This window comes from Microbacterium martis (assembly GCF_047246685.1).
Taxonomy (GTDB): domain Bacteria; phylum Actinomycetota; class Actinomycetes; order Actinomycetales; family Microbacteriaceae; genus Microbacterium.
On record NZ_JBFOKT010000003.1, the window covers coordinates 1 to 54,055 of the forward strand.

Sequence of the window (54,055 nt, forward strand, 5' to 3'; positions counted from 1 at the left end):
TGTTGAGTTCTCAAGGATCGGATGCTCCCACGACCCAGCCACCACAGCCAGGCCCGAAGGGCAACTTCTCTATCTTACTGATCTCGCTCCCGTTGTCAACTCGCCGGAACGGCGACCTGGTCGTGGAGACGAGCCAGTCCCTGCGCCGCGAACACTCGGGAGTGGACTCGGTTTCGGGAGGTGTTCGATGCTTGACGGGAGCCGGTCCGAGGACCTCCGCTCAACCGTTTGGGGCGAACAGGTAATAACTTACGCGGATCCGCGGAGAGCGGCAAATCCGGCCTGACCGCCGGGCGTGTCGCGCAGCGCGCATGCCCGCCCGCCGGGGAAACGAGGAAGCCCCCGGCATGAGCCGGGGGCTTCCTGTTCGGTGGACCTAAGGGGATTCGAACCCCTGACCTCCTCGATGCGAACGAGGCGCGCTACCAACTGCGCCATAGGCCCGTGAACGCTTCTACGCTATCACGCCGCGCGGGCCCTCCGCGTCGCGCGCGTCACCCGGTCGCGCGACGCGCGAGGAGCTCGCGAACGTGCGCTTCGATCTCGGCGTCGTCGACGAATCCCATCGTGGCGTAAGGCGAGGAGGCGGCAGGCAGCTGCGCCGGCGCGGCAGGAGCCATTCGCTCCGCTCGCTCCCTGAGCGCCGCGACCCTGGCGGCCTTCAGGCGTTCCTCCTGCGCATCGATCTCGGCGCGCGCGGTCTGGGCGCGCGATCCCGCCACCGCCACCATGGGCTCCGGCAGCGGGCGCGGCGTCCAGGTGGCGCGACCCTGGTCGTGGAGCTCCGGAGCCACGCGCGGTGCCGAGGCCGGGGCCGCCGCCGCCGGGCGTCGCGCGGAGCGCCGTGCCACCGATGCCATCCGCTGGAGGGTGAGACCGGCGCAGACGACCAGCACTCCCCCGCCCCACGCGAGCGTCTGCGTGCCGGTCGCGAGGATCTGCCACACGCCGAGTCCGGCGAGGACGACGCCCAGCACCAGCGTCGTCGTGGCGACCACGCGGACGCGGCGTCGCGCGCGCGCCTGCCTCAGCACCGGGTCGGCGCGGGTCGCCGCGAGTTCTCGCCGCAGCGCCTCGAGCTCGGCGGCCTCGCGTTCGGACTGCACCCGCTTGGCGAGCTTCTGCTGGGCGAGCGCGGTTCGCGCGTTCAGTTCGACGCGCACCTCGCCCGGGGTCTCGCTCGTCTCGGCGAGCACACGCAGCGCCTGGTTGAGGCGGACGGCGTTGCGCTCGGCGGCATTGTACTGGAATCGGCCGCGCCAGGACGGAAGCAGGTACAGCATCCACAGGAGCACGGCGACGAGGACGATCACTCCCCCGCTCAGCACCGGCCCGTCCATACCGACAACGGTACGGGCTGAGGCCCGTTGCGCCGGGTAGGCGGAGCGTGTCGCGTCGACTCCGCGGTCGATTCCGCCCGCCGATCGCTCTCAGAGCGGGATGCGGTCCGACGGCGGCACGGCAGCGGCATCCGGCGGTACCTGGCCGCTGAGCCAGCGCGCGAGCACTCCCTGCGGTACCTCTTCGCGGGTCAGGGCGAACGCGTAGTGGTCCCGCCAGTCGCCGTCGATGTGGATGTACCGGCGGCGCAGCCCCTCGTAGCGGAAGCCGAGCTTCTGCACCACGCGGAGGCTCGCCGCGTTCTCGGGCCTGATGCAGATCTCCATCCGGTGCAGCCCCTGCTCGACGAACCCCGCATCCGTCGCGAGGGCCACGGCGGTGGGGGTGATGCCCCGGCCGGCGAAGCGCTCGCTGACCCAGTAGCCGATGGTCGCCGAGCACAGCGAGCCGCGCGAGATCCCCCAGACGTTGAGCTGGCCGGCGATCTCGCCGTCGTACTCCATCACATAGGGGAATCCCGACCCGTCGCGATACTGCTGCAGGAGCCGACGGATGCTGAGGCGCATGTCGAACGAGACCGACCCGTGCGGAACGGTCGCCTCCCACGGCTGGAGCCACGATCTGTTCGCCAGGAGCTCGTGCTGCAGGGCGCGCGCATCTCTGGTGCGGACGAGCCGCAGCTCGACCGGTCCGTGCCGCATCCCCGCCGTCAGCTCCATGGCTCGCTCCGACACCCGCGGATCGCTCAGAGGCGTTCCGCGAACTCCTTCAGCCACGGACGCAGCTCCGCCCCCAGGTCGTCGCGATCCGAGGCGAGCTGCACGATGGCCTTGATGTAGTCGACGCGGTCGCCGGTGTCGTATCGCCGCCCGCCGAAGACGACGCCCACGACGCCCGGCCCCTCGGTGTCGGCAGCCATCTCCTGGAGGGCGTCGGTCAGCTGGATCTCCCCGCCCTTGCCCGGCTCGGTGCGCTGGAGGATCTCGAAGACGGATGCCGGAAGCACATAGCGGCCGATGATCGCCAGGTTCGACGGCGCGTCCTCGGGGGCGGGCTTCTCGACGAGACCGGTCACGCGCACGGCCTCGGAGTCCTCGATCGGCTCGACCGCGGCCGCGCCGTACATGTGGATGCTGGCCGGATCGACCTCCATCAGCGCCACGACGGCGGCGCCGGTGCGCTCGTGCTCGGCGATCATGTCGGTCAGCAGCGGGTCGCGCTCGTCGATGAGGTCGTCGCCGAGCAGCACGGCGAACGAGCTCTCGCCGACATGCGTCTGCGCCCGGAGCACCGCATGGCCCAGCCCCTTGGGCTCACCCTGGCGCACGAAGTGGATGTCGGCCAGGTCGCTCGACTTCACGACGCGCTCGAGACGGCCGGTGTCGCCCTTCTCCATGAGCTTCACCTCGAGCTCGGGAACCGAGTCGAAGTGGTTGGAGATGGCGTTCTTGTTGCGTCCGATGATGATGAGGATGTCGTCGATCCCGGCGTCCGCGGCCTCCTCGACCACGTACTGGATGGCGGGCTTGTCGACGACGGGGAGCATCTCCTTCGGCATCGCCTTCGTCGCGGGCAGGAATCGGGTTCCCAGTCCGGCGGCAGGAATAACGGCCTTGATCGTGTGCTCACCCATCCTCACAGCCTAGTGGGGAGGACGACCGTAGACTCGGTGCCATGTCGAGCGACGTCGAACACGCGAAGCGCGCCCTCCGCGCCGAACTCCGAGAACGCCGCCAGCTGCTCTCCGACGCGCAGCGCGAGGCCGCGGCCGCGGCCATCGGCGACCGCCTCGACGCCCTCGTCGACGCGATCGGCGCCCGCTCCATCTCGTGCTTCCTCTCCACGACGACCGAACCGGGCACCCGCGAGTTCGTCACCCGAGCGGTGCGGCGCGGCATCCGCGTGCTCCTGCCCATCACCCGCTCGGACGGGCTCCTCGACTGGGCCGTCGCCACCGACGACGACGAGATCGCCGAGGGCCTGTTCGGCCTTCCCGAGCCGACCGGTGAGGTGCTGGGCCCGATCGCCGTCAACGATGTCGACCTCATGATCATCCCCGCGGCCGCCGTCGATCGCGACGGGATGCGGATGGGCTGGGGCCGAGGCTACTTCGACAAGACCATCGGGTCGATGGAGAAGTGCCCGCCCGTCTACGCCGTCATCTATGATTCCGAGATACTCGACTCCCTGCCGCGCGAGGTGCACGACCAGCCGGTCGACGGCATCGTGACCCCGACGCAGACCCTCGATCTGTCGCGCACGCGACGCTGACCCGCAAGGACCGCCATGCCCACCTACGCCTATGCCTGCACGTCGTGCGGCCACCAGTTCGACGCCGTGCAGAGCTTCTCCGACGACGCGCTGTCCGAGTGCCCCGAATGCGGCGGGATGCTGCGCAAGCAGTACGGCTCGATCGGCGTGACCTTCAACGGCTCCGGCTTCTACCGCACGGACTCGCGAGCGAAATCGGGGGGATCGGCGGATGCTTCGGCATCATCGAAGAAGGAGTCGACGACAAGCCCCCAGCCGGCGGCCGCGTCGTCATCCGCCTCGACCTGAGGTCTCTTCAGTGGGAGTTCCCGTGCTCAAAGGATTCAAGGACTTCATCCTCCGCGGCAACGTGATCGACCTCGCGGTCGCCGTCGTGATCGGCTCGGCGTTCACCGCCATCGTCAACACGGTGGTCTCGAGCATCATCACGCCCCTCGTGTCGCTGTTCTTCGAAGCGGACTCGACCGGGGAGTTCGGGTGGACGGTCACCAACATCTACGGCAATGAGGTCACCTTCCCCCTCGGCGACCTCATCTCGGCGATCATCAGCTTCCTCGCCGTCGCGGTCGTGGTCTACTTCGTCTTCGTCCTCCCGATGAACACGTTCAAGGCGCACGTCGAGGCTCGCAAGGGCACCCGCGCCGAGGAGCCCGCCGACGAGCCGGCCGCCGCCACCGAGGCGGAGCTGCTGGTGGAGATCCGCGACCTCCTCGCGAGGAACGCGCGCGGCTGACGCCGACCCTCGCCGACGCGCGTCCGGTCGTGCGGCGAGACGCCCGTCATGCGGTGGACGTCAGTAGTGCGGCGGGACGTCGTCGACCAGGCGGTCGTCGTTCGGCCCCGCCGTTCCCCGCGGCCGAGCAGGCGGAGCGTCCGCGGAGTGCGCGGGCTCGGGGGTCGGATCGCTTCCGGGCACCGGCGTCAGCCGGGCGCGGCGCGCGCCCGGCACCCTCACCACGCGCTGGCGCGGCGACGCGGCATCCGCCTCGTCAGTCATTCCCGCTGTCGATGACGTCGATCGGCTGGGTGTCGTTGTCGGCCCGCGGAGCCGATTCCGAGATGCCGAGCACCCCGGCGATGCGGCCGGCGGCCGTGGCCGGGTCGCTGTAGAGGTCGAAGGCGTGCACGCGCACGTAGTGCCAGCCGAGGCGGCGGAGCACCTGGGGTCGCAGACGCAGGGTCTCTCGCAGCGACTCCCCGCGGGACTCGGGGTCCGACTCGATCACCACCGCCTTGCCGGCGTGCTGGGCGACCAGCGGGAGAAGCCCGCGGTAGTCGACGTCGACCGAGGCGCCGAGCCGCCGCAGCTCACGGGCGAGAGCGAGGGTGAGCGGATCGGCGAGGTCTTCGAGGCGCGCGTCCCTGCTGCGCGCGGCGAGACCACCGAGGATCGACATGAGGGTGGCGGCGCCGTGCTCGAGACGCCCGTCGTCGAAGGAGGAGGGGCGGATGGAGGAGACGAGGACCATCGATCGACGAGCGCGCGTCATGCCCACGGTGAGCAGCCGCTCGCCGTCGGGCGTCGACAGGTCGCCGAAGTCGCTCAGCACCCGGCCGTGCTTGGTCAGGCCGAACCCGAGCGAGAAGATCACCCGATCCCGGCTCTCGGCGACCGACTCCTCGAGGGTCAGCACAGCGAACGGCTCCGCGGTGTCGCGCCCGACGAAGTCGGCGACGTCGGAGCGGCCGGCGAAGGCGGACGTGACCGCCGCCCGCACCCGCTCCGCGTGCCGCGCACTCGCGGTGACCACCATCAGCGATTCGGACGGACGGTGGATCGCGTGCTCGACGACGAGCGTCACCACCCGAGCCACCTCGGCGTCGGGACTCTCCACCGCGCCCGACACCGGATCGGGGGTGCCGGTGCCGCCCTCGACGTAGTCGACGGTGAGGCTCCCCCGGCCCAGGTACGAACCCGCCCACGGCAGCGACACGATCTCGCCGCCGTAGAAGGCGTCGTTGATGAGCTCAGCGAGATCCTCGCCGCCGGCGCGGTAACTGCGGGTCAGGGTCATGACCGGCAGCAGTTCGGAGAGGCGCTCGAAGACCGAGACGTCATCGAACGGCACCTCCGCCTCCCACGCCTGCGGCGGATCGATCGCGATGTGGAACGGCGACGGGCGCTGGGTGATCGGATCGCCGAATGCGACGACCTGGCGCGCGCGACGGATCGCCGGTGCGGCCTCGGCGAGGTTGATCGCCGCCGCGTCGACCAGCAGGACGGTGTCGAACTCAACGGAGTCGGGGATCTCCGGAACGAGGTACGGCGACGAGATCCAGACGGGCGCGAGCACGTCGACCAGCGTCGGCGCCGCACTGACGATCTCGGCCGTCGAGGACGACGGCTGGGTGAGCGCCCGGCGGAGGTGCTGGGACTGCTGCGGCTCGTCGACGATGGCGATCCGCCACTGATTGGCCAGCTGCCACGCCAGCAGGGGCCCGGCCATCGCCGCATGCGCCTCGTCGACGAGGCGGAAGTCGCGTTCGAGCCGGTCGACGACGGCCGTGTTCGCTCCCAGCAGCGCACGGTTCTCCTGCAGGGCGCGTTCCAGCAGCGACTGCCACCAGGCGAACTCGAGCTCGTCGCCCACTCGCGACTCCGACACGTGCCGGACCGACAGCTCGGCGAGGAGGGGTCCGAGACCGAGAAGCGCGAGTCGGTCGCGCAGCTGCGCGCGCTCGACGAGGTTCTCGAAGACGTCGGACTTCGCGGCGAGACCCGCGAGGGTGCGCACCAGCCGCGCCACGGGCAACGAGGCGAGCGGTTCGCGGCGGCCGAGAGCGGCGTCGAGCTCGGCCAGCTCGGCCTCGACCCGCTGCCATGCCGCGGAGACGTCGGCGAGGCCGAGCGGGATCTCGGGCGCGATGCCGGCCTCGACGCAGCGCTGCCACTCGGTGCGCTGCGCCTGGATGCGCAGCAGCGCCTCGTGCATCTCGGTCACGTGCACGCCCGGGCGCACGTACTCCTTCGCCAGGCGGCGCAGCCGTCGACGGTTCGCTCCCGAGAGGGCCGGGGCGTCGCGGCGTGAACCGTGCGCCTGGATGAGCTCGCCGAGGGGGCGCTCGAACACGGTCGGGCTGAAGCGGTCGAGAGTGTCGCGGATGCCCTGCAGCAGGCGCAGGTACTCGCCGAGCTCGTCGAGGGTGGCGAAGGGGCGCATGTGCGTCTGCGCGATCAGCTCGTATCCCCGCTCCAGCAGTGCCGGAACGCTCTGCGCGTGCAACCGGCCCGCGAGCTCGTGGGCGGCGCGTGCCGCCTCGGTGCTCGAGAAGGTGACGCCGTACCACGGGGAGTCGTTCGGCCCGAAGCGGAACTCTCCCAGGCGGGCGGCCTGCGCGAGCGACTCGGCGGCGTCGGTCCGGTCGGCGGCGAGTCGCCGCAGCGCATCGGCGCCGAGTCGGGCGGTGGTCGACGGAGGCACCGGGAGCGAGGCGAGCCGGGTGAGGTGGCGGGTCGCATCGAGGACCGAGGCGTCGGTGCCGGCGATCGGCGCCGTGAGCGCCTCACGATAGTCGCGCAGCACCGTCCGCAGGCGCACGAGGGCGTCATCGACCTCGCTGACCTTGGGAGCGGTGGCCTTCTCGTTGCGCCCGATCGCCCGCACGAGGTCGCGGCGCACGCTCGCCGGAGAGATGGCCAGGCCGTCGAGTCCGATGCCGGCGAGACGGTGGCGCACGCCGTCGAGGGTCGAGCGGCGCGCGGAGACGACCAGCACGCGCTTGCCGGACCGCACCAGCTCTCCCAGAGCGTTGATGACCGTCTGCGTGCCACCGGTTCCCGGCAGGGTCGCCACGGTCAGGGAGTGCCCGGCGGCGATGCGGGCGAGCACGGCCTCCTGCTCGGCGTCGGCGTCGAGGAGCAGATTGTCGGATGCCGGGGCGCGGTCGTCCGGGGAGGTCTGATGGGGCACGGCGCGAGGCGCCGACACCCGCTCGCGGTCGTCGACGTGTCCGGCGAGCGCGTTGAGGACGACGTGATCGAGGCTGCCGCCGTCGCGCGACATCGCACCGGCGACATCGGCGAACGTCGAGACCACGAGACGGGGCTCGACCGAGAACGTGTCGATGGAGCGGGTCGTCGCCCGAAGACTGTCGATCACCGGTTGCGGTTTGAAGATGCCGCCGTCGTAGGCCAGGGCGGCCAGCGCCGACGCGTCGAGCGAGAGGGCGAAGTGCTCGCGCATGATGCGGACCAGTTCGGGGTTGACCTCGAACGCGCCCTGCAGCTTGAGCTCGAAGTCGGAGTGATGCCGCCGGATGGCGAGCGGGCGCAGCAGGACCGGCGCGGCGAAGTCGGCGCCCCCGATGCGCCAGCGCGCGACGCCCACGGCGAGATGCACCGCCTCGATGCCCCGGACGGTGCGCAATTCGGTGTTCTTGGCCGTGATCCGCTCGGCGGCCAGGCGCGCGGTGCGCAGTCCGACCTCATCGCGGAAGAGGTTGGACAGCAGTGTCGACTTGCCCGTGATGAACTGCGGGAGGCTGCCGGGATGCGCCTTGGAGATGTCGATCCCCGACTCCGACGCGTCGTGGAAGCTGATCAGGGGCGAGGGGCCGCCGAGGTCGGCGGCCTCGGCGCGCAGCCGGGTGCGCTCGGCCTCCGAGGCGTGGGCGACGTCGACGCCGGTGGCGGTCTCACCGAGGTCGCCGCCGAGGGTCACGGCGTCGACCACCGCGTCGTCCGCAGACCTCTCTTCACGTCGCCACACACTGACACATTAGGCGCGCGCGAGCGGGTGACCGGGTATCCCGGGCGAGTTTCACCGGAATTCCGCCTTCGCGGAGACCGTTCCGACTACTCCTCCCCCGACGCCGGCGGCGAGCGATCATCCCCCGTGAGCGGAGTCAGGGGGCCGCCGAGCCGTCGCGCGCCGACAGTATGGGCACATGACCTTCCGCTACGACTTCGCACCGACGCCCTTCGGCGACGCACTCGCGGTGTTCTCCGATGAGGGCATCGTGCGGTTCGACCTCTCCGAATCCGAAGACCCGTCCGTGCCCTGGCTCCTCGAGGGAGCCGCACGGCAGCTGCACGCCGTGCCCGAGCCCGATCCCGGCGCGGCCGACGAGCTCGTCGCCCTTCTGTCGGCCTACTTCGAGGGCGAGCCGATCCGCTTCGACGACCACCTGAGGCTGGACTGGCGGCTGGTCGACGGCTTCACGCGCGTCGCGCTGCAGACGATCTGCACCATCGAGTGGGGGCAGACGATGAGCTACGGCGAGGTCGCAGTGGTCGCCGGGCACCCCGGCGCCGCACGCGCGGTCGGGACCGCCTGCCGTCTGACGCCCTTCTCGATCATCGTGCCGGTCCACCGCGTCGTGCGCTCCGACGGGTCGGTCGGCCAATACGGCGCCCATCCCGAGCGCAAGAGATTCCTGCTCGATCTCGAGTCCCGCTGATCGGCTGGACCCGACGAAGACGACGTGGACCCGGCGAGTAGGCCGCCGGGTCCACGTGCTGCGCCGGGCGGGGTCCGGCATCCTGACGGCGATCCGTCAGTGATCGACGGCCTTCTCGGCGCCGAAGCCGGTGAGCGAGCGCACCTCCATCTCGGCCGCGAGCTGCGGGTCCTCCTTGCGCCGACTGGTGATCGTGCCCAGCCACCCGAGCAGGAAGCCGAGGGGGATGGAGACGATACCCGGATTGTTCATCGGCCAGACGGCGATGTCGATCCCCGGGATCATCGACGTCGGCGTTCCGGAGAAGACCGGCGAGAGCACGATGAGGATGATCGCCGAGCCGAGACCGCCGTACATGCTCCACACCGCGCCGCGCGTGGTGAACCGCCGCCAGAACAGCGAGTAGAGGATCGTGGGCAGGTTCGCCGACGCCGCGACGGCGAACGCGAGCGCGACCAGGAAGGCGATGTTCTGCCCCTGCGCGCCGATCCCGCCGACGATGGCGAGGATGCCGATGACGATGACCGTGCGGCGAGCCACCCGCACCTCGGCGTTCGGGTCGGCCTCGACGGGCCGGCCGGCCGAATCCTTGCGCCCCTTCTGGATCACGTTCGCGTAGATGTCGTGGGCGAACGAGGCCGCCGCCGTGATGGTCAGCCCCGCGACGACCGCGAGGATCGTCGCGAACGCCACGGCGGAGATGAACCCGAGCAGGACCGGGCCGCCGAGCTGCAGGGCGAGCAGCGGCGCGGCGGAGTTGACGCCGCCCGGTGCCGCGGCGATCACGTCGGCGCCGACCAGCGCTCCGGCACCGTACCCGAGCACGAGGGTCAGCAGGTAGAACCCGCCGATCAGCCAGATCGCCCAGACGACCGATCGCCGTGCCTCCTTCGCCGTCGGCACCGTGTAGAACCGCATCAGGACGTGCGGGAGCCCCGCGGTGCCGAGCACGAGCGCCATGCCGAGCGACAGGAAGTCCCACGGATTCGCGCCGTACTGGAGCCCCGGCGCGAGGATCGCTTCGCCCTTGTCGGAGTTGGCCACCGCCGCCTCGAGCAGGGCGTCGAGGCTGAAGCCGTTGATCGCCAGCACCCATACGGTCATCGCCAGCGCCCCGCCGATCAGCAGGAACGCCTTCACGATCTGCACCCAGGTCGTGCCCTTCATGCCGCCGATCAGCACATACACGATCATCAGCACCCCGACGACGGCGATCACGATCGACTGCCCGAGCCTGCCGTCGATGCCCAGCAGGAGCGACACGAGTCCTCCGGCGCCGGCCATCTGCGCCAGCAGGTAGAAGAAGCACACGGCGAGGGTCGTGATCGCGGCCGCCATGCGCACCGGCCGCTGCTGCAGCCGGAACGACAGCACGTCGGCCATGGTGAACTTGCCGGTGTTGCGCATCAGCTCGGCCACCAGGAGCAGTGCCACGAGCCAGGCGACGAGGAACCCGATGGAGTAGAGGAAGCCGTCGTATCCGTTGATGGCGATGGCGCCGCAGATTCCGAGGAAGGATGCCGCCGAGAGATAGTCGCCGGCGATCGCGAATCCGTTCTGCGGCCCTGTGAAGGAGCGTCCGGCGGCGTAATAGTCCGCTGCCGTCTTGTTGTTCCGACTCGCTCGGATGACGATGAAGAGCGTCACCGCGACGAATGCCAGGAATATCGAGATATTGAGAATCGGGTTGCTCTCGATGACGACGGGCTCGGTCGCCGTGCGAACGATGTTCATGCGTCGCCCTCCGCCCTCTCGAGTTCCTGCCGGATCTCGGTCGCGAGGGGATCGATCTTCCTGTTCGCGAACGCGACGTATGCCATGGTGATGGCGAATGTCGTGACGAACTGCCCGAGACCGAGCAGCAATCCCACCGTGATGTCTCCCCACACGCGCTGCGCCATGAAATCCACCGCGAAGGCGGCGAGCAGCACATAGGCGAAGTACCAGATGAGGAAGAACGCGGCGAGCGGGAAGATGAAGGATCTCTGCGTGCGCCTCAGTGTGCGGAATCTCTCGGATTCCTCGACGGCGACGTAGTCGATCGCGCCGCGCGATCCTGCTGATGTGTGGTCGCTCATGGGGCCTCCTTGCCACATGTCCGGTGCCCGCACGGCCCGACCGCGCGAGTGATAGGGTCGACGCTACGAAACGGGGAACGGTGCCGTCACCCCCGAAAGTAGGTAGTCGTGAGCTCACCGGTCGCCATCGAGTCCGAAGACGAACTCGTCGCCCATGCGGTGCGCGAGCTCGCCAGGCGCACGCGCTTCCCCGTCGCCTTCGGCGGCCTGATCGAAGAGGGCGTCGTCAGCGTGACGAGCATCGTCGGCAATCGCACCCGAGCCCTCGAGGGGCTCCGCGTGCGACCCGAGCGCGGTCTCGGCGGCCGCGCCATGATGGAGCTCCGCCCACGGATGACGAGCGACTACGGCTCCTCTCAGCAGATCACGCACGACTACGACGTCTTCGTCCTCGGTGAGGGACTGCGGACGCTCCTCGCACTGCCGATCGTCGTTCAGGGCCGACCGCGCGGTGTGCTCTACGCGGGCGCCTGGGACGAGGAGCAGGTCGGCGGGGTCACGACCGCTCCGGCCATGCAGGTGGTGCAGTCCGTGGCCGATGAGCTGCGCATCCGCGACGAGGTGCAGCGTCGGCTGCGCTCCGTTCCCTCCGATGCCGGCGGTGTCGCGGGGCCTCATCGCGAGGAGTTGCGGGAGAGCTTCGCGGAGCTGCGCAGCATCGCCGCCGCGGTCGACGACGCCGAGCTCCGCTCGCGGATCGCGCAGGTGGAGCGGCGCCTCCTCTCGCTCGCCGGTGACGCGGAGCCGGTCGCGACGGGGCCCGTGCCGACCGTGCACCTGTCGCGGCGCGAGACCGACGTGCTCGCCTGCGCCGCCCTCGGATCGACCAATGCGGAGATCGCCGCGCAGCTCGGTCTGCGCGAGGGCACCGTCAAGGCGTATCTCGGCACCGCGATGTCGAAGCTCGACGCGTCGACGCGCCACTCGGCCGTGACCCGCGCTCGGCGCGCCGGCCTGCTGCCCTGACGGCCGCGTCGAGAGAACCGGTTGCACAGAGGGTGCTCAGGCCGTTGCACTAGCATCGGACGTGGTCGGTGGTCTCCGACCCCGGACGAGGCAGACCAGTACCCGGTGAGCGACAAGACTGGTCCGAAAGGACCCGATCATGTCGTGGATCGTACTCATTATCTCCGGAATCCTCGAGGCCGTCTGGGCCACGGCGCTCGGAAAGTCGGAAGGCCTCACCAGGCTGTGGCCGTCGGTCGTCTTCTTCGTCGGCCTCGCCCTCTCGATGTTCGGTCTTGCATTCGCCATGAGGGATATCGCGACCGGCACCGCTTATGCCGTCTGGGTCGGGATCGGCGCCTCGCTGACCGTCATCTGGGCCATGGTCACCGGCGACTCCGAGGTGTCGTGGCTTCGCATTCTTCTGCTCATGGGCCTGGTCGGCTGCATTGTCGGATTGAAGCTCGTCGACGACGGACACGCATAGACACGTTTCGCGTGGCGCTTGTCGCCTTTCGGTCGCGGCGGTATGGTCGATTCATGGCGAGAAGAATTGTGCATCAGCTGGTCGACGATATCGACGGCAGCATCCTGGAAGTCGGCGAAGGCGAGACCGTGCATTTCTCGCTTAACGGAACCTCGTACGAGATCGACCTGAATTCGGCACATGTCGATGAATTGCGTCAGGCGTTCGAACCGTACATCTCCGCCGGACGCCGTGCCGGCTCGTCCGGATCCGCGCGCACCTCGGGCTCCGCGCGCTCGGGCGCGCCGCGCAAGCGGCCCGCACGCAACCCCGAGGTGGCGGCGATCCGCGCGTGGGCGAACGAGAACGGCTACACGCTCTCGGAGCGCGGCCGCATCCCCGCCCCCATCGTCGAGGCCTACAACGCGGCCCACTGATCCGCCGCTCTTCCGACCTGAGGCGTCCCGCGAGGGGCGCCTCAGCCGTGCGTGGGGTGGGTCTGCGTCGACCAGGGCTCGTCGCGCAGCGTGATCTCCTCGGTCATGTCCGCGAGGAAGCGGATGACGACGTCGCGCTCCTGCCGCGTGAGTCGTGCCGCGGCGTAGAACCGCTTCGCCTGTTGCCGGCCGACGGTCTCCATGGCGGCGTGTCGCGTCTGCGGCGTGATCGTGATGGCGAGCGCCCGTCGATCGGTCGGGTGGGGTGCCCGGACGATGTGGCCGCCGCTCTCGAGCCGGTCGAGCAGCTTGGTCGTCGCCGCCGTCGAGATGCCGAGGTGGTGGGCGATGCCGCTCGGTGTGGCGACCAGTCCGCGGTTCGCGCACACGATCAGATAGTGCAGCGCGCGCATGTCGGTCTCGTTCAGGCGCATGTAGCGGCGCGACGCCTGGGAAAGCCGCTGCTCGGCGTCGCGCAGTCCGGCGAGGGCCTCCATGACCTCGGCGATGTGCGGCAGGTCTTCGGCCGGAACCCCCGTGCGATCGATCAGCGTGCTGCGCGGGTCACTCGCCTCGACATCATAGATGGCGGCATGACTCAAGCCGTCCGGGGTGGTGCGAGACTCCGAGTCCATGCGATCATGTTACACACGAAGAGTTTCATGCTAATTTGATTACTTACCAAGTTAGCTAAAGCGGAGGAGGGCGTGACATGGACGACGTGACGCTCCTCGCCGATGACGGCACGGCCATCGGCACCCTCGCCAAGAGCGAGGTCCACACCCGCGACACCCCGCTGCACCTCGCCTTCTCCTGCTACGTGCGCGACGAGCACGGCCGACTCCTCCTCACGCGGCGAGCGCTGACCAAGCGCACCTGGCCGGGAGTGTGGACCAACAGCTTCTGCGGTCACCCCCGCCCCGGAGAGGACATGACCGATGCAGTGCGCCGTCACGGGCGCCACGAGCTCGGCATCGGCCTCTCCGGCATCCGCCTCGTGCTCCCCGACTTCCGCTATCGCGCGATCGACGCGAGCGGGATCGTCGAGAACGAGATCTGCCCGGTGCACGTCGCCCGCGTCGACGGCGAGCTGTCGGCGGATCCCGACGAGGTGGCGGAATGGGCGTGGATCGAGCCCGACGATCTCCTCGGCGCCGTGGCGCGCGCGCCGTTCGCCTTCAGCCCGTGGATGCGCGACCAGCTGCCGCAGCTGCGCCTGCTCGGGGAGGTCTGAACCGTGACGACCACGGCGACGGAGGAAGACCTCGGCACGCGCATCGAGCAGGCGCTGCGACAGCGCTTCTCGGAGCGGAGCGCTGCGGCCGAGCACTACGGCACCGAGTTCGTCGCCCTCTGGCACGCCGCCGCGGAGCATGCGCTCGGCGGCAAGCTGATCCGTCCGCGGCTGCTCATCGAGCTCCTGCGCGCACTGACGCCGTCGGGGCTCACGGCCGCACAGGTGCAACGGGCCGTCGATGTGGCGGTGAACGTCGAGCTGCTGCACTTCGCGTTCCTGCTGCACGACGACGTCATCGACGGCGATCTGATCCGCCGTCGACGGCCGAACCTGATCGGTTCCCTCGTCGAGCGGCGCGGGACCGATGCTGCCGAGCCGGCGCTGCACTGGGCGCGGTCGAGCGCCATCCTCATGGGCGATCTCCTGCTCGCCTCCGCCGTTCTGGGATTCGCTCGTGCCGACGTCACCGACGACGGCCGGACGCGACTGCTGGCCCTGCTCGAGCAGACCATCTTCGAGACGGTGGCCGGGGAGCACAGCGACATCGGGCTGAGCGACGGCATCATCGCGCCCGACCTGCGCACGATCCTGTCGACGAGCTCCTACAAGACGGCCACCTACTCCTTCGTGCTTCCGCTGCGCGCCGCCGCGGTCCTCGCCGGCTCCTCCCCCGCCGCCGAGGACCAGCTCACCGCGATCGGCCGGCATCTCGGGCTCGCCTATCAGCTGCAGGACGATCTGCTGTCAGTGTTCGGCGACGCGGGGTCGCACGGCAAGGACGCCTACTCCGACCTCCGCGAAGGCAAGGAGACCGCGATCATCGCCTATGCGCGCATGACCGGGCACTGGCCGGGAATCGAGCTGCGGTTCGGGGCGACCGACCTCAGCGACGCGGATGCGCGCGAGATGAGCGACCTGTTGCGCGAGTGCGGCGCGGAGCGCTTCGTGCGCGGTCTCGTCCAGGAGCAGCTCGGTGCGGTGTCGACGGTCCTGGCCGAAGCCGAGTCTGCGGGCACCCTGTCCGCCGCGGCCGGACGCACCATCCTCGCCCTGACCTCGCGCATCGAAGGTCGGACCGTATGACCGGCAGTCGCCCCGACGACGGCGCCCTGCGCCGGTTCGACCGCACGGCCGAGCTCGCGACGACCGACGTCATCCGCGCGTACTCGACCTCGTTCGGCCTCGCCACCCGCCTGCTCGGAGCGCGGCACCGCCAGCACGTGCGCAACATCTACGCGATGGTGCGCATCGCCGACGAGATCGTCGACGGCGTGGCCGCCGAGGCGGGCCTCGACGCGCATGCGCAGTCCGATGCGCTCGCATCGTACATCGCCGAGACGCACCGCTCGATGCGCACCGGCTACAGCAGCGATCTCATCCTGCACGCCTTCGCCCGAACCGCGCGCGAGTGCGGGATCGGCGAAGACCTGACGCAGCCCTTCTTCGACTCGATGACCGCCGACATCGCCGCCGACGCCGGCTTCGCGGCCTACGACGCCGACGCCCACGCCGACTACGTCTACGGGTCGGCGGAGGTCGTCGGTCTCATGTGCCTGCGGGTCTTCCTGCGCGCGGCCGACCGGACGCCGGCGGAACGAGAGGTGCTCGTGCGCGGAGCTCGCCAGCTCGGCGCCGCCTTCCAGAACGTGAACTTCCTGCGCGACCTCGCCGATGACACCGACCGGCTGCACCGCGGCTACCTGGGAGGAACCGAACGGCTCACCGACGCCGACCGTGATGCGTGGGTGGCGACCGTGCACCGACAGCTCGACGAGGCCCGCCGGTCGATCCCGCTGCTCCCCAAGGACGCACGCGCGGCGGTGCGCAGTGCCCTCGCGCTGTTCGCCGCGCTCACGAAGCGCGTCGCCCGCACCCCGGTCGAGACGCTCTACCGCCGACGCGTGCGCGTGCCGGATCCGGTCAAGGCGGCCCTCGCCGCTCGAGCCCTCGTCGTGACCGCTCTGGAGCGCGACCGATGAGCCGTGTCGTGGTGATCGGAGCGGGCGTGGCGGGCCTCGCCGTCGCGGGGCTGCTCGCGCGAGACGGCCATGAGGTCGTCGTCCTGGAGAAGAACGACCGCATCGGCGGGCGCGCGGGGACGCTTCAGCGCGACGGGTTCCGCTTCGATTCGGGACCGTCGTGGTATCTGATGCCCGAGGTCTTCGACCACTTCTTCGCCATGATGGGCACCACGACCCGCGATCAGCTCGACCTGACACGCCTCGATCCCGGATACCGGGTGTTCCGCGAGCCCCGGTCGGCGGATGCCGCAGCCGAGAGCGTGACGGTCCCGGCCGGACGGCGGGCGGTCGCGGCGCTCTTCGAGCAGCTCGAGCCGGGGTCGAGCGATGCCCTGAGCGCCTATCTCGACTCGGCGCGCGAGGCGAGCACGATGGCGGAGCGGTACTTCCTCTACAACCCGTTCACGCGCCTGCGCACGCTCGCCGCCCCGGAGGTGCTCCGCGCTCTCCCCCGCCTCTTCTCGCTGCTGGGAACACGACTGCAGTCGTTCGCCGCGCGACGGTTCCGGCATCCGGTGATCCGGCAGATCCTCGGCTACCCCGCGGTCTTCCTCGGCACCGACCCGCGCACGGCCCCGGCGATGTACCACCTGATGAGCGCTCTCGACCTCGATCAGGGTGTGAGTTATCCGCAGGGCGGGTTCTGGCGAGTCGTCGAGCGCATCGGCGATCTCGCGGTGGCGTCCGGAGCCCGGATCGTCCTCGGAGCGGAGGCCACCGGCATCCGCACCGATATCGGGCCCGACGGTGTGCGGGCAACGGGCGTCCGCTGGATCGACGCCGCAGGCGCCGAGCACGTCGAGAATGCCGACATCGTCGTCTCCGGTGCCGACCTGCATCACACCGAGACCGCTCTTCTGCCTCGCGCGCTGCAGTCGTACCCGGCGTCGTGGTGGGAGCGCCGTACGAGCGGACCCGGCGGCGTGCTCGTGATGCTGGGCATCCGCAGTGGTCTGCCCGAGCTTCCCCATCACTCGCTGTTCTTCACCGACGACTGGGATGCGAACTTCGACGCGATCTTCGGTCCCTCCCCCTCGGTCCCGTCTCCGGCGTCGATCTACGTCTGCCGCCCCAGCGCGACCGATGCCGACGTCGCCCCCGCCGGCCACGAGAACCTGTTCGTGCTCATCCCCGTCCCCGCCGACGTCGCGCTCGGCCACGGCGGCCCCGATCGCAGCGGGTCGCCGCAGGTGGAGGAGACGGCCGACGCCGCCATCGACATGATCGCGCGCTGGGCCGGCATCGCCGACCTGCGCGATCGCATCGTCGTACGCGAGACCGTCGGCCCCGCCGACTTCCACGCGGATTACCACTCCTGGCGCGGGGGGATGCTGGGGCCGGCTCACATCCTGTCGCAGAGCGCGATGTTCCGCGCCCAGAACGCCTCGCGCCGGGTGCGCGGACTGTATTACGCGGGCGGCACCACCGCTCCCGGTGTCGGCGTGCCGATGTGCCTGATCAGTGCGGAGATCGTCGTGAAGCGGGTCCGCGGCGACCACACGGCCGGGCCGTTGCCCGAGCCCGCCGACCGCACGATCCACGAGACGGCCGATCGTTCGGACAGGACGTCGGCCTGATGGGCGCCGTGTACCTGGGCGCCCTGATGATCGCCCTCGGGTGCATGCTGCTCCTGGACCGGCGCTTCCGGCTCTTCTTCTGGCGTGATGCGTGGGCGGCGACCGTCGTGACGATCGTCGGCGTGGCGTTCTTCCTCGTGTGGGATGTGGCGGGAATCGCCGGAGGCATCTTCCTCCGGGGCGAGGGCGCGATCGCCACCGGCGTCGTGCTCGCTCCGGAACTGCCGCTCGAGGAGCCGGTCTTCCTCCTCTTCCTGGTGGTGTGCACGATGGTGATCTACACCGGCGCCGCGCGGCTGGTCTCGCACCGACGCTCGCGGCGCGCCGCGCGAGGAGGCCGACGATGACCTACCTGGTCCTCGCCGGGTGCTTCCTGGCCGTCGCCGTGATCGCGGGTGCCGCGCTGTCGATCGTCGCCCGTCGCCGGGGTCCGCGCCCGGTGGCCGTCGTCGTGACGATCCTGGCGCTGTTCGTGCTGACGGCGGTGTTCGACACCGTGATGATCGCGACGGGACTCTTCCACTACGCCCCGGAGCACCTGCTCGGAGTGCACATCGGGCTCGCGCCCGTCGAGGACTTCGCCTATCCGCTCGCCGGAGCCCTGCTGCTCCCCGCGCTGTGGGCGGCCCTGCGCCTGCGGCGGCGGGCGGCCGGTCGCGACGATGACGCCGGGGGCAGGCCATGACGGCATCCGCGTCGGGCCGCGGCACCCTCGGCCGCGACGCGGCGCAGATCGTCCTGTCGTCCCGGCCCGTCAGCTGGATCAACACCGCGTTCCCGTTCGCGGCGGCCTACCTGCTGAGCACCCGCGAGATCGATGCGACGCTCGTGATCGGCGCGCTCTACTTCCTCATCCCCTACAACCTGGCGATGTACGGGATCAACGACGTGTTCGACTACGCCTCCGATCTGGCGAACCCGCGCAAGGGCGGCATCGAGGGCGCCCTGCTGGCGCCGCGGGTCCACCGGGCGACGCTCTGGGCGGCCGCCGCGACGAACGTCCCCTTCCTGGTGTACCTCGTGATCGTCGGCGACCCCGCGTCATGGCTGTGGCTCGCCGTGAGCGTCTTCGCGGTGATCGCCTACTCCGCGCCCGTACTGCGCTTCAAGGAGCGCCCGTTCCTCGACTCGGTCACGTCGAGCACGCACTTCGTCTCCCCGGCCGTCGTCGGACTGGCCCTCGCGAACGCCGACGTCTCGCCGGGGGTCGTGGTCACCCTCGTCGCCTTCTTCCTGTGGGGCATGGCGGCGCACGCGTTCGGCGCGGTGCAGGACATCGGTCCCGACCGCGAGGCCGGGATCTCGTCCATCGCGACCGTCATCGGCGCCAGGGCGACCGTACGGCTCGCGCTCGCCCTGTGGACCGTGGCCGGGGCAGCCATGCTCATCACGCCGTGGCCGGGTCCGCTGGCGGCGATCCTCGCCGTTCCGTACCTCGTCAACGCCGCGCCGTTCGCGAACGTGAGCGATGGGACCGCCGCCACCACGAACCGCGCTTGGCGACGATTCATGGCTCTGAACTACGTTGCCGGGTTCCTCGCCACGATGATCCTCATCGTCGCGTGGGTCTCGTGAACCGGTCGAACGCTCCTCCGCCCGAAAGGATCTCGATGTCCCTTCCCGATCCCGCGCCCGCTGCGCCGACTCCGCCGACCCGCGAGCGTCGACGACGGCACTCCTGGGGGCGCGTGCTGATCCCGGTCGCGCTGATCCTCGTGTGGCTGGCCGGCGCGTCGTTCGGCGGTCCGCTGTTCGGCAAGGTCGACGAGGTGTCGTCAAACGACCAGACCACCTACCTGCCCGAATCCGCGGACGCGACCCGGGTGCAGCAGCTGTTGGGCGATTTCAGCGACAGCGAGGCGATCCCGGCGATCGTCGTCTTCACCTCCGAGACCGAGCTGGACAAGGCTGAGACCACCGCCATCTCGGATGCCGTCGCCGACACGCCGTCGCTCGAAGGGATCGGCGACGACGTGTCGCCCGCGCTGCCGTCGGAAGACGGACGAGCCGTCCAGGCCTTCATCCCCATCGAGAGCGATGCCGAGCTCGCCGACACCGTCACGGCGCTCAGGGCCGATCTGCGGGCAGCGGTCCCCGATGGCGTGACGGTGCACATCACGGGGCCGGCCGGTTTCAGCGCCGATCTCGTCGCCGGCTTCGCGGGCATCGACGGACTGCTGCTCGGCGTCGCGCTGCTGGCCGTGCTCATCATCCTCGTGCTGGTGTACCGGTCGTTCCTGCTGCCGCTGGTGGTGCTGTCCACGAGCCTCTTCGCGCTGTGCGTCGCCCTGCTGGTCGTCTGGTGGCTGGCGAAGTTCGAGATCCTGCTGCTCAGCGGTCAGACGCAGGGCATCCTGTTCATCCTGGTCATCGGCGCCGCGACCGACTACGCGCTCCTGCTCGTCGCCCGCTTCCGCGAAGAGCTGCGCGTGGCGCAGGACAAGGGCGCGGCGGTGCTCGCGGCGTGGAAGGGCTCGTTCGAGCCGATCGTGGCCTCTGGCGGCACGGTCATCGCGGGCCTGCTGTGCCTGCTGCTCAGCGACCTGAAGTCGAACAGCACACTCGGTCCGGTCGCGGCCATCGGCATCGCGTTCGCGATGCTGGCGGCTCTCACGCTGCTTCCGGCACTGCTGCTGCTGTTCGGGAGAGCGGTCTTCTGGCCGCGACGCCCGAGATTCGAGCCCGAGACCGTCGAGGCCGAGCACGGCATGCGCACGACCGGACTGTGGGCGCGTCTCGCCGGCCTGATCACCCGACGTCCGCGCGTGATCTGGATCGTCACCACGCTCGTCCTGCTCTGCGGCGCGGCCGGGGTCACCCAGCTGAACGCGGTCGGGGTCGCGCAGTCCGACCTGGTGCTCGGCGTGTCCGACGCCCGTGACGGACAGGCGGCGCTGGGCGAGCACTTCCCCGGCGGATCGGGAAGCCCCGCGTACGTCGTGGTCGATGAGGACCGCCTGCAGGACGCCGCCGACGTGCTGCTCGCGAACGACGGCGTCGACGGCGTCACGGTGACCGCCGCCGACTCTCCCACCGGCACGGCGATCGTCACAGCCGACGGGATCACGGCCGTGGGCCCGCCCGGCACACCGGCACCCGATCCGACGACGGTCGACGGCCGGGTTCTGCTGCAGGCGACCCTGACCGACGCCGCCGACTCGGATGCCGCGGCGTCGACGGTGCGCGAACTGCGCGCAGAGCTCCGGAGCGTGGATGCCCTCGTCGGCGGGGTCACGGCGACCGCGATCGACACCGACGACGCCTCCCTCCATGACCGCACGCTCATCATCCCGGTGATCCTCGCGGTGATCCTGGTCATCCTGATGCTGCTGCTGCGTTCGATCCTGGCGCCGGTCCTGCTGATCCTCACCACCGTGTTGTCGTTCGCGACGGCGATGGGGGTGTCCGCCGTCGTCTTCAACGGCGTCTTCGCGTTCCCCGGAGCCGACCCCGCCGTGCCGCTGTTCGGCTTCGTCTTCCTGGTGGCGCTGGGCATCGACTACAACATCTTCCTGATGACGCGGGTCCGCGAGGAGTCGCAGGCGCACGGCACTCGCGAGGGCGTGCTCCGCGGCCTCTCGATCACGGGCGGGGTGATCACGTCGGCCGGCCTCGTGCTCGCGGCGACCTTCGCGGCGCTGTCGGTCATCCCCATCCTGTTCCTCGTTCAGCTCGCCTTCATCGTCGCGTTCGGCGTGCTGCTCGACACCTTCGTGGTGCGCTCGCTGCTGGTTCCGGCACTCGCCTACGACATCGGCAGAGCCATCTGGTGGCCATCGAAGCTGTGGCGGCGCGGCGAGGACTGACGCGACCGTCGCCTAGACTGGTCGGGCGCCCTCGTAGCTCAGCAGGATAGAGCAGCCCTCTCCTAAAGGGCAGGTCGCAGGTTCGAATCCTGTCGAGGGCACCGTTCACGCCGCCAGTGCGAGGTACGGCTCCCACCGGGGATCGCTGCGCTCGGTCCCGCGCACCGTCCATGCGGTCCCGTGCGGAGGGCGCGGGGTGAAGCGCAGCTGCCACCGCATCTCCTGAGGCGTGCGGTCGCTCTTGATGTTGTTGCACCGCAGGCAGCAGGCCACCAGGTTCTCCCACGAGTCGGCCCCGCCCCGCGAACGCGGCAGCACATGATCGATGGTGGAGGCGGCTTTCCCGCAGTATCCGCATCGGTGGTTGTCGCGTCGCAGCACGCCGCGCCGGGTGACCGGGACGCGTCTGCTCGAGGGCACGCGCACGTAGCGGGAGAGGATGATCACGGCCGGGCGATCGTAGACGCCGTGGCTCCCCCAGACGGGGTCGTCCTCCACGCGTTCGATCACGGTGGCCTTGTCGTTCATGACGAGCACGAGCGCTCGTTTGAACGACACGATCGCGAGCGGCTCGTAGCCGGCGTTCAGAACCAGTGTGCGCATCCGTCATCCTCTCGATCCGCCGGGACGGCTTCCCGGCACTCTCGACTCACCTGAGGTCGGACGGGCGGCAGAGCCTCGCAGGAATGAGAAAAGGCGCTGTCTAGAGACAGCGCCTTTCGCACACGGCAGAGCCGTGGCATCCCCGCGCGGTATGCAGAAGGACGTGACGATCGAGGGCATCCATGGTTCGGACGCTCGATATTCGCTCCATCAGCCTCTCCCGCCGGTACGACAACGGGATCAGGCTAACCCATCCCGCTGCATGCCGGGCGAAACGGGGGGTGAACGACGGAGGGCGTGTCCGGGATCAGCCGGCGTTCGCTCCGAGCCAGGCATAGGGCTCGACGAGTCCGCCGTTGATCCACACCTCGAAGTGCAGGTGGTTGGCGGTCGACCGACCCGTGCTGCCGACGTAGCCGATGAGCTGGCCCGCCGCCACCGTCTGACCGGCGGCGACCTGACGCGAGCCGTAGATCATGTGGCCGTAGGTCGTCTGCACCCGAGCCCCGCCCACGACGCTGTCGATCATCACGCACACACCGTAGCCGCCGATGCTGTCGGCCGATGCGCGGACGACCCCGGCGGCCGCGGCGTAGATGGGGGTGCCGGCCGGAGCGAGCATGTCGACGCCGTTGTGACCGCCGCCGATGCTGCGTCCCTGGTTGTACGAGCCACCGGGAAGCGGGTAGCGCACCTCGCCCGACCCGGGGGCGACGAGTGCGTAACCGGCGGTGTTGAAGCGGCCGGCGGACGCCGTCGCGGCGGCCGCGGCCCGGGCTGCTGCTGCCGCCTCGGCCTTCTTCTTCTCGATCTCCTCCGGCGTGGTCGCCGTGAAGGTGCCTCGGCTGAGCGGAGCGGCGGTCGCCTGGGAGGCGACGACGAGCGACTGCGCGTCGACCGCGGCGAGCTGCTGGATCGTGGCGGAGGCCTCGGCCGGCTTCGACGCCGCGTAGGCGGGGAGGGCGACGGCGGCGACCAGAGCACCGACGGCCCCGAAGATGACGACGGACCGGAGAGGCTTGACGGCCTTTCGAGCACTCACCCGAGCGCCGGTGCGGCGGGCGGGTACTCGGTCTTCAGATGTCTTCGCGGGCGGTTCGATGTCTGCGGCCAAAACTGGTCCTCCTGGCCCTCCGCGCTTTCGGGTAGCGCTGGCTCGTCGGCACTCTGCTTTCGGGCACGAATGTAGCTCGGGGTACTTTGTGCGTTCCTGCCGTGAAGACGACGAGCCTGGAAGGCGATCTTCGCGGGTCACCGTCAGCGGGCTTCTTCGCTGACGACCTGACCGAGGTTACCGGAAGATAACGATCATGTCACCCTGAGAACCTGACAATCCCCGGAGAGGCGATCAGGCCGGCTCGCCCACCAGGAAGATGTGCGACGCGAGCTCGACCGGAAGCTCGAGTCCGTCTTCCCTGCCCTCCATCTGGATGAGGACGTAGCCCTCGTTGAACCGGAAGTCTCCGCGCGCGCCCGGCATGACCCCCGCCTCGCGCAGCTGCTCGAGGAGCTCGGGGTCGACCTGGGCGGGCTCGGCGAGACGCCGGACGGTTCCGTCGATGGGCTCGCCGGCGGCGTTGAGCTTCTGCACGAGTCCGATGACGCCCTCGTCGAAGGTGCGCGCGGGCAGGTCGCCGAGCTGGTCGAGGCCCGGGATGGGGTTGCCGTACGGCGACTCGGTGGGGTGCCCCAGCAGCTCGACGAGACGGCGCTCCACCTGCTCGCTCATCACGTGCTCCCAGCGGCAGGCCTCCTCATGGACGAACGCCCAGTCCAGCCCGATCACATCGGAGAGGAGGCGCTCGGCGAGGCGGTGCTTGCGCATCACGTCGACGGCCTTGCGGCGACCGGCATCGGTCAGCTCGAGCGTGCGGTCTTCCGAGACGACGACCAGACCGTCGCGCTCCATGCGACCCACGGTCTGCGAGACCGTCGGCCCGGAGTGGCCGAGGCGCTCGGAGATGCGCGCGCGCAGCGGCACGATGTTCTCCTCCTCGAGCTCGAGGATGGTGCGGAGATACATCTCCGTGGTGTCGATCAGATCGGTCATGTGCAGGCCTTCCGAGGTTCTTAGGCAAGCCTACATTCCCGGGCGGACATCGGACCCTCGACCTGTCGGGGCGGCCCCTCGAAGGCCCCCTAGAATCGACGCATGGCGATCGAGATTCCCCGTGACCTCCTGCCCACCGACGGCCGCTTCGGCTGCGGCCCCTCGAAGGTGCGCGGCGCGCAGCTCGAGGCCCTGGTCACTGCGGGCGCGAGCATCCTCGGCACCTCGCACCGTCAGGCCCCGGTGAAGAACCTCGTCGGGAGCGTCCGCGAGCAGTTCGCCGCCCTGTTCCGGATTCCCGAGGGGTACGAGATCCTGCTCGGGAACGGCGGTTCCACCGCGTTCTGGGATGCCGCGGCCTTCGGGCTCATCGAGCGCCGCAGCCAGAACCTCGTGTTCGGGGAGTTCGGAGGCAAGTTCGCGGCCGCGGCGGCGGCTCCGTGGCTCGAAGCCCCGGACGTCCGCAAGGCGGAGCCCGGCTCCCGCATCGCCGCCGAGGTCGTCGACGGCGTCGACGTCTACGCCTGGCCGCACAACGAGACGTCCACGGGCGTCGCCGCCCCCGTGGACCGCGTGCGCGCCGCCGGTGCGCTGACGGTCATCGATGCGACGAGCGCCGCCGGCGGCATCGACGTCGATCTCGCGCAGGCGGACGTCTACTACTTCGCCCCACAGAAGAACCTCGGATCGGACGGAGGGCTCTGGTTCGCCGCCGTCTCGCCCGCCGCGATCGAACGGATCGAGCGGATCGCGGCATCCGATCGGTACATCCCGGAGTTCCTCAGCCTCAAGAACGCCGTCGACAACTCCCGTCTCAACCAGACGCTCAACACGCCGGCGTTGACCACTCTGCATCTGCTCGACACTCAGCTGCGCTGGATCCTCGACAACGGCGGGCTCGCCTGGGCATCGGGTCGCACGGCCGAGTCGTCCGGCCTGCTGTACGACTGGGCCGAGGCCTCGAGCGTCGCGACGCCCTTCGTCGCCGCTGCCGCGGACCGCTCGCCCGTCGTGGTCACGATCGACTTCGACGAGAGCATCGATGCGGCGGCGGTGGCCAAGACCCTTCGCGCGAACGGCATCGTCGACACGGAGCCCTACCGCAAGCTCGGCAGGAACCAGCTGCGCGTGGCGACCTTCGTCTCGATCGAGCCCGACGACGTGCGTCAGCTCATCCGCTCGCTCGACTACGTGCTGGAGAACACCGGCGCCTGAGCCGGATCACTCCTCCTCGTCGTCCGCCGTCACATCGAGTTCGTCGATGTCGACACCGTCGACATCTCCCGCGTGGAGGATCGTCGACGCTCGATCATCGTCGTCCTCGTCGTCGTCGAGGCCGTCCTCGTCGTCATCGAGGTCGTCATCGTCGTCGAGATCGTCGTCGTCGAGGTCGTCGTCGTCATCGTCGAGGTCGCCATCGATCTCGGCGTCGTCCGACTCGTCGGAGCCGGTCCCGTCCGTCGCCGCGGCCGCCTGCTCGGCGAGTTCCGCCTGATGCGCGCGGTACTCGGCGAGACGCTCGGCCCACGGAACCCATTCGGGCGCGAGGAGCGCTCCGTCTCCGGGGAGCAGCTCCACCTCCAGCACGGTGGGCTCCTCGTCGTCGACGCGGGCGACCGTGACGGTCCAGTACCAGCCCGGGTACCCCGGGAGCCGATTCTCGAAGCGCAGCGACACCGACCCGTCGTCTTCGAGCAGGTAGCCGGCCGCCGGACCGATCGACGCGGCGGGCGTGATCTCGCGCAGCGCATCGAGCGCGAGGTCGTGCGTGTCGAGGAGACGCTCGTCGGGAGCGTCAGGCTTCGAGGTCATCGGCGACCTTGCGCAGGACGGCCGCGATCTTGCGACCATGACCGGACGAGGGGTAGCGACCGCGGCGCAGGTCTCCGCCGATGCCGTCGAGCAGCTTCACGAGATCTTCGACGATGATCGCCATGTCGTCGGCCGGCTTGCGCTTGGCCTTCGAGAGGCTGGGCGGGGCCTCGAGCACCCGGACCGAGAGCGCCTGCAGCCCGCGCTTTCCGTCGGCGACACCGAACTCCACGCGCGCACCCGCCTTCACCGTCGCGCCCGCCGGCATCGCCGAGGCATGCAGGAAGACATCCTGGCCGTCATCGCTGGCGATGAAGCCGAAACCCTTGTCTTCGTCGTAGAACCTGACCTTGCCGGTGGGCATGGGAGAACCTCGCTGATCGGTATGCAGAACGATCGACGCACGAGCGCGTCGACCTCTCCAGCCTACCGGTCGGCAGACGAGCGGACGGAGGGGTCCGTGCGAGTAGGCTGAGGCGGATGAGCACGCAGAACTCCGAACCGGAGCTTCCCGTCCGCCGGCTGGATCGCCTTCTCGCGTTCACCGCGCTCGGAATCGCCGCGGCATCCGTCGTGTGCTTCTTCGCCATCATCATCGGCACCGCCGTCGGCATGGATCAAGCCGCCTTCGGGGAGGGTCTGTGGCCCGTGGTCGCGGCGATCCCGTTCTGGGGCCTCCCGCTCGCCTTCGTGATGATCATCACGCTCCTGATCATGAGCTTCATCCGGAAGGGCCGCGCGGCTTCGCGTTCCTGAGGCACCGCCGATGAGCACCCATGCACGACCGCTTGCCGACTGGCTCGCCGCGGCGAGCGACGATGAGCTGAGTCACCTCCTCCGGTCGCGACGGGTCCGGCCCGACGTCGGATGGGACGACTTCTTCGACGCGGCCGAATCGCTCCTCGACAGCACCTCGCTCGCCCGCGTCCTCCCCGATCTCACAGCCGACGAGGCCGCGGCGCTGCTCCGCGCGGCCGCCGGAGAGGATGCCGGAGAGCAGCGCGCAGCGCTGACCGCTCTCGCGCTGCTGCGCCCCGACGGGTCGCCCTACCCCCCGGTGCTGCCCCTGCTGGAGGGACGCACGACGCCCGACGCCGCCGTCGTTCCGGATCCGGTCCCCGCGTCCGAGCCGGCGGCGGCGCACGCCGCCGAACGCGCCTTCACCACGGTGGCCGTCCTCGCCGATCTGCTGCTCATCGCCCGGGAGAGCCCGTTCGCCCTGCTGTCAGGGGGTGCGGTGAGCGCAGGCGAGAAGCGCCGGCTCGCCGAGACCGGCATGCCAACCGAGATCGTCGACTCCCTTCTCGACATCGCTGTGCACGCCGGGCTCGCCGCCGCCGTCGACCGCCGTCTGCGCGCGTCGTCGTCGGCCGACGACTGGCTGCGATCGTCGGTCGCCGATCGATGGAGAGTGCTGGCGACGTCGTTCCGCGACACGCTCCCGTCCGGGCTCCGGACCACGAACGGCGGATGGATCCCGATTCCGGCCTGGCCGCACGCGCACCCGTGGGACCCGTCGTGGCCGGACGAGAGCGCGGCGCTGCGCGAAGAGGCACGACTCCTGGGGCTGATCGCCGAAGACGGCAGCGAGCCGGAGTGGACGGCCGGTCTGCGCCGGGGCGACGTCGCCGACCCGACTCCCCTCGCCCGGCTGCTCCCGGCGGAGGTCGACCGGATCTTCCTGCAGAACGATCTCACCGCCATCGCTCCCGGACCGCTGCAGCCGGCCCTTGACGTGCGACTGCGCGACATCGCGACCCGCGAGTCGGCCGCTCAGGCCTCGTCCTACCGCTTCACACCGGAGTCGGTCGCGCACGCCTTCATCGCCGGCGAGACCGAGGAGTCGATCCTGGAGTTTCTGAGCGGCATCTCGCTGACCGGCATCCCGCAGCCGCTCGGCTACCTCGTGTCGCAGACGGCGCAGCGGCACGGTCTGGTGCGGATCTCGACCGACGACGAGACCGGCCGCACCCGGATCGAGAGCACCGACCTCCACCTGCTCCAGACGATGGCGGTCGATCAGTCGCTCCGCCCCCTGGGTCTGACCGCCCATGTCTACTCGCTGACCACGCGTGTGAGCAGGGAGACGGTGTACTGGGCGCTCGTCGACGCCCGTTACCCGGCGACGCTCGTGGGTGCCGACGGTGCGGTGCCGGTACGGGAACGGCATCCCGCTGCGCCGTCGCCGGCAGCCGAAGGCGGTGCGGACCTCTCGGCGCTCATCGCGCGCCTCCGCTCGCATCAGGGGCCGGATGCCGACGCCGCGTGGCTCGATCGCGAGCTCGAGGCCGCCGTCCGGGCCAGGGCTGTGCTGCGCGTCACGGTCGGCATGCCCGACGGGTCGACCCGAGAGCTCGTGCTCGAGGCCACGGGGATCGGCGGAGGAAGACTCCGCGGGCGGGACCGCGCCGCCGACGTCGAGCGCACGCTCCCCGTGTCGAGCATCCGCTCCGCCTCGATCGTCGCACCCTGAGCTCGACGCGCCCTGAGCTCGACGCGCCCTGAGCTCGACGCGCCCTGAGCTCGACGTGCCCCGCGCCCGGTAAACTGGTCAGCTATGTCTGATGGCCCCCTGATCGTCCAGAGCGATCGCACCGTGCTGCTCGAAGTGGCCCATGCCGACGCCGAGAGCGCCCGGCACGAGCTCGCGATCTTCGCCGAGCTGGAGCGCGCCCCCGAGCACATCCACACGTATCGCATCACGCGGCTGGGTCTGTGGAACGCCCGCGCCGCCGGGCACACCGCCGACGACATGCTCGAGACCCTCGACCGCTGGTCGCGCTTCCCCGTGCCGCCGTCGGTCGCCGTCGACCTGCGCGAGACCGTCGGCCGCTACGGCCGTCTCGTGATCGAGCGCGACCACGAAGGACTGCTCCTGCTGCGGTCGTCCGATCCGGCCGTGCTCACCCAGGTCGCGAACAACAAGCGCATCCAGCCGCTGCTCATCGGGCATCCGAACGCCGAGACCTACGTCGTCGACGCGTGGGCGCGAGGCCAGATCAAGCAGGAGCTGCTGAAGATCGGATGGCCCGCCGAGGATCTCGCCGGGTACACCCCCGGCACTCCGCACGAGATCGAGCTCGCCGAGGACGGCTGGCAGATCCGCCCGTACCAGCAGGACGCGGTCGACGCGTTCGCCAAAGACGGATCGGGCGTGGTCGTGCTGCCCTGCGGCGCGGGCAAGACCATCGTCGGAGCCGGCGCGATGGCGGCGACCAAGACGACGACGCTCATCCTCGTGACGAACACGGTGTCGGCGCGGCAGTGGCGCGACGAGCTGCTCAAGCGCACCAGCCTGACGCCCGAGGAGATCGGCGAGTACTCGGGGCAGGCGAAAGAGGTCAAGCCGGTCACGATCGCGACGTACCAGATCCTGACCGCCAAGCGGAAGGGCGAGTACGCCCATCTCGCGCTGCTCGACGCCCTCGACTGGGGCCTCATCGTCTACGACGAGGTGCACCTGCTGCCCGCCCCGGTCTTCAAGCTGACCGCCGACCTGCAGGCGCGGCGGCGCATCGGACTGACCGCGACCCTCGTGCGCGAGGACGGCCGCGAGGGCGACGTGTTCAGCCTGATCGGCCCGAAGCGGTTCGACGCCCCCTGGAAGCAGATCGAGGCGCAGGGGTTCATCTCCCCCGCCGTCTGCTACGAAGTGCGCGTGGACCTGCCCCCCGGCGACCGCCTCGAGTACGCGGCGGCCACCGACGACGAGCGCTACCGCCTCGCCGCCTCCGCACCGGCGAAGGTCCAGGCGGTCCGCGAGCTGATCGAGAAGCACGAGGGCGAACGCATCCTCGTCATCGGGCAGTATCTCGATCAGTTGGAGTCGCTGTCAGAGGCGCTCGGTGCGCCGCAGATCACCGGGGCCACCCCGGTCGACGAGCGCGAGGAGCTGTACCGCGCCTTCCGCGAGGGCGAGATCTCGCTGCTCGTGGTGTCGAAGGTGGCCAACTTCTCGATCGACCTCCCCGAGGCGTCCGTTGCGATCCAGGTCTCCGGCTCCTTCGGATCGCGGCAGGAGGAGGCGCAGCGCCTCGGACGACTCCTGCGCCCGAAGCAGTCCGGTCACACGGCGAGCTTCTACACGCTGGTCGCCCGCGACACGATCGATCAAGACTACGCGCAGAACCGCCAGCGCTTCCTCGCCGAGCAGGGCTACAGCTACACCATCATGGACGCCGACGCGATCGCGGCCTGACGCGCGACGCCCCGGACCGCTCAGCCGTGCAGCGTCGGCGGCAGGCTGTGCGTGCCTCGAGCGCCGCCGTGACGCGCAGACGCGATGCGGGGCGGCGCCGTCCGCACCACCCCCAGCCTTCGCGCCCACCGATCGGCGAGGAGCGCGAAGACGACCATCGCCGCGGTCGAGGCGACCAGATCGACCGTACCGCCGGAGGTGGCGTTGGCGTCGACGAGCCCGACCGAGCCGAACAGGAAGATGAGGACGTTGTTGACGATGTGCAGCGCGATGGCCGCCTCGAGACCGCCGGTACGCCAGGTGAGCCATCCGGCGACCACCGCGAAGACGCCGACGCTCGCCGCTCCCCACACGTCGTACCCGTGGCCGAGCACGAACAGCGGCACCGGCAGCAGGATGGCGAAAGCCGGATGCCGCAGCCAGCCGCCGACGAGCTGCATCAGGTAGCCGCGGAAGACGTACTCCTCCGCCGCCGCCTGGAACGGGATCAGCAGGAGCACGAGCAGCACCATCACGCCGAGGCCCGGGTGGGAGAAGTCCGGCACGACAGCGTCTCCCGTCACCGCCGACCACCCCAGCAGCGCCGCGAAATAGGCGGCGAAGACGGCGAGCGCGAGCAGGAGCGTCTTGCCGAGCCACGCGAGGCGCAGCCGGCCGACGACCGACGACAGGAGTCCGACGCCCCGGCCCTGCACGATCCGGGAGGCGAGGAGGAGCGGCGGGATCATCAGGATCAGCGGCAGCACCAGCGCGACGAGCAGCCACGGTCGGTCGAGGTCGAAGAACTGCATCGTCGACAGCAGCACCGAGAGTTCGACGCCCCATTCCGTGTTCAGCATCGAGCCGATCACCACGGGCACGATGAGCAGGAGCAGGACGACCAGATAGAAGGCGATGCCGAGGAGCCCCGTCAGAAGGACCGTCCACCAGCGATACCGCGGCCGCAGGCGCGCGAGACGGTGATACGCGGTCCGTTCGGCGCCCGACGGCGCGTGACCGGCGGTGACGGATGCGGGGGCGGTGGTGGCGTCCTCGATCGTGCTCATCCCTCGATCCTGCCGTCCGCGCCTGTGCGGCGCATCCGACCACGGGAGGATCCCGCTCGCGCCGCTCCGCACAATAGTCAGCATCCCCATGGCCGGAGTCACCATAATGGGGACATGACTGATGCGCGCATCCTGGTCGTCGACGACGAGCCCAACATTCGCGACCTGCTCTCGACGGGTCTCAGCTTCGCCGGGTTCCAGGTGAAGACCGTGGCCAACGGCGCCGCCACGATCTCCGCGGTGCTCGAGGAGGAGCCCGATCTGATCATCCTCGACGTCATGCTCCCCGACATGAACGGGTTCAGCGTCACCAAGCGCCTTCGCGGCGCCGGCTTCACCGCCCCCATCCTGTTCCTGACCGCCAAGGACGGCACCGAGGACAAGATCGAAGGTCTCAACGCCGGCGGCGACGACTACGTCACCAAGCCGTTCAGCCTCGACGAGATCGTCGCCCGCGCACAGGCCATCCTCCGCCGGACGATGCAGGCCGACGAGGAGTCGGTCATCCGGGCAGGCGAGCTGTCGATGGACCAGGACACGCACGACGTGCACGTGGGGAAGGTGCCGATCGAGCTCAGCCCCACCGAGTTCAAGCTCCTGCGCTACCTCATGCTGAACCCCAACCGCGTGCTGTCGAAGGCGCAGATCCTCGACCACGTGTGGGAGTACGACTTCAACGGCGACGCCGGCATCGTGGAGAGCTACATCTCGTACCTGCGGCGCAAGATCGACCCGCACACCGATGAGGCGCTGATCCAGACCAAGCGCGGCTTCGGCTACATGCTCAAGGTCGGCAAGTCGGTCTGACGACCGCACGATCCGGCCGCACCGTCCGGCACCCGCCCGCCGGCGGAGACCACGCATCAGGGAGGACCGCATGGCGCACAAGCCGGATGCGGTCACCAGCTGGTGGCGGCGCACCAGCCTGCGGGCCAAGGTCACCGGTGTCACGGTCGCCGTGCTCGCGCTCGGCCTGCTCGTCGCCGGGATGGGCACCGTGCCGATCCTGCGATCCGCGCTCGTCGGCAACATCGACGCGCAGCTGCCCGCCCTCGTCTCGGGCGACCTGTTGAACCGCTACTTCGAGAAGCCGGAGGGCGACACCGTCTACCGCCCGGGCGAGCAGCAGCCGCGCGACTTCGCCTTCGCGGTGTACGACGTCGACGGGGTGCTGCTGGCGGCCACCGGCGGCACGGCCGACGACGGTCCCGTGTTCCCGGAGACGTATTCGCTGCAGCAGGCGCAGTTCGAGGCCGAGACACGCTTCGACCTTCCCGGGGAGGACGGGTCGGTGTACCGGGCCGCCGTGGCCACCGTCCAGGGCGACGCGGGCGGACTGCTCATCCAGCTCGTCGCCATGCCGCTCTCCGAGGTCGACCGAATCATCAGTCAGTACTTCGGCATCTACATCACCATCGCGCTGATCACCATCTCGGTCGCCGCGCTCCTCACGCGCGGGCTGGTCACCCTCACGTTCCGCCGACTCGGCCAGGTCGAGGCCACGGCCATGTCGATCGCCGCGGGCGATTTCCGGCAGCGCTTGACCGATCTCGAGCCCACGACCGAGGTCGGCCGCCTCAACGGCGCGATCAACACGATGCTCGATCGCGTGGACCGCTCGCTCGCCCAGCGCGATCGGACGGTGCAGCACATGCGCCGCTTCATCGGCGATGCGAGTCATGAGCTGCGCACTCCCCTCGTGAGCGTGCGCGGGTACGCCGAGCTGTACCGCATGGGCGCGATCCAGGGCGAGGAAGACACGAAGCGCGCGATGGAGCGCATCGAGAAGGAGGCCATCCGGATGGGCGTCCTCGTCGAGGACCTCCTCGCCCTGGCGCGCCTCGACGAGGAGCGCGAACCGGCGATCGAGCCGCTCGACCTGCGGCCCATCGCCCGCGACGCCGCCCTCGACGTGCGTGCCGCAGCGCCGGGCCGCACGGTCACGGTGATCGATCGAACGCTGGAGGCCATGGCCCCCATCCCCCCGCGGGCCGTCCCGACGCCACCGTCGGAACCGGCGGCGCTTCCGCCCGCACCCCGGGGCCTCTCGCGCGGCACGCTGGCGCGACTGCGTCGACGGCCCCGGCAGACCGAGCAGGCGCCGGCGATCGACTTCACCGAGATCCCCGACATCCCGGTGCGCACGCCGCCCATCGTGCTGGGCGAGGAGAACAAGGTGCGCCAGGTGGTCACCAATCTGCTCGGGAACGCTCGCCGCTTCTCGCCGGAGGACGGACCCATCGAGATCGTCGTCGACTCGGATCGGGTCCGTGGTACGGGGAGCATCGCGATCGTCGATCACGGAGAGGGCATTCCTCCGCAGATCCGGGAGCAGATCTTCGAGCGCTTCTGGCGCGCCGACACCTCGCGCGCTCGGGAGACGGGGGGCTCGGGTCTCGGATTGGCGATCGTGGCCTCGATCGTGAAGGCGCTGCACGGGGCGGTCGTGGTCTCGGAGACGCCCGGCGGCGGTGCGACCTTCACGGTGACGCTTCCGCTCGCGCCGGCGCGCGCTACGCCGGCGCATCTCCTCGAAGACACGCAGCCGATCGATCCGCTCGACCTGTAGGAGCCCTGCACGGGCGCCGCGTTCGACCGGTTGTGCACAGCGGTCGGCCGAGCGCCGACCGTTCGCCGATTCGCCGCGCGACCGCTGTCTAGCCTCGGTACTCCCTGAACAGAGAAGGAGTTCCCATGTCGGTCTTCACCGTCGACACCGAAGCCGTCGAAGCCGCCCACGGCGCCGCCCGCGCCACCATGGAGCGACTGCGAGCCGAATCGGCCACGCTCATGGCGCAACTGCGTCAGCTGCCGTCGTCGTGGTCGGGCAGCGCGTCGACCGCGTTCCAGAGCTGCGCCGACCAGTGGCAGGGCGCGCAGCTGCACGTCGAGCAGACGCTCGACTCGATCGGCACATCGCTCGGCGCGGCCGCGACGCAGTACGCCGAGGCGGATCACTACTCGGCCAGCCTGTTCCGCTGAGCCGCGCCGGTACGACAGAACGCCCCCGGCCGGAGCCGGGGGCGTTCTGTGTGACGGCGTCGTTGCGGCTGGGCCTCAGCGACGGTGTCGGGGCGTCAGAAGTCCATGCCACCCGACGGGTCGCCGACCGGAGCCGCGGCCTTCTCGGGCTTGTCGGCGACGACGGCCTCCGTGGTGAGGAAGAGACCGGCGATCGACGCCGCGTTCTGCAGCGCGGAGCGCGTCACCTTGGCCGGGTCGATGATGCCCTGTGCGAACATGTCGCCGTACTCGCCGGTGGCGGCGTTGAGGCCCTCGCCCGCGGGGAGCTCGGAGACCTTGTTGGCCACGACGCCCGGCTCGAGACCGGCGTTCAGCGCGATCTGCTTGAGCGGAGCCTCGATCGCGACGCGCACGATGTTCGCGCCGGTCGCCTCGTCGCCGTCGAGCGACAGGGCGTCGAGCGCCTTGGTGCCCGACTGGATGAGCGCGACGCCACCACCGGGGACGATGCCCTCCTCGACGGCCGCCTTCGCGTTGCGCACGGCGTCTTCGATGCGGTGCTTGCGCTCCTTCAGCTCGACCTCGGTCGCCGCACCCGCCTTGATGACGGCCACGCCGCCGGCGAGCTTCGCCAGGCGCTCCTGCAGCTTCTCGCGGTCGTAGTCGCTGTCGGTGTTCTCGATCTCACGACGGATCTGCGTGACGCGACCCTCGATCTGGTCGGCCTCGCCGGCACCCTCGACGATCGTGGTCTCGTCCTTGGTGACGATGACCTTGCGGGCACGACCCAGCAGGTCGAGCGTGGCGTTCTCGAGCTTGAGGCCCACCTCTTCGGTGATGACCTGGCCGCCGGTGAGGATGGCGATGTCCTGCAGCTGCGCCTTGCGGCGGTCGCCGAAGCCGGGAGCCTTGACGGCGACCGACTTGAAGATGCCCTTGAGCTTGTTCAGCACGAGCGTCGCGAGAGCCTCGCCCTCGACGTCTTCGGCGATGATGACGAGCTCCTTGCCGTCCTGGATCACCTTGTCGACGATGGGCAGAAGGTCCTTGATGTTCGAGATCTTCTGGTTCGCGATGAGGATGTACGGGTCCTCGAAGACGGCCTCCTGGCGCTCCGGGTCCGTGACGAAGTAGGGGTTCAGGTAGCCCTTGTCGAAGCGCATGCCCTCGGTGAGCTCGAGCTCGGTGCCGAAGGTCTGCGACTCCTCGACGGTGACCACGCCCTCCTTGCCGACCTTGTCGATCGCCTCGGCGATGAGCTCGCCGATGGCCGGGTCGGCGGCCGAGATCGACGCGGTCGCGGCGATCTGCTCCTTGGAGTCGATCTCCTTCGCGGTGGTCAGCAGCTCCTCGGTGATCGCGGCGACGGCCTTCTCGATGCCGCGCTTGAGCGAGATCGGGTCGGCGCCGGCCGCGACGTTGCGCAGGCCTTCGCGGACGAGCGCCTGGGCCAGGACCGTGGCGGTGGTCGTTCCGTCACCGGCGACGTCGTCGGTCTTCTTCGCGACCTCCTTGACGAGCTCCGCGCCGATCTTCTCGTACGGGTCGTCCAGCTCGATCTCCTTGGCGATGGACACACCGTCGTTCGTGATCGTGGGGGCGCCCCACTTCTTCTCGAGCACGACGTTGCGACCGCGCGGGCCGAGGGTCACCTTGACCGCGTCGGCGAGGATGTTGAGACCGCGCTCGAGGCCGCGGCGGGCCTCCTCATCGAAAGCGATGATCTTTGCCATGAGTTTTGTCGTCCCTCCTGGACGTAGACGGTGGGTTTAGCACTCAGAGTGAGAGAGTGCTAACGCCATTCTGGCACTCGACACCATCGAGTGCAAGCCGCCGACGAGACCGCGGAGAGTGCGTCAGGAGGCGGGCGTCTCGGCGGGAGTCTGGGGCGCCGTCGGCGAGCGATCCAGGCCGATGACGATCGTCAGCTGCTTCGAGCCCGTGTCGTTGAGCGCCGCATAGAAGTCGCTCTGCCGCACCTCGGCACCGCCGATCACCCCGGCCAGGCCGACGGCGGCCGATTCGTCCTCCGCGTCGACGTAGTACACCGTGGTCATCGCGAAGTCCTCGCTCGCGCTGTCGCTCGCGTACACGCTGCCGGCGGCCCACCCGCTGTTGATGAGGGTGTCGCGCATCTGCACGTCGAGGCCCTCGTCGGGGGTGGCGTTGAGGATCATCACCGAGATCGAGGTGTCGACGACCCCGGTGTCCTCCGGGGTGGGCACCGAGGTGGGCGCGGACTCAGGGAACAGCGAGATGCGCCCCATGACGACCAGCGAGCCGAAGATGCCGGCGATGATCAGCACCAGCGCGGCCACGAACGACCACAGCAGCACGACCCAGCCGTTCATCCCCGGCGCCTCGGCTCGGTGGGCCCCGACCCGTCCGGAGGAACGGGGAACGTCATCGAAGCGATCGCGGGTGGGCTTTGACACCCCTCGATGCTAGCGTCACGTGGCTGTCGATCCGGTCAGCGGCGTGGAGCCGACCTGGGCGGCACCGGAGTCAGCCGACGAATCCCGGCGTGCGCGCGCTGCGTCTCGCCGCGCGCGAATCGCGCATCCGACGCAGACGCCGCACCAGCATCGGATCGTACTCCAGCGCGGTCTCCGTCTCGATGAGCCGGCCGAGCAGCTGGTAGTAGCGGGCGGCGCTCATGCCCAGCTGCGCGCGGATGACCTCCTCCTTCGCGCCGCCGTGACGCGGCCACGACGCCTCGAGGGCGAGGATCGCGCGGTCGCGCTCCGTGAGGTCTCCGAGCATGCCTCCAGGCTAGGACGCATACGCGCGAACGTCGGTGCGCCACTCCCACCAACGCCCGAGCGGGTCGGCTGCGGCGCGCACGTCGCCGTCGAGGGCGACGACGAACCCCGGCCAGGTCGCCTCGTCGATCGCGGGCCGCCAGACGTCGAGCAGACCCGGCGGATCGATCGTGACCCAGCGTGCGGACAGCTGCGAGATGCGCTCGATCAGCAGCTCGCGCCGAGCGCGCGGCAGGTGCACCAGCACGCCGGGCGTCGTCACGACGAGCGTCGCGTCCGGCGGGGCGGCCGCCGCCACGGCCGCGATCTCCTCCACCGCGTCTCCGGCGGTGAGACGGGGAGGATCGGATGCCGCCACGTCGAGCGCGGCGACGACGCGCTCCTCGCGGCCGGACTCCCCCGGCCACACCAGCGCCCGCAGCCAGTCCCGATCCCGCGGGTCGCGAGGGTCGAGGGGGGCGAGGTCGATGCCGGCCCGCCACACGACCTCCGGGGGCCGGAGCGGCGGAAGCGAGCCGTGTACGCGGCACTCGAGCATCACGGACGACGGCCCGTCGGCGGGATCGATCGCCGAGAGGACGTCGCCGTCGGCATCGAGGTACCGGTACGAGTACCTGTCGGGATACAGGCACAGTCCCGCCGACGCCCCGATCTCGAGGAGCGCCAGCGGTCCCTCGATCTCGCTCAGCACCGGGAGGAGGGCCGCCAGTCGCAGCGGTTCGTTCGTCTGCAGCTGCCGCGCCGCGCACTCGGCGACGACCGCCTCGGCGTGCGCCATCAGGAAGCGACGCCAGGCCGGGTAGCCCTCGAGACCGGCGCCGAGCAGGCGGGTCGCGGCGAACACCAGGGGCGGCTGGCGGCGGTTCTCCGGAATGCGCTCCAGCACCCGCTGCACCTCCGGATCGCCGGCGACCCCCACCGCCCACTCCGCGTAGAGGGCACTGCGTCCCGGCGCCTCCTCGCGCGCGAAGCGGGCGTAGCGCCGCTCCACCGCATCCGTCATCCGTCCATTGTGACGCGAGCGCACCCGGTGCCGTGCCATCCGGGAGAGAATGGAGGCGACTCAGGAGGACACATGTCGTACAGCGTGGACAAGACCGAAGACGAGTGGCGCCGGGAGCTCGGCGACGAGCAGTACGCGGTGCTGCGACAGGCCGCCACCGAGCGCGCCTGGACCGGAGAGCTTCTCGACGAGAACCGCTCGGGCCTCTATACATGCGGAGCGTGCGACGCCGAGCTCTTCAAGAGCGGGACCAAGTTCGACTCCGGATGCGGCTGGCCGAGCTTCTACGAGTCGATCCGGCCGGAGGCGGTCGAGCTCATCGAGGACACCAGCCTCGGCATGGTGCGCACGGAGGTGCGCTGCGCGAACTGCGGCTCGCACCTCGGGCACGTCTTCCCCGACGGCTTCGGCACCCCGACCGGCGACCGGTACTGCATGAACTCGATCGCGATGAACTTCACCCCCGACGAGCCGTGAGCGCACTCGACGCCGTCCGCGCGCGTCACTCCTGGTCGAAGGTCGACGACACCGCCCCGACCAGGGAGGAGCTGCTCACCTACGTCACCGCCGCAGGCCGGGTCGCCGACCACTCCTCGTTGCGGCCGTGGCGCTTGATCGAGCTGCGCGGCGCCGACCGCGAGGTGCTCGGGGCGGCGATCGCGAAGGCGCAGGGCGACCGGTCGCCCTCGAGCAAGCCGCTGCGCGCCCCGCTGCTCATCGCGGTCGTCGCGTCGTATCGCAAGAGCGACAAGGTGCCGCGCTGGGAGCAGGAGGCCGTCGCCTCGGGCGTGGCGCACATGCTGAGCCTGCTCCTCGACGAGGCCGGCTGGGGCGTCATCTGGCGCACCGGTCACTACACGCGCGCCAAGGCCGTCGCCAAGGCCCACGGGCTGGGCAAGGACGAGGAGCTCCTCGGCTGGCTGTACGTCGGCGGCAAGCCGGCCGGACGCCGGCCCGGCCGGCGCAAGGCCGTCGACGCCCGCAAGCTCGTGACCCGGCTGCCGAAGAAGAAGAAGACAAAGAAGTAGGCGTCAGCGCCGCCTCGGCCGCCGGGGGACGGCCACCGCGACGGATGCCACGGCCACCACCACCATCGCGACGATCTGCCAGGGCGCCGGCCCCGCGGCCGTCGGCCAGAGCAGATCGATGACGACCGAGGTGGCGAGCTGCCCCAGCACCGAGCCGAGGCCCATCAGAAGCACCCCGGTGTGCGCCACGATGACCGCTCCCAGGAGGATGTAGGCCGCTCCGAGGAAGCCTCCGAGGTAGAGCCAGGGCTCCGCAGGAGGCGCTTGGGGGATGCCACGCAGCGCGACGCTCGTCCCCGCCGCGGCCATCAGCACGAGGGTCCCCGCGACGAAGCTCATCACGGTCGCGGCGATCGGCGACGCGACCCGCTGCGCGAGCCGCCCGTTCGTCGCCGCCTGCCAGGCGATCCCCACCCCCGCGGCGAACGGGAGCAGCAGCATCCACAGCGGGGCGGACGCGAGCACGTCTCCGGAGAGCGAGATCGCGACCGCGGCGAGCGCGAGCACTCCCCCCGCCACCCGACCCGGCGTCACCGCCACGACGCCGGCAGGGCCGAAACCGATCCGGTCGAGCACGAGCCCGTGCAGGGTCTGTCCGGCGACGACGCCGACCGTGAAGAGCGACACGCCCAGCACACCGGCCGTGAGCCCCTGGGTCGACACCGTGAGGGCGCCGCAGGCGCCGCCGAGCAGCATCCAGAACGGGATGCGCCTGCTCCGGATGCCGTCGACCAGGCGTCGGACGCCGCGACGCGCCGAGGGGAGGCACGCGGTCGCGACGAGGAGGGCGACGAGGCCCACCGCGAATGACACGAGCCCGGCGACGACGCCGTCGTCGAGCGTCACGCCGAGCACGCCGTTGATGCGCGCCTGGACGGCGGTCATCACGCCGATGGCCACCGCCCCGCCGAGCCCCGCGGGAGCCGGGATTCGGGGGCGGTCGGTCACCCGTCGACCCTACCTCCCCCGCCGGGAGGACCCGAGGCCGGGCGGAAAGGTACCGGAGGAGGACGCGGCGCCCGGGCGTCGTCCGTAGCGTGGAGGCCATGATCACAGCAGAAGGCCTCACGAAGAGGTTCGGAGACAAGACGGCCGTCGACGACGTGTCGTTCACCGTTCGCCCGGGCAGTGTCACCGGGTTCCTCGGCCCCAACGGCGCCGGCAAGTCGACCACCATGCGCATGATCGTCGGGCTCGACCGCCCGAGCTCCGGCCGGGCCCTGGTCTCGGGTCGCGAGTACCGCGCGCTGCGCGCGCCGATCACCGAGGTGGGCGTGCTGCTCGACGCCAAGGCGGTGCACACGGGCCGCACCGCCCGCAACCACCTGCGGGCCATGGCCGCGACCCACGGCATCCCCGCCTCTCGCGTCGACGAGGTCATCGACCTCGCCGGCATCGGCAGCGTCGCCCGCAAGCGGGCCGGCAAGTTCTCCCTCGGCATGGGACAGCGGCTCGGCATCGCCTCGGCGCTGCTCGGCGACCCGCACACCCTCATCCTCGACGAGCCGGTCAACGGCCTCGACCCTGAGGGCGTGCGCTGGGTGCGGCAGTTCGTGCGTTATGCGGCCTCCGAGGGTCGCACGGTGCTGCTCTCGAGCCACCTCATGAGCGAGATGGCCCAGACCGCCGATCACGTCATCGTGATGGGACGCGGCAGGGTGCTGGCCGACGCCCCGCTCGCCGAACTGGTCCGGTCGTGGACCACCGACACCGTGCGCGTGCGCACGCCGCGAGCGGCCGATCTGGTGGCCGCCGTCGGTGGGCCCGACGTCGAGGTGGTGAGCTCCGCGCCCGACCTGCTCGACATCGCCGGCCTGCCCGCCTGGCGCATCGGCGACCTCGCCGCCGAGCGCGGCATCCCGCTGCACGAGCTCACACCGACCACCGGGTCGCTGGAAGACGCGTACCTCGCGCTCACCGGCGACGCCGTCGAATACCGGACGAAGGAGATCTCATGACCGTCCAGGCCCCCGTCGACACCGCGCTCCGAACGGACGCGCGCCACCGACTGACCTTCGTGGGCGCGCTGCGCGGCGAGGCGATCAAGCTCGGCACTGTCCGCGCCACCTGGTGGTCGATCGCCGTCACAGCCGTCTTCACCATCGGCATCGCCGCGATCCTCGCGCAGTCGATGCCGGGCGCGAGCGCCGATCCGGCGCAGCTCGCGGTGGCGCCCTTCCAGTTCAGCATCCTGCTGGCCGGCATCCTCGGAGCCATCTCGGTGACCGGCGAGTACTCGACCGGCATGATCCGCTCGACCCTGACCGCCGATCCGGTCCGCGGGTCGGTGCTGGCAGCCAAGGCGGTCGTGCTCGCCGCCTTCCTGTTCGTGTCGTCGCTGGCGATCTTCGGCCTGGCGGTGGCGGTCACGACGGCGATCGCCGCCGGACGGGGGCAGACCATCGACGACTCCAACCCGGTCGGCTCGCTCCTCCCGGTCGTCGTCGCATCGCTCGCCATGGCGGTGTTCGCCCTGATCGGCGTGGCCTTCGGATTCATCCTGCGCTCGGGCGCGGGGGCGATCGCCGCCACGGTCGGCCTGCTCTTCGTGCTGCCGATCGCGCTGAGCATGTTCGCGATCGCGGGCGAGTCGTGGCAGTGGGTGATCGACGCCTCGGGCTACCTGCCTGTCGCTGCGGCCCAGAGCGCGATCGTCCCGGGTTCCGGCCTCGACGAGCCGGTCGCCTATCTCACGCTCGGCGCCTGGGTCGCGGCGGGCCTGCTCGGGGCGTGGGCGGTGCTGCGCACACGCGACGCGTAGAGTCGGGCCGTGACCAGGACGCGCAGCCGCAGCGACTCGATCCGCGAGGACGAGGAGCTGCGGCTTCCGCGTCCGCCCGGCGTGCTGCGGAGGTTCTGGGCGCGGCATCCGGTCGTCGCCGACATCCTGATCACACTCACCTGCCTGGTGCTCGGCCTCGCGGCGGGCGGCAGGGTGGGCGACACCGTTCCCCCTCCGCTCGTCGGCGCGATGTCGGTCCTCGCCCCGGCCTCGATCGTCGCCGCCGCCGCGACCCTGCTGTGGCGGCGGCGCGCACCGCTCGTGGCGTTCGTCGCCGCCTTCCTGGTCGAGCTGCTGTTCCTCTTCATGCTGCAGCCGGGAAGCAGCCCGTTGCTGCTCGTCGCCTGCTACTCCCTCGCGGTCTACGGGTCATCGCGCGCCGCCTGGATCGGCTGGGGCATCGGCGTCGGAGCGCTGACGGGCGCAGCGCTGCTGCTCATGGGCGGAGGCGCGATCACGCTCCAGGCCGGAGTCGACGCCGTGCTCGGCGCCGTCGTCCTCGGTCTGATCAGCACCCTCGTGGGCGTCAACATCGGCGACCGCAAGCGCTACCTGGCCGCGCTCATCGACCGTTCCCGCCAGCTCCTGGTCGAACGCGATCAGCAGGCGCAGCTGGCCGCCGCCGCCGAGCGCGCCCGCATCGCGCGAGAGATGCACGACATCGTCTCGCACTCTCTCACGGTCATCGTCGCGCTCTCGGAGGGTGCGGTCGCGACGGCCGACCGCGACCAGGCGCGCTCGGCGTCGGCGACGGCGGCCGAGACCGCGCGCGGCGCCCTCACCGAGATGCGCGCGATGCTGGGCGTGCTCCGCGCCGACGACGCGCCCCTGCCGCTGGAGCCTCTGGAGCCGACGCCGCCGCGCGACACCGTCGCCGCGGCGCAGCGCGCGGGGTATCCGGTCACCCTCGCCGTCGCGGGGAGCGCCGAGGTGGCCCCCGCCGTCGCGCATGCCGTCGGACGCATCGTGCAAGAGGGGGTCACCAACGCGATGCGCCACGCGCCCCGCGCGACGTCGGTCACGGTCCGTCTGGCGTACACCGTCGACACCGTCACGATCGACATCGTCAACGACGGCGTCAGCGGTCGTGTCGGTCGCGAGGGCTTCGGCGTGCGCGGGCTGGCCGAGCGCGCGGCGCACGTGCACGGCAGTCTCCGCTCGGGTCCGGAGGATGACGGCCGCTGGATTTTGCACGCGGTGCTGCCGAGCAGCGGCACACCGTCGGATCAGACCGACCAGACGCTCGAGAAGGGCTCCTCATGACATCGCCGATCAGGGTGCTGCTCGTGGACGATCAGGAACTCATCCGCGTGGGGTTCCGGATGGTGCTCGAGGCCGAACCCGACATCGCGGTGGTCGGTGAGGCGTCCGACGGCCGCCAGGCCGTCGCCCGGGCGGCTGCGCTGGAGCCCGACGTGGTGCTGATGGACATCCGGATGCCGGGACTCGACGGCATCGCCGCGACCGAGACCATCGTCCGCGAGCGCCCGCTCACCCGGGTGCTCGTCCTGACGACCTTCGACCTCGACGAGTACGCGTTCGGAGCGATCCGCGCCGGGGCGAGCGGGTTCCTGCTGAAAGACGCGCAGCGGCACGAGATGATCTCCGCCCTGCGCGCGGTGCACCGGGGTGATGCCGTGCTCGCGCCCCGCGTCACCCGGATGCTGCTCGAGCATGTCGCTCCCCGGCTCGGCGCCTCATCAGCCGGTCCCGACTCCGCCGACGCCGCCCGGGTCGCCGACCTCACCGATCGCGAGCACGACGTCTTCCTCGCGATCGGACGTGGATTGACCAACGCCGAGATCGCACGCACGCTCTACGTCGGGGAGTCGACCGTGAAGACGCACGTCGGCCGGGTGCTGGCGAAGCTCGAGGCACGAGATCGCATCCACGCCGTGATCCTCGCCCATCGCCTCGGGCTCGTGCCCGACGATCCGGCCGGCGGTAGTCGCGCTCAGGCCTGAGCCGGAGTCCATTCCGAGACGCGGGTGAGCCGCTCGACCTCGTCAGCGCCGAGCTCGAGGCGGGCGCCCGCGAGCAGGTCGGGCACCTGATCGACGGCGCGGGCGCTCGCGATCGGCGCGACCACCGTGGGCTGCGACCGGAGCCACGCCAGGGCGACCGCGGCGATCGACGCGTCATGGGCGTCGCCGATCGCGGCGAGCTCGTCGATGATGCGCAGGCCGGCGTCGGTGGCGTACTTCGCGGCGCCCTGAGCGCGGGGCGACTTCTGCCCGGCGGCATCCGTCGACCGATACTTGCCGGTGAGGAAGCCGCTGGCCAGCGAGTAGTACGGGACCAGGCCGAGGTCGAACTCCTGCGCGACCGGGACGACGGTCTCCTCCACGACGTTGCGATGCACGAGGTTGTAGTGCGGCTGCACCGCGACCGGGCGCGCGAGGCCCAGGCGGTCGGCGATCGCAATCCATTCGCGGATGCGCTCGGCGGTGTAGTTCGAGACGGCGACATGACGCACGAGGCCGTCGGCCTGCAGCTGCCCGAACGCGGCGACGGTCTCGTCGAGCGGCACCGATTCGTCGTCGAAGTGCGCGTAGTACAGATCGATCGCGTCGACGCCCAGGCGGCGGAGGGAGGCCTCGGCGGCCGCGCGCACGTTCGGTGCGGAGAGGCCGCGGAAGTCGGGATGCTGACTCACCTTCGTCGCCACGACGACGCCCGAGGGCCTGCGGGATGCCAGCCACTCGCCCACGATGGTCTCGCTCTCGCCGCCCGCGTTGCCGGGAACCCACGAGCTGTACGAGTCGGCAGTGTCGATGAAGTCGCCGCCGCCGTCGACGAACGCGTCGAGAACGGCGTGCGAGGTGTCGCGGTCGGCCGTCCAGCCGAAGACGTTGCCGCCGAGGGCGAGCGGGAAGACCTGGAGATCACTGGTTCCGATGCGAGTCATGCTCGGGACAACCGCGATCGGCGCCGCGGTATTTCACGACGACGTCATGTCGACGACGGAGAGAGCCGACTACGGGACTCGAACCCGTAACCCCCGTATTACAAGTACGGTGCGCTACCAATTGCGCCAAGTCGGCGAGACACCATCAGCTTAGCGATGGCGCCGGCTCGGTCAGGAACTCGGAGTCGGGGTCGGCGTGGGAGTGGGGGTCGGAGCCGGCGCCGACTTCTGCGAGGCGTCGTTGTCGACGGTGAGGACGAACTGCGAGAACTCGGCCGGGTCGTCGAGCGCGCCCACGTAGGCCTCGCCGTTCGCGACGATCATCGGGGTCGACGACAGCACGAGGTCGTCGGAGCCGGCGAGGGGTCCGTCGATGGCTCGGGTGGTGGCATCCTTCGCCCAGGTGACGAAGTCGCCGTCGACGATGCACGACCGCACGGCCTTGGCGTTGTCTACGCCGACCGCACCGGCGACGTCGGCCAGCTGCGCGTCGGAGAGTCCGTCGCTGCCGACCTTCGGCTGGTCGTCGAGCAGGTCGTGGTTGAACGCGTAGAACTGCTCGGGCGAGTGCGTCGCCACGCAGGCCGCGGCGGCCGCGGCGCGCAGGGAGTACTTGGTGCCGTTCGAGCTGGCGGTGAGCAGAGCGACCGGGTGGTAGCTCACCGACACCGCACCCTGGTTGATCCAGCTTGCGAGCTGACGCGAATTCGCGCGCTCGAACTCGCCCGCGTCGGGCGACAGGTAGTCGACGTACACGTGGATCTCGACCCGCTCGGGTGCTGTGGGCTCCGGGCTCGGGGTCTCGGTCGCCCCCGCCTCGGTCGGCGCCGGGGTCGGAGAGGTGAGGGATTCGTCGGATGCCGTGACCGCGGTGACGTCGTTCACGACGACGCCGTCCGACTGCATGCCGGTCGGGGTGAGCTGCGGCTTGGACACCTGAGCCGACACCGCGAGCGTGATCGCCGTGCCGATCGCGCCGACGGCGACGACGGCGACCGCGCCGATGATGATCCGTCGCATGATGCGCGCTCGGGACTGCTGCGCGTGCACCTGCTGAGCCTTCTCCCGCACGGCCTCGCGCGAATTGCGAGGCGTGGGGACGTTCGGCGTTTCGTCGCTCGACATCGTTCCTCTTGAAAGTCTCGGGGGGTCCGGGTTGGCCCCGATCGGCGCTGCGCGCGACGATCGCCGCGATGCACGGCCGTCTTCGATGTTAACCAGCCTGGCTGAGAAATACCCAGGTGCCGCCGTTCGTGTCATACTGATCCCGACCCGAAGAGGGGTCATGGCGGGTTCGCTCCGCCACTTCCATCACAACGGATCGTCCGGCACGTACCTGCCGGTGAAGGAGAAAGACAATGGCATCTGTCACGTTCGACGACGCAACCCGCCTGTACCCCGGCGGAACCCGTCCCGCAGTCGACAAGCTCAACCTCGAGGTCGGAGACGGCGAGTTCCTCGTCCTGGTCGGCCCCTCGGGTTGCGGAAAGTCCACCTCGCTGCGCATGCTCGCCGGCCTCGAAGAGGTCAACTCGGGTCGCATCCTCATCGGTGACCGCGACGTCACCGACGTGCCCCCGAAGGACCGTGACATCGCGATGGTGTTCCAGAACTACGCTCTGTACCCGCACATGACCGTCGCCGAGAACATGGGCTTCGCGCTCAAGATCGCCGGCGTCGGCAAGGAGGAGCGGGCCACCCGCGTTCTCGAGGCCGCGAAGCTGCTCGACCTCGAGGACTACCTGACCCGCAAGCCGAAGGCCCTCTCGGGTGGTCAGCGTCAGCGCGTCGCGATGGGTCGCGCGATCGTCCGCCAGCCGCAGGTCTTCCTCATGGACGAGCCGCTGTCGAACCTCGACGCCAAGCTCCGCGTGCAGACCCGCACGCAGATCGCGTCGCTCCAGCGTCGCCTCGGCGTCACCACGGTCTACGTCACGCACGACCAGACCGAGGCTCTGACCATGGGCGACCGCATCGCCGTGCTGAAGGACGGCCTGCTGCAGCAGGTCGGCTCGCCGCGCGACCTGTACGAGAAGCCGAACAACGTGTTCGTCGCCGGCTTCATCGGCTCGCCCGCGATGAACCTGTTCTCGGCCGACCTCGCCGACGGCGGCGTGCGCTTCGGCAGCGAGATCGTCCCGCTCGACCGCGACACCGTGGGCCGCGCCAACGGCTCTCAGGTCACGGTCGGCGTCCGCCCGGAGGACATCGTCGTCGGGCCGGCCGACGGCAAGGGCCTCGCGGTGACGGTCGACCTGGTCGAGGAGCTCGGTGCTGACGGGTACCTCTACGGTCACACCGACATCAACGGCAAGCGCACCGACCTGGTCGCGCGCGTCGACGGCCGCAACCACCCGAACGCCGGCGAGACGGTCACCCTGGCGGCATCCGCCGGTCACGTGCACGCGTTCGACCTCGAGTCGGGCGACCGCCTCAACGACAAGCCGGTCGTCTCGGCCTCGTAATTCCACCGGACGCGGCGCGGGCGACCTTCGGGTCACCCGCGCCGCGTCTGCTTTTCGCCGCCGATCACGCCCGGGAGCGTCATGCAGGATTCACTGCGCATCACCGCGAGCAAAGTCGACCCCGCACTGCTCGCCCTCCCCTGGTCGACCTCCCTGGCGAAGTGGCCGTCCGAGCACATCGTGTCGCTGCCGAAGGGCCTCTCCCGACATCTCGTCCGGTTCGCCGACCTCTCCGGACGTGTCATCGCCGTCAAAGAGACGACGGCCGAGATGGCCCAGCGCGAGTACGACATGCTCGGCAACCTCGCCCGACTCGACGTCCCGTGCGTCGACCGGGTCGCCGTGATCGCCGGACGGACGGATGCCGCGGGCGACCCGCTGCCGGCCGCACTGGTGACCGCGCACCTGCGCTTCTCCCTGCCCTATCGCGCCCTCTTCACCCGGGTGCTGCGCCCCGACACCGCCACCCGCCTCGTCGACGCCCTGGCGCTGCTGCTCGTGCGCCTGCACAACATCGGGTTCTACTGGGGCGACGTGTCGCTGTCGAACACGCTGTTCCGCCGCGACGCGGGGGCGTTCGCCGCGTACCTCGTCGACGCGGAGACGGGCGAGCTCCACGAGGAGGGTCTCACCGACGGCCAACGCGCCTACGACCTCGATCTCGCACGCACCAACATCGCCGGCGAGATCATGGACCTGGCTGCCGGCGGACGACTGGAGCACGGCGTCGACGCCGTGGCGATCGCCGACGGCATCGTCTCGTCGTATCGCTCGCTGTGGGCCGAGCTCACCGCGCAGGAGTCGTTCTCGTCGGCGGAGACCTGGCGCATCACCGAACGGGTGGAGCGCCTCAACGCCCTCGGATTCGACATCGACGAGATGTCGATGTCGACCACGGGAGACGGCACGGTCGTCGAGATCCAGCCGAAGGTCGTCGACGCGGGTCACCACCAGCGGCGTCTGATCCGGCTCACGGGGCTCGACGTCGAGGAGAACCAGGCCCGGCGTCTGCTCAACGATCTCGACGAGTTCCGCGCGCGCTCGACCAAGCAGTGGGCCGACGAGGAGATGTACGCCCACGAGTGGCTCACCCGCGTCTTCGAGCCCGTCGTCCGGGCGATCCCCTACGAGCTACGCGCGAAGCTCGAGCCCGCCGAGGTCTTCCATCAGGTGCTCGAGCACCGCTGGTATCTGTCGCAGGCGCAGGGCCGCTCGGTCCCCCTGGCCGAGGTGCTCACCAGCTACATCAACGACGTCCTGCGTCACCGGCGCGACGAGGCCACCATCATGGGGCCGCCGACCGAGACCATGAGCCTTCCGGTGATCACCGGGTCGCTCTCGATGAGCGACGACGAGGATGCCATCGACTGGCGCGATCTGGTCTGATCGGGCGGGCTCGACGTCTCACGCGTCGCCCAGCGCGCCGCCGAGGCGCGGCCCGTCGGGTGTGAAGTCGATGCGTCGCAGATGCATGAGCCGGTGCGTGCGCTCGTCGTTCCACGAGTGGAACACGATCACGTCTCCGCCGTCGGGAGCGGTGGTCAGCGAGTTGTGCCCCGGTCCGAGGAGGATGCCGTCGCTCGCGAGCAGCGCGGCCGCCGCATCGGGTGCTCGCTCCCATGGCCCGAGCGGATGGTCGGCGACGGCCCAGGTCACGGCGTAGCCGGGCCCGGTCCAGGCGCCCGCGGAGAAGGTCATCCAGTAGCGTCCGTGCCTGCGGACGACCGACGGCCCTTCCAGGGTGTGCCAGTCCCACCGTGCGCCGTACATCCGCCGATCGCGCTCGTAGATCTGCCAGTCCGCCCAGGGCGCGAGGACCGGCACCGTCGTGCCGGCGAGACGCTGCATGCCGTCGAGTCGCGCCACGGCGAGGTGCGTGCCCGGTCGGTCGTGATCGAGCACGTCGCGGGCGAAGAACAGATAGCGCGTGCCGTCGACGTCGAGGAACGGATGCGCGTCGATGGCGAAGCGCTCGTGCGGCGTGAGCACGGAGCCGCTGTCGGCCGAACGGACCGAAGGGCTCATCGCTCGACGCGACGCGGACATGGTGCCCGTGGATGTCATGCCCCACCGAGTAGTACAGCCACCACCGATCCTCGGCGTGGGCGACCTCCGGCGCCCAGTATGCGTCGCCCAGTGCGGCATCCGGTCGTTCCAGCGCCCGACCGCGATCGTGCCATGCGATGAGATCGGTCGACGCGAGCATCGGGAACACGCGCCCGCCTGCCGGAGAAGGGTCTTCCGTGCCGATGGCGACGTACATGCCGTCGTCGGTTCGCAGGACGAACGGGTCGGCGAAGTAGTCGCGCCAGGCCGGCGTCGCCGGCGCCGAGTCCTCCGTCATCCCTTCAGCCCGGAACGGGAGACGCCCTCGATGATGAAGCGCTGCAGGAAGACGAACAGGGCCAGCACCGGGATGCTGGCGATCACAGCGCCGGCCATCAGGAGGTCGTAGCGCACCGCATTGGCCGACTGCAGGGTCGCGAGACCCGCGGGAAGAGTCTGCACGTCGGCGGTGAAGAGCACGTAGACCGGCCAGAGGAAGTCGTTCCAGTTGGTCAGGAACGCGAGGAGCGCGAGCGTGGCCAGCGCCGGGCGCGAGAGCGGCAGGATGACCCGCAGGAAGATCTCCCACCGGTTGGCGCCGTCGATGAGCGCCGCCTCCTCGAGCTCGACGGGGAGAGAGAGGAAGAACTGCCGCAGGAAGAACACGCCGAAGGCGGATGCCGCCGTGGGGACGATGATCGCGACGAGGGTGTTGAGCCAACCCAGCCCCGACACGATGAGGTAGTTCGGGATGACGAGGATCACCGGCGGGATCAGGATCGTCGCCACCACGATCGCGAACACGACGCCCCGGCCGCGGAATCGCATGCGAGCCAGTGGGTATGCGGCGAGCGCGGCCGTGACGACCACGAGCAGGGAGTGGAGTGCGGCGGCGATCATGCTGTTCGCGAACCAGCGGAGGACGGGCGTGCCCTCCGCCGTGAGGATGGATCCGTACGCCTGGGTGGTGAACGGGTTCGGGATCCAGCTCGGCGGGATCCCGGCGGCGTCGGCGCCGGTCTTGAACGACGTCGACAGCATGAACAGGATCGGGCTGAGGTAGATGAGCGCGAGGATGCCGAGCAGCACGTACTGGATCGCCCGGGCCCAGCGCTGCCGAGGCGTGCGCGGGCGCGTGGCCGTCAGCGGACGGGGCGCCGGCGTGCCGTCGGATCGACCGTCGGTCTGCGGGTCTGCGGTCGTGGTCACCGTCGGGCTCCTTCCCTGCGCGGCACGGCATCCTTCTCCCGGAAGAGCCAGAAGACGAACACGCTGATGACGAGGAGGAAGATCGTCAGCACGTAGCTCATCGCCGCGGCATCCCCCATCTGGTAGTTCCGCAGCCCGGTCTCGGCGATCTGATAGATCGCGGTCCGCGTCTCGCGTCCGGGAGCGCCCTGCGTGATGATGTATGACTGGCCGAACATGTTCGCCGAGGCTATGAGCGTGTTGATCGTGATGAAGGTGAGGATCGGGCGCAGCCCCGGGAGCGTGACGTTGCGGAACTTCTGCCAGCGGCCGGCGCCGTCGACGTCCGCCGCCTCGTACAGTTCGGGCGAGATGTCCTGCAGCGCGGCGAGGTAGATCACGGCGTTGAATCCGAGCGTCCACCACACGGTCACCCCGACCAGCGCCACCCAGGCGGCGGGGACGGCCGTCGTCCATGGAATGTCGCTCGGCAATCCGAAGATCCCGAGGGTGAAGTTCACCAGGCCGACATTGCTGTCGAGCAGGTAGCGCCACAGCAGGCCGACGACGGCGACGCCCAGAACGTAGGGCGCGAAGTAGACGGCGCGGAAGAAGTTCCGCCCCGGGAACCTCCTGTTCATCAGCAGGGCCACCAGCAGGGGAAGCACCAGCAGGAGCGGCACGCTGAAGAGGGTGAAGATGCCCGTCGCGCGCATCGATGACCAGAACACGTCGAATGTGCCCGACCCGGAATCGAACAGATCGCCGTAGTTCTCGCCCCCGACGAACGGCTGTTCGGGCAGCGTGTAGTCCCACTCGTGGAGGCTGATCCAGAGACCGAGACCGGCGGGCAGCACGACGAAGGCGCTGAACAGGGTCAGGTACGGCAGCAGGAACAGCCAAGGCGTGTAGGGCTTCGGCCTCGTCGGGGAGACGCCGCGTCGGCGTGCGTCGGCACGGGAGGGACGGCTCGTCCCTGAGCTGTCCTCGGGGGTCGTCTCGACCACAGGTGAAGCGCCCATGTCACTCTCCGAACCGCTCGAGGTTGGCCTGCAGCTGAGCCGATGCCCGTGCCGCCTCGGTGTCGAGGGCCGCTCCGGGCGCGGCGTTCCCGAGCATCGCCGTGGCCACGGCGATCTCGAGGGTGTCGGCCTGGATCGCCCCGACGCCCGGGATCGAGGGCAGGAAGCGCATGGCGTCGATCTGCTCGGCGATCGGCTCCTGCACGCTGCCCGGCATGGTCTCCTCGCGTACCGAGGCGCGTGCCGGGATCATGCCGGCGCCCGCCCATTCCGCCGAGTTCTCGCTCATCCAGGCGATGAACGTCTTCGCCGCGTCGGCGCGATCCGCATCCGTCAGGGCGTGGCGGCCCAGCACGAACTGGTGCGAGTTCGCCCACATCGCCGGCTCCCCTCCCACCGCCGGGATCGGTGCCGCCGCGAACGGGAGACCTGAGTCCTTGAGGTCGTTGATCTGCCAGATGCCGTCCCACGTGATGGAGTTCTCGCCGTTCTTGAACGCGACGTACTGCGAGTCGATGGCGACGGAGTCGGGGCTGAATCCCTCATCGACCATCGACCGCATCCACTCGAGACCTGCGACGCCCTCCGGCGACCCCCAGGTCGCCTCTCCACCGTCTTCCGAGTACGGCTCTCCGCCGCCCTGCCACAGCAGGCTGAGGTCAATCAGGTGCGCGGGCCAGAGCGACGGCATCCAGAAGGGATTCTCGTACCCGGCTGCCTGCAGCGCGTCCAGCGCCTCCCGGAACGATTCGGCGTCGGTCGGCGGTTCGGTGAGGCCCGCCGCTTCGAAGTGCTCGGTGTTGTAGAACATGGCGAGCGAGTGCACGTCGAGCGGGATGCCGTATCGCGAGCCCTCGTACTCCCCCGCCTGCCAGACCTGCTCGCTGAAGTCGTCGGCGTCGAGGTCGAGGGCGCTCGCGAGGTCGTCGAGCGGCACGATCACGTTGCGGACGACCATGGTGCCGATCTGCTCGACGTGGATGACTCCCACGTCGGGTCCCGCTCCGGCGAACGACGCCGCAGGCAGCTTCTGGTAGAGGTCGCCCCATTCCTGGGTCGTGGGGCGGATGTCGATGTCGGGATGCTCCGCCTCGAAGTCGGCGATCATCTGGCGGATGTAGGGGCCGTCGCCTCCCGTGAAGCCGTTCCAGAACTCGAGGGTGATCGGCGGCCCCTCGTATGCGCCGCTGAACTCACGCAGATCCGGGGCCTTCGCATTCGGCACGCTGCATCCCATGAGCGACGCGGCCGTCGCGCCCACCGCGAGGGCGCACACGGCGCGACGAGAACTGCGCCTGAGCATCCGGTCTTCCTCTCCATCGACGCCGACCGACTCGGTCCGTCCGCTGTACGCGTCCGATGATGGTCAGGATGAAGGAAGAGGGGCGGGCAGACGAGGGGGTTGCTTTCGCGCCGCGACCCTGGGTGCGCGAGATGGCGACCGGGGCTCAGTACCCGACGGTGAACCGCTCGCGACGGTGGTTGCCCTGCTCGATCTCGTCGACGACCGCGACGGCGAAGTCCGCGCCCGAGATGAACGACTTCCCGTCGGCGTCGCGCACCAGCACGTCGCCGCCGTCGCGGTAGACGCCGGTGCGCTCGCCCTCGGCCCACGGCCCGAACACCTCGGCCGGATGGATGAAGAACCAGTCGAGACCGGCATCCGTCTCCTCGAGCAGTGCGAGGGAGTCGATGCCGACCTGCGCCTCGTGCTTGTACTCCTCGGGGAAGTCCTGGTCGAACAGGCGCGGGCCGCCGGGCGCCACCAGGCTCCCGCCGGCGCCGCCCACCACGCCGAGTCGCGTCTCGGTTCCCGACAGCTGCTCGGCGACGTTGCGCAGGGCATCGAGCGCCCGGGTCTCCATGTCGCCGCGCGGGGAGATCGCCGACACGACCGCGTCGGCGCCGGAGAGCACCTCGGCGAGCCAGATCGGATCGAGCGCCGAGCCCTGCAGATAGGCGGCGCCGGCGACCGGGTCCTCCGGTTCGGTGCGCGACAGCGCGATCACCGCGTGCTCGCGGTTCACCGCCTCCGCCACGATGTGCCGGCCGGCGTATCCGGTCCCTCCGATGACGACGATGCGAGCCATGCGCTTCCTTCCTATGCCTTCTTCGCGTTGCGGACCGTGGCGACCTGATAGAGCGCGACAGACGTCGCGATCCCCGCATTGAGCGACTCCGCCGCCGCCGAGATGGGGATCGACACCACCTGGTCGCACGTCTCGGTGACCAGGCGCGACAGTCCCTTGCCCTCGGATCCCACGACGATGACGACCGGCCGGTCGGCCAGCTGGAGGTCGGGCAGCGACACATCGCCGTCTCCGTCGAGGCCGAGCACGAAGACGCCCTGCTTCTTGAACTCCTTGAGCTGGGTGGTCAGGTTGGTCGCCAGCGCGACCGGGAGGCGCGCGGCCGCGCCCGCGCTCGTCTTCCAGGCGGCCGAGTTCACCCCCGCCGAGCGGCGCTGCGGCAGGATGACCCCGTGTCCGCCGAAGGCGGCGGCCGAGCGGATGATCGCACCGAGATTGCGGGGGTCGGTGATGCCGTCGAGCGCGACGAACAGGGGCACCTCGCCACGGTCGATCACCTTCTCCAGCAG

57 protein-coding genes, 3 tRNA genes, 1 pseudogene and 1 riboswitch (1 of these 62 cut by a window edge) are annotated in these 54,055 nt (G+C 70.2%); of the genes and pseudogenes, 31 read left to right on the plus strand and 30 right to left on the minus strand.

The window, feature by feature from the left end:
• Positions 1–371: 371 nt before the first annotated feature.
• From AB3M90_RS13530 to galU, 4 genes are all read right to left on the minus strand, one after another.
• Positions 372–444: transfer RNA gene (locus AB3M90_RS13530), tRNA-Ala, on the minus strand.
• Positions 445–494: 50 nt separating this feature from the next.
• On the minus strand, positions 495–1,340 hold the full coding sequence (locus tag AB3M90_RS13535) for a hypothetical protein (RefSeq protein ID WP_412952740.1): 846 nt from the start codon (positions 1,338–1,340) through the stop codon (positions 495–497).
• A gap of 90 nt (positions 1,341–1,430) precedes the next feature.
• Entirely contained in the window at positions 1,431–2,060 is a 630-nt protein-coding gene (locus tag AB3M90_RS13540; RefSeq protein ID WP_412953367.1) for a GNAT family N-acetyltransferase, read from the minus strand.
• A gap of 26 nt (positions 2,061–2,086) precedes the next feature.
• Complete coding sequence (gene galU / locus AB3M90_RS13545; protein WP_412952743.1) at positions 2,087–2,974, minus strand: UTP--glucose-1-phosphate uridylyltransferase GalU; 888 nt, start codon at positions 2,972–2,974, stop codon at positions 2,087–2,089.
• 41 nt (positions 2,975–3,015) lie between these two features.
• Between galU and AB3M90_RS13550 the strand changes: the two genes are divergently transcribed.
• From AB3M90_RS13550 to mscL, 3 genes are read left to right on the plus strand one after another with little or no spacing between them, the layout of a single operon-like run.
• On the plus strand, positions 3,016–3,612 hold the full coding sequence (locus AB3M90_RS13550) for a 5-formyltetrahydrofolate cyclo-ligase (RefSeq protein WP_412952745.1): 597 nt from the start codon (positions 3,016–3,018) through the stop codon (positions 3,610–3,612).
• A gap of 15 nt (positions 3,613–3,627) precedes the next feature.
• Entirely contained in the window at positions 3,628–3,900 is a 273-nt protein-coding gene (locus tag AB3M90_RS13555; RefSeq protein WP_412952748.1) for an FmdB family zinc ribbon protein, read from the plus strand.
• 22 nt (positions 3,901–3,922) lie between these two features.
• Positions 3,923–4,345: a large conductance mechanosensitive channel protein MscL gene (gene mscL / locus AB3M90_RS13560; RefSeq protein WP_412952750.1), complete on the plus strand. Its 423-nt coding sequence runs from the start codon at positions 3,923–3,925 to the stop codon at positions 4,343–4,345.
• Positions 4,346–4,405: 60 nt separating this feature from the next.
• On the opposite strand, the gene AB3M90_RS13565 is transcribed toward mscL, so the two are convergent.
• Together AB3M90_RS13565 and AB3M90_RS13570 are read right to left on the minus strand one after the other, a co-directional pair.
• Positions 4,406–4,609, minus strand: coding sequence for a hypothetical protein (locus AB3M90_RS13565; protein ID WP_412952752.1), 204 nt, complete (start codon positions 4,607–4,609; stop codon positions 4,406–4,408).
• The gene (locus tag AB3M90_RS13570; RefSeq protein WP_412952754.1) at positions 4,602–8,321 is read right to left on the minus strand and encodes an AAA family ATPase; all 3,720 of its coding nucleotides are present in this window, start codon (positions 8,319–8,321) and stop codon (positions 4,602–4,604) included. Before AB3M90_RS13570 ends, AB3M90_RS13565 begins: the two co-directional genes overlap by 8 nt.
• 178 nt (positions 8,322–8,499) lie before the next feature.
• On the opposite strand from AB3M90_RS13570, the gene AB3M90_RS13575 reads away from it, so the two are divergent.
• The gene (locus AB3M90_RS13575) at positions 8,500–9,012 is read left to right on the plus strand and encodes a methylated-DNA--[protein]-cysteine S-methyltransferase (protein WP_412952757.1); all 513 of its coding nucleotides are present in this window, start codon (positions 8,500–8,502) and stop codon (positions 9,010–9,012) included.
• Positions 9,013–9,108: 96 nt separating this feature from the next.
• Here the strand turns inward: AB3M90_RS13575 and AB3M90_RS13580 are convergent, their stop codons facing one another.
• Positions 9,109–10,746 (minus strand): solute symporter family protein, encoded by a 1,638-nt coding sequence (locus tag AB3M90_RS13580; RefSeq protein ID WP_412952760.1) that lies wholly within the window; start codon positions 10,744–10,746, stop codon positions 9,109–9,111.
• On the minus strand, positions 10,743–11,090 hold the full coding sequence (locus tag AB3M90_RS13585; RefSeq protein ID WP_412952763.1) for a DUF485 domain-containing protein: 348 nt from the start codon (positions 11,088–11,090) through the stop codon (positions 10,743–10,745). Before AB3M90_RS13585 ends, AB3M90_RS13580 begins: the two co-directional genes overlap by 4 nt.
• 108 nt (positions 11,091–11,198) lie before the next feature.
• On the opposite strand from AB3M90_RS13585, the gene AB3M90_RS13590 reads away from it, so the two are divergent.
• From AB3M90_RS13590 to AB3M90_RS13600, 3 genes are all read left to right on the plus strand, one after another.
• A complete protein-coding gene (locus AB3M90_RS13590) occupies positions 11,199–12,056 on the plus strand; it encodes a LuxR C-terminal-related transcriptional regulator (protein WP_412952765.1) in 858 nt (285 codons plus the stop codon).
• A 59-nt stretch (positions 12,057–12,115) separates the two neighbouring features.
• A riboswitch (guanidine-III (ykkC-III) riboswitch) is annotated at positions 12,116–12,183 on the plus strand.
• A 12-nt stretch (positions 12,184–12,195) separates the two neighbouring features.
• On the plus strand, positions 12,196–12,522 hold the full coding sequence (locus tag AB3M90_RS13595; protein WP_412952768.1) for a DMT family transporter: 327 nt from the start codon (positions 12,196–12,198) through the stop codon (positions 12,520–12,522).
• Positions 12,523–12,590: 68 nt separating this feature from the next.
• Positions 12,591–12,938 carry a histone-like nucleoid-structuring protein Lsr2 gene (locus tag AB3M90_RS13600; RefSeq protein WP_486642031.1) on the plus strand — a complete coding sequence of 116 codons (348 nt, stop codon included), beginning with the start codon at positions 12,591–12,593 and terminating at the stop codon, positions 12,936–12,938.
• A gap of 41 nt (positions 12,939–12,979) precedes the next feature.
• Here AB3M90_RS13600 and AB3M90_RS13605 read toward each other — a convergent pair whose 3' ends face one another.
• Complete coding sequence (locus AB3M90_RS13605) at positions 12,980–13,573, minus strand: MarR family winged helix-turn-helix transcriptional regulator (protein ID WP_412952770.1); 594 nt, start codon at positions 13,571–13,573, stop codon at positions 12,980–12,982.
• 77 nt (positions 13,574–13,650) lie between these two features.
• Here AB3M90_RS13605 and idi point away from each other — a divergent pair, with 77 nt between their 5' ends.
• The 9 genes from idi (at position 13,651) to AB3M90_RS13650 (ending at position 21,680) form a co-directional block, all read left to right on the plus strand.
• The gene (gene idi / locus AB3M90_RS13610) at positions 13,651–14,172 is read left to right on the plus strand and encodes an isopentenyl-diphosphate Delta-isomerase (RefSeq protein ID WP_412952772.1); all 522 of its coding nucleotides are present in this window, start codon (positions 13,651–13,653) and stop codon (positions 14,170–14,172) included.
• Between the two features lie 3 nt (positions 14,173–14,175).
• A complete protein-coding gene (locus AB3M90_RS13615; protein ID WP_412952774.1) occupies positions 14,176–15,258 on the plus strand; it encodes a polyprenyl synthetase family protein in 1,083 nt (360 codons plus the stop codon).
• On the plus strand, positions 15,255–16,154 hold the full coding sequence (locus AB3M90_RS13620; protein WP_412952776.1) for a phytoene/squalene synthase family protein: 900 nt from the start codon (positions 15,255–15,257) through the stop codon (positions 16,152–16,154). Before AB3M90_RS13615 ends, AB3M90_RS13620 begins: the two co-directional genes overlap by 4 nt.
• Positions 16,151–17,773, plus strand: a complete 1,623-nt coding sequence (gene crtI, locus AB3M90_RS13625) for a phytoene desaturase family protein (protein WP_412952778.1) — start codon at positions 16,151–16,153, stop codon at positions 17,771–17,773. The genes AB3M90_RS13620 and crtI overlap by 4 nt, the downstream gene beginning before the upstream one ends.
• A complete protein-coding gene (locus tag AB3M90_RS13630; protein ID WP_412952780.1) occupies positions 17,773–18,120 on the plus strand; it encodes a lycopene cyclase domain-containing protein in 348 nt (115 codons plus the stop codon). Before crtI ends, AB3M90_RS13630 begins: the two co-directional genes overlap by 1 nt.
• A complete protein-coding gene (locus tag AB3M90_RS13635) occupies positions 18,117–18,458 on the plus strand; it encodes a lycopene cyclase domain-containing protein (RefSeq protein WP_412952782.1) in 342 nt (113 codons plus the stop codon). The genes AB3M90_RS13630 and AB3M90_RS13635 overlap by 4 nt, the downstream gene beginning before the upstream one ends.
• A complete protein-coding gene (locus AB3M90_RS13640) occupies positions 18,455–19,348 on the plus strand; it encodes a prenyltransferase (RefSeq protein ID WP_412952784.1) in 894 nt (297 codons plus the stop codon). The genes AB3M90_RS13635 and AB3M90_RS13640 overlap by 4 nt, the downstream gene beginning before the upstream one ends.
• 35 nt (positions 19,349–19,383) lie before the next feature.
• Complete coding sequence (locus AB3M90_RS13645) at positions 19,384–21,579, plus strand: MMPL family transporter (RefSeq protein WP_412952785.1); 2,196 nt, start codon at positions 19,384–19,386, stop codon at positions 21,577–21,579.
• A gap of 27 nt (positions 21,580–21,606) precedes the next feature.
• A tRNA-Arg gene (locus tag AB3M90_RS13650) sits at positions 21,607–21,680 on the plus strand.
• Between the two features lie 4 nt (positions 21,681–21,684).
• Here the strand turns inward: AB3M90_RS13650 and AB3M90_RS13655 are convergent.
• The 3 genes from AB3M90_RS13655 to AB3M90_RS13665 form a co-directional block, all read right to left on the minus strand.
• A complete protein-coding gene (locus AB3M90_RS13655) occupies positions 21,685–22,182 on the minus strand; it encodes an HNH endonuclease (protein WP_412952788.1) in 498 nt (165 codons plus the stop codon).
• A gap of 307 nt (positions 22,183–22,489) precedes the next feature.
• The gene (locus tag AB3M90_RS13660) at positions 22,490–23,224 is read right to left on the minus strand and encodes a M23 family metallopeptidase (RefSeq protein ID WP_412952790.1); all 735 of its coding nucleotides are present in this window, start codon (positions 23,222–23,224) and stop codon (positions 22,490–22,492) included.
• Positions 23,225–23,530: 306 nt separating this feature from the next.
• Entirely contained in the window at positions 23,531–24,232 is a 702-nt protein-coding gene (locus AB3M90_RS13665; protein WP_412952793.1) for an iron-dependent transcriptional repressor DtxR, read from the minus strand.
• A 102-nt stretch (positions 24,233–24,334) separates the two neighbouring features.
• On the opposite strand from AB3M90_RS13665, the gene serC reads away from it, so the two are divergent.
• Positions 24,335–25,447: a phosphoserine transaminase gene (gene serC / locus AB3M90_RS13670; RefSeq protein WP_412952795.1), complete on the plus strand. Its 1,113-nt coding sequence runs from the start codon at positions 24,335–24,337 to the stop codon at positions 25,445–25,447.
• 6 nt (positions 25,448–25,453) lie between these two features.
• Here the strand turns inward: serC and AB3M90_RS13675 are convergent, their stop codons facing one another.
• Positions 25,454–26,044, minus strand: a complete 591-nt coding sequence (locus tag AB3M90_RS13675) for a DUF3027 domain-containing protein (RefSeq protein WP_412952798.1) — start codon at positions 26,042–26,044, stop codon at positions 25,454–25,456.
• Entirely contained in the window at positions 26,028–26,408 is a 381-nt protein-coding gene (locus AB3M90_RS13680) for a cold-shock protein (protein WP_412952801.1), read from the minus strand. Before AB3M90_RS13680 ends, AB3M90_RS13675 begins: the two co-directional genes overlap by 17 nt.
• Positions 26,409–26,524: 116 nt before the next feature.
• On the opposite strand from AB3M90_RS13680, the gene AB3M90_RS13685 reads away from it, so the two are divergent.
• The 3 genes from AB3M90_RS13685 (at position 26,525) to AB3M90_RS13695 (ending at position 30,242) form a co-directional block, all read left to right on the plus strand.
• Positions 26,525–26,800: a multidrug ABC transporter ATPase gene (locus AB3M90_RS13685; protein WP_412952804.1), complete on the plus strand. Its 276-nt coding sequence runs from the start codon at positions 26,525–26,527 to the stop codon at positions 26,798–26,800.
• A 10-nt stretch (positions 26,801–26,810) separates the two neighbouring features.
• On the plus strand, positions 26,811–28,517 hold the full coding sequence (locus tag AB3M90_RS13690; protein ID WP_412952807.1) for a helicase-associated domain-containing protein: 1,707 nt from the start codon (positions 26,811–26,813) through the stop codon (positions 28,515–28,517).
• Positions 28,518–28,601: 84 nt separating this feature from the next.
• Positions 28,602–30,242, plus strand: coding sequence for a DNA repair helicase XPB (locus AB3M90_RS13695; RefSeq protein ID WP_412952810.1), 1,641 nt, complete (start codon positions 28,602–28,604; stop codon positions 30,240–30,242).
• Positions 30,243–30,262: 20 nt separating this feature from the next.
• Here the strand turns inward: AB3M90_RS13695 and AB3M90_RS13700 are convergent, their stop codons facing one another.
• Positions 30,263–31,288 carry a CPBP family intramembrane glutamic endopeptidase gene (locus AB3M90_RS13700; protein ID WP_412952812.1) on the minus strand — a complete coding sequence of 342 codons (1,026 nt, stop codon included), beginning with the start codon at positions 31,286–31,288 and terminating at the stop codon, positions 30,263–30,265.
• Positions 31,289–31,402: 114 nt separating this feature from the next.
• Here AB3M90_RS13700 and AB3M90_RS13705 point away from each other — a divergent pair, with 114 nt between their 5' ends.
• From AB3M90_RS13705 to AB3M90_RS13715, 3 genes are all read left to right on the plus strand, one after another.
• Entirely contained in the window at positions 31,403–32,095 is a 693-nt protein-coding gene (locus AB3M90_RS13705; protein ID WP_412952814.1) for a response regulator transcription factor, read from the plus strand.
• 70 nt (positions 32,096–32,165) lie between these two features.
• Positions 32,166–33,857 (plus strand): sensor histidine kinase, encoded by a 1,692-nt coding sequence (locus AB3M90_RS13710; protein ID WP_412952816.1) that lies wholly within the window; start codon positions 32,166–32,168, stop codon positions 33,855–33,857.
• 125 nt (positions 33,858–33,982) lie between these two features.
• On the plus strand, positions 33,983–34,270 hold the full coding sequence (locus tag AB3M90_RS13715; protein ID WP_412952819.1) for a WXG100 family type VII secretion target: 288 nt from the start codon (positions 33,983–33,985) through the stop codon (positions 34,268–34,270).
• A gap of 95 nt (positions 34,271–34,365) precedes the next feature.
• Here the strand turns inward: AB3M90_RS13715 and groL are convergent, their stop codons facing one another.
• The 4 genes from groL to AB3M90_RS13735 all read right to left on the minus strand — a co-directional run bounded on the left by groL (position 34,366) and on the right by AB3M90_RS13735 (position 38,017).
• Positions 34,366–35,985: a chaperonin GroEL gene (gene groL / locus AB3M90_RS13720; protein WP_412952820.1), complete on the minus strand. Its 1,620-nt coding sequence runs from the start codon at positions 35,983–35,985 to the stop codon at positions 34,366–34,368.
• Between the two features lie 123 nt (positions 35,986–36,108).
• A complete protein-coding gene (locus tag AB3M90_RS13725) occupies positions 36,109–36,687 on the minus strand; it encodes a LytR C-terminal domain-containing protein (RefSeq protein WP_412952822.1) in 579 nt (192 codons plus the stop codon).
• 70 nt (positions 36,688–36,757) lie between these two features.
• Positions 36,758–37,015: a DUF3263 domain-containing protein gene (locus AB3M90_RS13730; RefSeq protein WP_412952825.1), complete on the minus strand. Its 258-nt coding sequence runs from the start codon at positions 37,013–37,015 to the stop codon at positions 36,758–36,760.
• Between the two features lie 9 nt (positions 37,016–37,024).
• Positions 37,025–38,017, minus strand: coding sequence for a DUF2332 domain-containing protein (locus AB3M90_RS13735; RefSeq protein WP_412952827.1), 993 nt, complete (start codon positions 38,015–38,017; stop codon positions 37,025–37,027).
• Positions 38,018–38,089: 72 nt separating this feature from the next.
• Between AB3M90_RS13735 and msrB the strand changes: the two genes are divergently transcribed.
• Together msrB and AB3M90_RS13745 are read left to right on the plus strand one after the other, a co-directional pair.
• Complete coding sequence (gene msrB / locus AB3M90_RS13740) at positions 38,090–38,494, plus strand: peptide-methionine (R)-S-oxide reductase MsrB (RefSeq protein WP_412952829.1); 405 nt, start codon at positions 38,090–38,092, stop codon at positions 38,492–38,494.
• Positions 38,491–39,045, plus strand: a complete 555-nt coding sequence (locus AB3M90_RS13745) for a nitroreductase family protein (RefSeq protein WP_412952832.1) — start codon at positions 38,491–38,493, stop codon at positions 39,043–39,045. The genes msrB and AB3M90_RS13745 overlap by 4 nt, the downstream gene beginning before the upstream one ends.
• 3 nt (positions 39,046–39,048) lie before the next feature.
• Here the strand turns inward: AB3M90_RS13745 and AB3M90_RS13750 are convergent, their stop codons facing one another.
• Positions 39,049–39,993 (minus strand): DMT family transporter, encoded by a 945-nt coding sequence (locus AB3M90_RS13750; RefSeq protein ID WP_412952833.1) that lies wholly within the window; start codon positions 39,991–39,993, stop codon positions 39,049–39,051.
• Between the two features lie 98 nt (positions 39,994–40,091).
• On the opposite strand from AB3M90_RS13750, the gene AB3M90_RS13755 reads away from it, so the two are divergent.
• The 4 genes from AB3M90_RS13755 to AB3M90_RS13770 are packed head-to-tail and all read left to right on the plus strand — an operon-like array spanning position 40,092 to position 43,791.
• The gene (locus tag AB3M90_RS13755) at positions 40,092–41,003 is read left to right on the plus strand and encodes an ABC transporter ATP-binding protein (RefSeq protein WP_412952835.1); all 912 of its coding nucleotides are present in this window, start codon (positions 40,092–40,094) and stop codon (positions 41,001–41,003) included.
• Entirely contained in the window at positions 41,000–41,806 is an 807-nt protein-coding gene (locus tag AB3M90_RS13760) for an ABC transporter permease (RefSeq protein ID WP_412952836.1), read from the plus strand. Before AB3M90_RS13755 ends, AB3M90_RS13760 begins: the two co-directional genes overlap by 4 nt.
• A gap of 9 nt (positions 41,807–41,815) precedes the next feature.
• The gene (locus tag AB3M90_RS13765; protein ID WP_412952839.1) at positions 41,816–43,090 is read left to right on the plus strand and encodes a sensor histidine kinase; all 1,275 of its coding nucleotides are present in this window, start codon (positions 41,816–41,818) and stop codon (positions 43,088–43,090) included.
• Positions 43,087–43,791 (plus strand): response regulator, encoded by a 705-nt coding sequence (locus AB3M90_RS13770; protein ID WP_412952841.1) that lies wholly within the window; start codon positions 43,087–43,089, stop codon positions 43,789–43,791. The genes AB3M90_RS13765 and AB3M90_RS13770 overlap by 4 nt, the downstream gene beginning before the upstream one ends.
• Here AB3M90_RS13770 and AB3M90_RS13775 read toward each other — a convergent pair.
• The 3 genes from AB3M90_RS13775 to AB3M90_RS13785 all read right to left on the minus strand — a co-directional run bounded on the left by AB3M90_RS13775 (position 43,782) and on the right by AB3M90_RS13785 (position 45,860).
• Positions 43,782–44,735 carry an aldo/keto reductase gene (locus AB3M90_RS13775; protein ID WP_412952843.1) on the minus strand — a complete coding sequence of 318 codons (954 nt, stop codon included), beginning with the start codon at positions 44,733–44,735 and terminating at the stop codon, positions 43,782–43,784. The genes AB3M90_RS13770 and AB3M90_RS13775 overlap by 10 nt on opposite strands.
• A 63-nt stretch (positions 44,736–44,798) precedes the next feature.
• A tRNA-Thr gene (locus tag AB3M90_RS13780) sits at positions 44,799–44,871 on the minus strand.
• Between the two features lie 35 nt (positions 44,872–44,906).
• Positions 44,907–45,860, minus strand: a complete 954-nt coding sequence (locus AB3M90_RS13785; RefSeq protein ID WP_412952846.1) for a DsbA family protein — start codon at positions 45,858–45,860, stop codon at positions 44,907–44,909.
• Between the two features lie 233 nt (positions 45,861–46,093).
• Between AB3M90_RS13785 and AB3M90_RS13790 the strand changes: the two genes are divergently transcribed.
• Together AB3M90_RS13790 and AB3M90_RS13795 are read left to right on the plus strand one after the other, a co-directional pair.
• Positions 46,094–47,200, plus strand: coding sequence for an ABC transporter ATP-binding protein (locus AB3M90_RS13790; protein ID WP_412952849.1), 1,107 nt, complete (start codon positions 46,094–46,096; stop codon positions 47,198–47,200).
• 81 nt (positions 47,201–47,281) lie between these two features.
• Positions 47,282–48,586: a DUF4032 domain-containing protein gene (locus tag AB3M90_RS13795; RefSeq protein WP_412952851.1), complete on the plus strand. Its 1,305-nt coding sequence runs from the start codon at positions 47,282–47,284 to the stop codon at positions 48,584–48,586.
• 18 nt (positions 48,587–48,604) lie between these two features.
• Here AB3M90_RS13795 and AB3M90_RS13800 read toward each other — a convergent pair whose 3' ends face one another.
• The 7 genes and pseudogenes from AB3M90_RS13800 to rlmB all read right to left on the minus strand — a co-directional run.
• Entirely contained in the window at positions 48,605–49,225 is a 621-nt protein-coding gene (locus AB3M90_RS13800; RefSeq protein WP_412952853.1) for a family 43 glycosylhydrolase, read from the minus strand.
• Positions 49,226–49,265: 40 nt separating this feature from the next.
• A pseudogene (locus tag AB3M90_RS13805) lies at positions 49,266–49,544 on the minus strand (family 43 glycosylhydrolase); the annotation flags it as partial.
• Positions 49,541–50,455, minus strand: coding sequence for a carbohydrate ABC transporter permease (locus tag AB3M90_RS13810; RefSeq protein ID WP_412952855.1), 915 nt, complete (start codon positions 50,453–50,455; stop codon positions 49,541–49,543). The pseudogene AB3M90_RS13805 and the gene AB3M90_RS13810, both read right to left, overlap by 4 nt.
• A complete protein-coding gene (locus AB3M90_RS13815) occupies positions 50,452–51,456 on the minus strand; it encodes a carbohydrate ABC transporter permease (RefSeq protein WP_412952857.1) in 1,005 nt (334 codons plus the stop codon). Before AB3M90_RS13815 ends, AB3M90_RS13810 begins: the two co-directional genes overlap by 4 nt.
• A 1-nt stretch (position 51,457) precedes the next feature.
• On the minus strand, positions 51,458–52,759 hold the full coding sequence (locus tag AB3M90_RS13820) for an ABC transporter substrate-binding protein (protein WP_412952859.1): 1,302 nt from the start codon (positions 52,757–52,759) through the stop codon (positions 51,458–51,460).
• Between the two features lie 145 nt (positions 52,760–52,904).
• Positions 52,905–53,546 (minus strand): NAD(P)-dependent oxidoreductase, encoded by a 642-nt coding sequence (locus AB3M90_RS13825; RefSeq protein ID WP_412952861.1) that lies wholly within the window; start codon positions 53,544–53,546, stop codon positions 52,905–52,907.
• 11 nt (positions 53,547–53,557) lie between these two features.
• Positions 53,558–54,055 carry the 3' portion of a 23S rRNA (guanosine(2251)-2'-O)-methyltransferase RlmB gene (rlmB, locus tag AB3M90_RS13830; protein WP_412952863.1) on the minus strand. Its footprint extends 510 nt past the window's final position, so the window shows 498 of its 1,008 coding nt (coding positions 511–1,008); its start codon lies off the right edge, out of view; the stop codon is at positions 53,558–53,560.

Bases quoted from the DNA above. Each gene is read 5' to 3' on its own strand.
- AB3M90_RS13575 (WP_412952757.1), top strand. From the start codon at position 8,500: ATGACCTTCCGCTACGACTTCGCACCGACGCCCTTCGGCGACGCACTC.
- AB3M90_RS13655 (WP_412952788.1), bottom strand. From the start codon at position 22,182: ATGCGCACACTGGTTCTGAACGCCGGCTACGAGCCGCTCGCGATCGTG.
- AB3M90_RS13550 (WP_412952745.1), top strand. From the start codon at position 3,016: ATGTCGAGCGACGTCGAACACGCGAAGCGCGCCCTCCGCGCCGAACTC.
- AB3M90_RS13535 (WP_412952740.1), bottom strand. From the start codon at position 1,340: ATGGACGGGCCGGTGCTGAGCGGGGGAGTGATCGTCCTCGTCGCCGTG.
- AB3M90_RS13685 (WP_412952804.1), top strand. From the start codon at position 26,525: ATGAGCACGCAGAACTCCGAACCGGAGCTTCCCGTCCGCCGGCTGGAT.
- AB3M90_RS13605 (WP_412952770.1), bottom strand. From the start codon at position 13,573: ATGGACTCGGAGTCTCGCACCACCCCGGACGGCTTGAGTCATGCCGCC.
- AB3M90_RS13760 (WP_412952836.1), top strand. From the start codon at position 41,000: ATGACCGTCCAGGCCCCCGTCGACACCGCGCTCCGAACGGACGCGCGC.
- AB3M90_RS13665 (WP_412952793.1), bottom strand. From the start codon at position 24,232: ATGACCGATCTGATCGACACCACGGAGATGTATCTCCGCACCATCCTC.
- groL (WP_412952820.1), bottom strand. From the start codon at position 35,985: ATGGCAAAGATCATCGCTTTCGATGAGGAGGCCCGCCGCGGCCTCGAG.
- AB3M90_RS13800 (WP_412952853.1), bottom strand. From the start codon at position 49,225: ATGAGCCCTTCGGTCCGTTCGGCCGACAGCGGCTCCGTGCTCACGCCG.
- AB3M90_RS13620 (WP_412952776.1), top strand. From the start codon at position 15,255: ATGACCGGCAGTCGCCCCGACGACGGCGCCCTGCGCCGGTTCGACCGC.
- msrB (WP_412952829.1), top strand. From the start codon at position 38,090: ATGTCGTACAGCGTGGACAAGACCGAAGACGAGTGGCGCCGGGAGCTC.
- AB3M90_RS13815 (WP_412952857.1), bottom strand. From the start codon at position 51,456: ATGGGCGCTTCACCTGTGGTCGAGACGACCCCCGAGGACAGCTCAGGG.
- AB3M90_RS13645 (WP_412952785.1), top strand. From the start codon at position 19,384: ATGTCCCTTCCCGATCCCGCGCCCGCTGCGCCGACTCCGCCGACCCGC.
- AB3M90_RS13790 (WP_412952849.1), top strand. From the start codon at position 46,094: ATGGCATCTGTCACGTTCGACGACGCAACCCGCCTGTACCCCGGCGGA.
- AB3M90_RS13675 (WP_412952798.1), bottom strand. From the start codon at position 26,044: ATGACCTCGAAGCCTGACGCTCCCGACGAGCGTCTCCTCGACACGCAC.
- AB3M90_RS13735 (WP_412952827.1), bottom strand. From the start codon at position 38,017: ATGACGGATGCGGTGGAGCGGCGCTACGCCCGCTTCGCGCGCGAGGAG.
- AB3M90_RS13785 (WP_412952846.1), bottom strand. From the start codon at position 45,860: ATGTCGAGCGACGAAACGCCGAACGTCCCCACGCCTCGCAATTCGCGC.
- AB3M90_RS13595 (WP_412952768.1), top strand. From the start codon at position 12,196: ATGTCGTGGATCGTACTCATTATCTCCGGAATCCTCGAGGCCGTCTGG.
- AB3M90_RS13565 (WP_412952752.1), bottom strand. From the start codon at position 4,609: ATGACTGACGAGGCGGATGCCGCGTCGCCGCGCCAGCGCGTGGTGAGG.
- AB3M90_RS13640 (WP_412952784.1), top strand. From the start codon at position 18,455: ATGACGGCATCCGCGTCGGGCCGCGGCACCCTCGGCCGCGACGCGGCG.
- serC (WP_412952795.1), top strand. From the start codon at position 24,335: ATGGCGATCGAGATTCCCCGTGACCTCCTGCCCACCGACGGCCGCTTC.
- galU (WP_412952743.1), bottom strand. From the start codon at position 2,974: ATGGGTGAGCACACGATCAAGGCCGTTATTCCTGCCGCCGGACTGGGA.
- AB3M90_RS13770 (WP_412952841.1), top strand. From the start codon at position 43,087: ATGACATCGCCGATCAGGGTGCTGCTCGTGGACGATCAGGAACTCATC.
- AB3M90_RS13630 (WP_412952780.1), top strand. From the start codon at position 17,773: ATGGGCGCCGTGTACCTGGGCGCCCTGATGATCGCCCTCGGGTGCATG.
- AB3M90_RS13680 (WP_412952801.1), bottom strand. From the start codon at position 26,408: ATGCCCACCGGCAAGGTCAGGTTCTACGACGAAGACAAGGGTTTCGGC.
- AB3M90_RS13710 (WP_412952816.1), top strand. From the start codon at position 32,166: ATGGCGCACAAGCCGGATGCGGTCACCAGCTGGTGGCGGCGCACCAGC.
- AB3M90_RS13695 (WP_412952810.1), top strand. From the start codon at position 28,602: ATGTCTGATGGCCCCCTGATCGTCCAGAGCGATCGCACCGTGCTGCTC.
- AB3M90_RS13820 (WP_412952859.1), bottom strand. From the start codon at position 52,759: ATGCTCAGGCGCAGTTCTCGTCGCGCCGTGTGCGCCCTCGCGGTGGGC.
- AB3M90_RS13580 (WP_412952760.1), bottom strand. From the start codon at position 10,746: ATGAACATCGTTCGCACGGCGACCGAGCCCGTCGTCATCGAGAGCAAC.
- AB3M90_RS13540 (WP_412953367.1), bottom strand. From the start codon at position 2,060: ATGGAGCTGACGGCGGGGATGCGGCACGGACCGGTCGAGCTGCGGCTC.
- AB3M90_RS13825 (WP_412952861.1), bottom strand. From the start codon at position 53,546: ATGGCTCGCATCGTCGTCATCGGAGGGACCGGATACGCCGGCCGGCAC.
- AB3M90_RS13635 (WP_412952782.1), top strand. From the start codon at position 18,117: ATGACCTACCTGGTCCTCGCCGGGTGCTTCCTGGCCGTCGCCGTGATC.
- idi (WP_412952772.1), top strand. From the start codon at position 13,651: ATGGACGACGTGACGCTCCTCGCCGATGACGGCACGGCCATCGGCACC.
- AB3M90_RS13730 (WP_412952825.1), bottom strand. From the start codon at position 37,015: ATGCTCGGAGACCTCACGGAGCGCGACCGCGCGATCCTCGCCCTCGAG.
- AB3M90_RS13795 (WP_412952851.1), top strand. From the start codon at position 47,282: ATGCAGGATTCACTGCGCATCACCGCGAGCAAAGTCGACCCCGCACTG.
- AB3M90_RS13690 (WP_412952807.1), top strand. From the start codon at position 26,811: ATGAGCACCCATGCACGACCGCTTGCCGACTGGCTCGCCGCGGCGAGC.
- AB3M90_RS13555 (WP_412952748.1), top strand. From the start codon at position 3,628: ATGCCCACCTACGCCTATGCCTGCACGTCGTGCGGCCACCAGTTCGAC.
- crtI (WP_412952778.1), top strand. From the start codon at position 16,151: ATGAGCCGTGTCGTGGTGATCGGAGCGGGCGTGGCGGGCCTCGCCGTC.
- AB3M90_RS13585 (WP_412952763.1), bottom strand. From the start codon at position 11,090: ATGAGCGACCACACATCAGCAGGATCGCGCGGCGCGATCGACTACGTC.
- AB3M90_RS13705 (WP_412952814.1), top strand. From the start codon at position 31,403: ATGACTGATGCGCGCATCCTGGTCGTCGACGACGAGCCCAACATTCGC.
- AB3M90_RS13775 (WP_412952843.1), bottom strand. From the start codon at position 44,735: ATGACTCGCATCGGAACCAGTGATCTCCAGGTCTTCCCGCTCGCCCTC.
- AB3M90_RS13700 (WP_412952812.1), bottom strand. From the start codon at position 31,288: ATGAGCACGATCGAGGACGCCACCACCGCCCCCGCATCCGTCACCGCC.
- AB3M90_RS13755 (WP_412952835.1), top strand. From the start codon at position 40,092: ATGATCACAGCAGAAGGCCTCACGAAGAGGTTCGGAGACAAGACGGCC.
- AB3M90_RS13715 (WP_412952819.1), top strand. From the start codon at position 33,983: ATGTCGGTCTTCACCGTCGACACCGAAGCCGTCGAAGCCGCCCACGGC.